Origin of the sequence: Mycobacterium sp. 852002-40037_SCH5390672 (assembly GCF_001665875.1) — a bacterium.
In the GTDB taxonomy this organism is placed as follows: Bacteria; Actinomycetota; Actinomycetes; order Mycobacteriales; family Mycobacteriaceae; genus Mycobacterium.
In genome coordinates this window covers 1-56,330 of the sequence record NZ_LZTA01000067.1, presented here as the reverse complement: position 1 = coordinate 56,330, position 56,330 = coordinate 1, and the positions used below count along the sequence as shown (strand labels likewise).

56 protein-coding genes, 3 tRNA genes and 2 pseudogenes (1 of these 61 running past the window's edge) are annotated in these 56,330 nt (G+C 65.3%); 31 read left to right on the top strand and 30 right to left on the bottom strand.

What is annotated here, in order from left to right:
* Positions 1–578 carry the 5' portion of a leucine--tRNA ligase gene (gene leuS / locus A5782_RS10585; protein WP_067099122.1) on the bottom strand. Its footprint begins 2,332 nt before the window's first position, so only the first 578 of its 2,910 coding nucleotides appear in the window; it begins with the start codon at positions 576–578; the stop codon falls past the left edge of the window.
* Positions 579–762: 184 nt separating this feature from the next.
* Between leuS and A5782_RS10580 the strand changes: the two genes are divergently transcribed.
* Entirely contained in the window at positions 763–1,956 is a 1,194-nt protein-coding gene (locus A5782_RS10580) for an LpqN/LpqT family lipoprotein (protein ID WP_067099192.1), read from the top strand.
* 63 nt (positions 1,957–2,019) lie between these two features.
* Complete coding sequence (locus A5782_RS10575; protein ID WP_067099119.1) at positions 2,020–2,361, top strand: hypothetical protein; 342 nt, start codon at positions 2,020–2,022, stop codon at positions 2,359–2,361.
* Between the two features lie 19 nt (positions 2,362–2,380).
* On the opposite strand, the gene A5782_RS10570 is transcribed toward A5782_RS10575, so the two are convergent.
* Complete coding sequence (locus tag A5782_RS10570) at positions 2,381–2,989, bottom strand: YqgE/AlgH family protein (RefSeq protein ID WP_156623878.1); 609 nt, start codon at positions 2,987–2,989, stop codon at positions 2,381–2,383.
* Positions 2,990–3,086: 97 nt separating this feature from the next.
* On the opposite strand from A5782_RS10570, the pseudogene A5782_RS10565 reads away from it, so the two are divergent.
* Positions 3,087–4,432: pseudogene (locus A5782_RS10565) on the top strand (MFS transporter).
* A 37-nt stretch (positions 4,433–4,469) separates the two neighbouring features.
* Complete coding sequence (locus A5782_RS10560) at positions 4,470–5,243, top strand: TIGR03084 family metal-binding protein (protein WP_067099188.1); 774 nt, start codon at positions 4,470–4,472, stop codon at positions 5,241–5,243.
* 94 nt (positions 5,244–5,337) lie between these two features.
* Here A5782_RS10560 and A5782_RS10555 read toward each other — a convergent pair whose 3' ends face one another.
* Positions 5,338–5,658 carry a DUF2710 family protein gene (locus A5782_RS10555; RefSeq protein ID WP_067099113.1) on the bottom strand — a complete coding sequence of 107 codons (321 nt, stop codon included), beginning with the start codon at positions 5,656–5,658 and terminating at the stop codon, positions 5,338–5,340.
* A gap of 69 nt (positions 5,659–5,727) precedes the next feature.
* Positions 5,728–7,434 carry a DUF5631 domain-containing protein gene (locus tag A5782_RS10550; RefSeq protein WP_067099110.1) on the bottom strand — a complete coding sequence of 569 codons (1,707 nt, stop codon included), beginning with the start codon at positions 7,432–7,434 and terminating at the stop codon, positions 5,728–5,730.
* Between the two features lie 82 nt (positions 7,435–7,516).
* Here A5782_RS10550 and A5782_RS26465 point away from each other — a divergent pair, with 82 nt between their 5' ends.
* Positions 7,517–7,660, top strand: a complete 144-nt coding sequence (locus A5782_RS26465) for a hypothetical protein (RefSeq protein ID WP_197694190.1) — start codon at positions 7,517–7,519, stop codon at positions 7,658–7,660.
* 24 nt (positions 7,661–7,684) lie between these two features.
* Here the strand turns inward: A5782_RS26465 and A5782_RS10545 are convergent, their stop codons facing one another.
* From A5782_RS10545 to A5782_RS10520, 6 genes are all read right to left on the bottom strand, one after another.
* Positions 7,685–7,996, bottom strand: coding sequence for a DUF2694 family protein (locus A5782_RS10545; protein ID WP_067099107.1), 312 nt, complete (start codon positions 7,994–7,996; stop codon positions 7,685–7,687).
* Positions 7,993–8,310 carry an ESX-1 secretion-associated protein gene (locus A5782_RS10540; RefSeq protein WP_067099104.1) on the bottom strand — a complete coding sequence of 106 codons (318 nt, stop codon included), beginning with the start codon at positions 8,308–8,310 and terminating at the stop codon, positions 7,993–7,995. Before A5782_RS10540 ends, A5782_RS10545 begins: the two co-directional genes overlap by 4 nt.
* Before the next feature lie 50 nt (positions 8,311–8,360).
* Positions 8,361–9,809, bottom strand: a complete 1,449-nt coding sequence (locus A5782_RS10535; protein ID WP_067099102.1) for a DUF4226 domain-containing protein — start codon at positions 9,807–9,809, stop codon at positions 8,361–8,363.
* Positions 9,810–9,944: 135 nt separating this feature from the next.
* Positions 9,945–10,307 (bottom strand): DUF4226 domain-containing protein, encoded by a 363-nt coding sequence (locus A5782_RS10530; protein WP_067099099.1) that lies wholly within the window; start codon positions 10,305–10,307, stop codon positions 9,945–9,947.
* 48 nt (positions 10,308–10,355) lie between these two features.
* Entirely contained in the window at positions 10,356–11,180 is an 825-nt protein-coding gene (locus tag A5782_RS10525) for a C40 family peptidase (protein ID WP_067099096.1), read from the bottom strand.
* Positions 11,177–11,962, bottom strand: a complete 786-nt coding sequence (locus A5782_RS10520) for a helix-turn-helix domain-containing protein (protein WP_067099092.1) — start codon at positions 11,960–11,962, stop codon at positions 11,177–11,179. The genes A5782_RS10525 and A5782_RS10520 overlap by 4 nt, the downstream gene beginning before the upstream one ends.
* Before the next feature lie 143 nt (positions 11,963–12,105).
* Here A5782_RS10520 and A5782_RS10515 point away from each other — a divergent pair, with 143 nt between their 5' ends.
* From A5782_RS10515 to A5782_RS10500, 4 genes are all read left to right on the top strand, one after another.
* Entirely contained in the window at positions 12,106–12,522 is a 417-nt protein-coding gene (locus tag A5782_RS10515; protein ID WP_067099089.1) for a WhiB family transcriptional regulator, read from the top strand.
* 93 nt (positions 12,523–12,615) lie between these two features.
* Entirely contained in the window at positions 12,616–13,998 is a 1,383-nt protein-coding gene (locus A5782_RS10510; RefSeq protein ID WP_067099085.1) for an acyl-CoA dehydrogenase family protein, read from the top strand.
* Positions 13,999–14,057: 59 nt separating this feature from the next.
* The gene (locus tag A5782_RS10505; RefSeq protein WP_067099082.1) at positions 14,058–15,038 is read left to right on the top strand and encodes a pirin family protein; all 981 of its coding nucleotides are present in this window, start codon (positions 14,058–14,060) and stop codon (positions 15,036–15,038) included.
* A complete protein-coding gene (locus tag A5782_RS10500) occupies positions 15,035–15,364 on the top strand; it encodes a GNAT family N-acetyltransferase (protein ID WP_067099080.1) in 330 nt (109 codons plus the stop codon). Before A5782_RS10505 ends, A5782_RS10500 begins: the two co-directional genes overlap by 4 nt.
* A gap of 456 nt (positions 15,365–15,820) precedes the next feature.
* Here A5782_RS10500 and A5782_RS10495 read toward each other — a convergent pair whose 3' ends face one another.
* Positions 15,821–16,252, bottom strand: coding sequence for a hypothetical protein (locus tag A5782_RS10495; protein WP_067099078.1), 432 nt, complete (start codon positions 16,250–16,252; stop codon positions 15,821–15,823).
* Position 16,253: 1 nt separating this feature from the next.
* Positions 16,254–18,095 (bottom strand): hypothetical protein, encoded by a 1,842-nt coding sequence (locus A5782_RS10490; protein WP_067099076.1) that lies wholly within the window; start codon positions 18,093–18,095, stop codon positions 16,254–16,256.
* Between the two features lie 460 nt (positions 18,096–18,555).
* On the opposite strand from A5782_RS10490, the gene A5782_RS10485 reads away from it, so the two are divergent.
* The gene (locus A5782_RS10485; RefSeq protein ID WP_082942872.1) at positions 18,556–19,053 is read left to right on the top strand and encodes a DinB family protein; all 498 of its coding nucleotides are present in this window, start codon (positions 18,556–18,558) and stop codon (positions 19,051–19,053) included.
* A 64-nt stretch (positions 19,054–19,117) separates the two neighbouring features.
* Positions 19,118–19,474 carry a nuclear transport factor 2 family protein gene (locus A5782_RS10480; RefSeq protein ID WP_067099074.1) on the top strand — a complete coding sequence of 119 codons (357 nt, stop codon included), beginning with the start codon at positions 19,118–19,120 and terminating at the stop codon, positions 19,472–19,474.
* Between the two features lie 41 nt (positions 19,475–19,515).
* On the opposite strand, the gene A5782_RS10475 is transcribed toward A5782_RS10480, so the two are convergent.
* Both A5782_RS10475 and A5782_RS10470 read right to left on the bottom strand, forming a co-directional pair.
* Complete coding sequence (locus tag A5782_RS10475; protein WP_067099071.1) at positions 19,516–19,953, bottom strand: Imm63 family immunity protein; 438 nt, start codon at positions 19,951–19,953, stop codon at positions 19,516–19,518.
* Positions 19,954–20,056: 103 nt separating this feature from the next.
* Positions 20,057–20,139, bottom strand: a tRNA-Leu gene (locus A5782_RS10470).
* 252 nt (positions 20,140–20,391) lie between these two features.
* On the opposite strand from A5782_RS10470, the gene A5782_RS10465 reads away from it, so the two are divergent.
* The 7 genes from A5782_RS10465 to pknB all read left to right on the top strand — a co-directional run bounded on the left by A5782_RS10465 (position 20,392) and on the right by pknB (position 30,191).
* A complete protein-coding gene (locus tag A5782_RS10465; protein WP_067099068.1) occupies positions 20,392–22,056 on the top strand; it encodes a DUF3662 and FHA domain-containing protein in 1,665 nt (554 codons plus the stop codon).
* A 124-nt stretch (positions 22,057–22,180) separates the two neighbouring features.
* Positions 22,181–22,648: an FHA domain-containing protein gene (locus A5782_RS10460; RefSeq protein WP_007771646.1), complete on the top strand. Its 468-nt coding sequence runs from the start codon at positions 22,181–22,183 to the stop codon at positions 22,646–22,648.
* Positions 22,645–24,153: a PP2C family serine/threonine-protein phosphatase gene (locus A5782_RS10455; RefSeq protein WP_067099065.1), complete on the top strand. Its 1,509-nt coding sequence runs from the start codon at positions 22,645–22,647 to the stop codon at positions 24,151–24,153. The genes A5782_RS10460 and A5782_RS10455 overlap by 4 nt, the downstream gene beginning before the upstream one ends.
* The gene (locus A5782_RS10450; protein ID WP_067099062.1) at positions 24,150–25,559 is read left to right on the top strand and encodes an FtsW/RodA/SpoVE family cell cycle protein; all 1,410 of its coding nucleotides are present in this window, start codon (positions 24,150–24,152) and stop codon (positions 25,557–25,559) included. The genes A5782_RS10455 and A5782_RS10450 overlap by 4 nt, the downstream gene beginning before the upstream one ends.
* Positions 25,556–27,034, top strand: coding sequence for a D,D-transpeptidase PbpA (gene pbpA / locus A5782_RS10445; protein WP_067099059.1), 1,479 nt, complete (start codon positions 25,556–25,558; stop codon positions 27,032–27,034). The genes A5782_RS10450 and pbpA overlap by 4 nt, the downstream gene beginning before the upstream one ends.
* Positions 27,031–28,314 carry a serine/threonine-protein kinase gene (locus A5782_RS10440; protein ID WP_067099056.1) on the top strand — a complete coding sequence of 428 codons (1,284 nt, stop codon included), beginning with the start codon at positions 27,031–27,033 and terminating at the stop codon, positions 28,312–28,314. Before pbpA ends, A5782_RS10440 begins: the two co-directional genes overlap by 4 nt.
* Entirely contained in the window at positions 28,311–30,191 is a 1,881-nt protein-coding gene (gene pknB, locus A5782_RS10435; RefSeq protein ID WP_067099053.1) for a Stk1 family PASTA domain-containing Ser/Thr kinase, read from the top strand. The genes A5782_RS10440 and pknB overlap by 4 nt, the downstream gene beginning before the upstream one ends.
* Here the strand turns inward: pknB and A5782_RS10430 are convergent.
* Positions 30,169–30,855, bottom strand: a complete 687-nt coding sequence (locus tag A5782_RS10430; protein WP_067099050.1) for an aminodeoxychorismate/anthranilate synthase component II — start codon at positions 30,853–30,855, stop codon at positions 30,169–30,171. The two genes, pknB and A5782_RS10430, sit on opposite strands and share 23 nt — an antisense overlap.
* 46 nt (positions 30,856–30,901) lie before the next feature.
* Positions 30,902–31,645: a DUF881 domain-containing protein gene (locus A5782_RS10425; RefSeq protein WP_067099047.1), complete on the bottom strand. Its 744-nt coding sequence runs from the start codon at positions 31,643–31,645 to the stop codon at positions 30,902–30,904.
* Positions 31,646–31,774: 129 nt separating this feature from the next.
* Between A5782_RS10425 and crgA the strand changes: the two genes are divergently transcribed.
* The gene (gene crgA, locus A5782_RS10420) at positions 31,775–32,056 is read left to right on the top strand and encodes a cell division protein CrgA (protein ID WP_067099044.1); all 282 of its coding nucleotides are present in this window, start codon (positions 31,775–31,777) and stop codon (positions 32,054–32,056) included.
* Between the two features lie 155 nt (positions 32,057–32,211).
* Positions 32,212–32,637: a PH domain-containing protein gene (locus tag A5782_RS10415; protein ID WP_067099184.1), complete on the top strand. Its 426-nt coding sequence runs from the start codon at positions 32,212–32,214 to the stop codon at positions 32,635–32,637.
* A gap of 24 nt (positions 32,638–32,661) precedes the next feature.
* Here A5782_RS10415 and A5782_RS10410 read toward each other — a convergent pair whose 3' ends face one another.
* A complete protein-coding gene (locus tag A5782_RS10410; protein ID WP_067099041.1) occupies positions 32,662–33,210 on the bottom strand; it encodes a peptidylprolyl isomerase in 549 nt (182 codons plus the stop codon).
* A gap of 172 nt (positions 33,211–33,382) precedes the next feature.
* Between A5782_RS10410 and cwsA the strand changes: the two genes are divergently transcribed.
* A complete protein-coding gene (cwsA, locus tag A5782_RS10405) occupies positions 33,383–33,817 on the top strand; it encodes a cell wall synthesis protein CwsA (RefSeq protein ID WP_067099038.1) in 435 nt (144 codons plus the stop codon).
* 2 nt (positions 33,818–33,819) lie between these two features.
* On the opposite strand, the gene A5782_RS10400 is transcribed toward cwsA, so the two are convergent.
* On the bottom strand, positions 33,820–35,034 hold the full coding sequence (locus A5782_RS10400) for a cytochrome P450 (protein WP_067099034.1): 1,215 nt from the start codon (positions 35,032–35,034) through the stop codon (positions 33,820–33,822).
* Between the two features lie 195 nt (positions 35,035–35,229).
* Between A5782_RS10400 and A5782_RS10395 the strand changes: the two genes are divergently transcribed.
* A complete protein-coding gene (locus A5782_RS10395) occupies positions 35,230–35,793 on the top strand; it encodes a TetR/AcrR family transcriptional regulator (protein ID WP_067099030.1) in 564 nt (187 codons plus the stop codon).
* 4 nt (positions 35,794–35,797) lie between these two features.
* On the opposite strand, the gene A5782_RS10390 is transcribed toward A5782_RS10395, so the two are convergent.
* The 9 genes from A5782_RS10390 to dnaA all read right to left on the bottom strand — a co-directional run bounded on the left by A5782_RS10390 (position 35,798) and on the right by dnaA (position 47,085).
* Positions 35,798–35,870, bottom strand: a tRNA-Ala gene (locus A5782_RS10390).
* Positions 35,871–36,018: 148 nt separating this feature from the next.
* A tRNA-Ile gene (locus A5782_RS10385) sits at positions 36,019–36,092 on the bottom strand.
* A 70-nt stretch (positions 36,093–36,162) separates the two neighbouring features.
* Complete coding sequence (locus tag A5782_RS10380; protein WP_067099027.1) at positions 36,163–37,056, bottom strand: DUF3566 domain-containing protein; 894 nt, start codon at positions 37,054–37,056, stop codon at positions 36,163–36,165.
* 147 nt (positions 37,057–37,203) lie between these two features.
* Positions 37,204–39,723 carry a DNA gyrase subunit A gene (gene gyrA, locus A5782_RS10375; RefSeq protein ID WP_067099024.1) on the bottom strand — a complete coding sequence of 840 codons (2,520 nt, stop codon included), beginning with the start codon at positions 39,721–39,723 and terminating at the stop codon, positions 37,204–37,206.
* A 58-nt stretch (positions 39,724–39,781) separates the two neighbouring features.
* Positions 39,782–41,815 (bottom strand): DNA topoisomerase (ATP-hydrolyzing) subunit B, encoded by a 2,034-nt coding sequence (gene gyrB, locus A5782_RS10370; protein ID WP_067099021.1) that lies wholly within the window; start codon positions 41,813–41,815, stop codon positions 39,782–39,784.
* A 256-nt stretch (positions 41,816–42,071) separates the two neighbouring features.
* The gene (locus A5782_RS10365) at positions 42,072–42,629 is read right to left on the bottom strand and encodes a DUF721 family protein (RefSeq protein ID WP_067099018.1); all 558 of its coding nucleotides are present in this window, start codon (positions 42,627–42,629) and stop codon (positions 42,072–42,074) included.
* Positions 42,626–43,783 (bottom strand): DNA replication/repair protein RecF, encoded by a 1,158-nt coding sequence (gene recF, locus A5782_RS10360; RefSeq protein ID WP_067099015.1) that lies wholly within the window; start codon positions 43,781–43,783, stop codon positions 42,626–42,628. The genes A5782_RS10365 and recF overlap by 4 nt, the downstream gene beginning before the upstream one ends.
* On the bottom strand, positions 43,784–44,983 hold the full coding sequence (gene dnaN / locus A5782_RS10355; protein ID WP_067099012.1) for a DNA polymerase III subunit beta: 1,200 nt from the start codon (positions 44,981–44,983) through the stop codon (positions 43,784–43,786).
* 566 nt (positions 44,984–45,549) lie between these two features.
* Positions 45,550–47,085, bottom strand: a complete 1,536-nt coding sequence (dnaA, locus tag A5782_RS10350) for a chromosomal replication initiator protein DnaA (protein WP_067099182.1) — start codon at positions 47,083–47,085, stop codon at positions 45,550–45,552.
* Positions 47,086–47,684: 599 nt separating this feature from the next.
* Here dnaA and rpmH point away from each other — a divergent pair.
* From rpmH to A5782_RS25370, 9 genes and pseudogenes are all read left to right on the top strand, one after another.
* Positions 47,685–47,828 (top strand): 50S ribosomal protein L34, encoded by a 144-nt coding sequence (gene rpmH / locus A5782_RS25385; RefSeq protein WP_003874369.1) that lies wholly within the window; start codon positions 47,685–47,687, stop codon positions 47,826–47,828.
* Positions 47,829–47,850: 22 nt separating this feature from the next.
* Complete coding sequence (rnpA, locus tag A5782_RS25380; RefSeq protein WP_082942871.1) at positions 47,851–48,210, top strand: ribonuclease P protein component; 360 nt, start codon at positions 47,851–47,853, stop codon at positions 48,208–48,210.
* 44 nt (positions 48,211–48,254) lie between these two features.
* Positions 48,255–48,554 carry a membrane protein insertion efficiency factor YidD gene (gene yidD, locus A5782_RS25375; RefSeq protein ID WP_082942870.1) on the top strand — a complete coding sequence of 100 codons (300 nt, stop codon included), beginning with the start codon at positions 48,255–48,257 and terminating at the stop codon, positions 48,552–48,554.
* Complete coding sequence (yidC, locus tag A5782_RS10340; RefSeq protein WP_067099006.1) at positions 48,538–49,632, top strand: membrane protein insertase YidC; 1,095 nt, start codon at positions 48,538–48,540, stop codon at positions 49,630–49,632. The genes yidD and yidC overlap by 17 nt, the downstream gene beginning before the upstream one ends.
* Before the next feature lie 81 nt (positions 49,633–49,713).
* Complete coding sequence (locus tag A5782_RS10335; protein ID WP_067099003.1) at positions 49,714–50,280, top strand: R3H domain-containing nucleic acid-binding protein; 567 nt, start codon at positions 49,714–49,716, stop codon at positions 50,278–50,280.
* Between the two features lie 78 nt (positions 50,281–50,358).
* Positions 50,359–51,099 (top strand): 16S rRNA (guanine(527)-N(7))-methyltransferase RsmG, encoded by a 741-nt coding sequence (rsmG, locus tag A5782_RS10330; RefSeq protein ID WP_067098998.1) that lies wholly within the window; start codon positions 50,359–50,361, stop codon positions 51,097–51,099.
* Positions 51,096–52,064, top strand: a complete 969-nt coding sequence (locus A5782_RS10325) for a ParA family protein (RefSeq protein WP_082942869.1) — start codon at positions 51,096–51,098, stop codon at positions 52,062–52,064. Before rsmG ends, A5782_RS10325 begins: the two co-directional genes overlap by 4 nt.
* A gap of 23 nt (positions 52,065–52,087) precedes the next feature.
* Positions 52,088–53,074, top strand: a complete 987-nt coding sequence (locus tag A5782_RS10320) for a ParB/RepB/Spo0J family partition protein (protein WP_067099177.1) — start codon at positions 52,088–52,090, stop codon at positions 53,072–53,074.
* Positions 53,075–53,339: 265 nt separating this feature from the next.
* A pseudogene (locus A5782_RS25370) lies at positions 53,340–54,065 on the top strand (acetyltransferase); the annotation flags it as partial.
* A 43-nt stretch (positions 54,066–54,108) separates the two neighbouring features.
* Here A5782_RS25370 and A5782_RS10310 read toward each other — a convergent pair.
* The 3 genes from A5782_RS10310 to A5782_RS10300 all read right to left on the bottom strand — a co-directional run.
* Complete coding sequence (locus A5782_RS10310; protein ID WP_067098991.1) at positions 54,109–55,329, bottom strand: N-acetylmuramoyl-L-alanine amidase; 1,221 nt, start codon at positions 55,327–55,329, stop codon at positions 54,109–54,111.
* 132 nt (positions 55,330–55,461) lie between these two features.
* Positions 55,462–55,815, bottom strand: coding sequence for a thioredoxin (gene trxA, locus A5782_RS10305; protein WP_067098986.1), 354 nt, complete (start codon positions 55,813–55,815; stop codon positions 55,462–55,464).
* The coding region (locus tag A5782_RS10300) for an NAD(P)/FAD-dependent oxidoreductase (protein WP_197694189.1) at positions 55,812–56,330 on the bottom strand (519 nt) is incomplete at its 5' end. The genes A5782_RS10300 and trxA, both read right to left, overlap by 4 nt.

Below are 56,330 nucleotides of genomic sequence, written 5' to 3'. Positions count from 1 at the left end.
CGGGCCTTGTTGGCGGCCGTGTCGAACCAAGCGTTATAGATCTGCAGGAAGATCCACTGGGTCCACTTGTAGAACTCGACGTCGGTGGTGGAGAAGCTGCGCCGCCTGTCGTGGCCGAGGCCCAGGCGACCCAGTTGGCGCCGGAAATTCACGACGTTGGCCTCGGTACGGGTGCGCGGATGGGTGCCGGTCTGCACCGCGTACTGTTCGGCGGGCAACCCGAACGCGTCAAAACCTAACGCATGCAACACGTTACGACCGGTCATCCGGTAATAGCGGGCGTACACGTCCGTTGCGATGTAGCCCAGCGGATGGCCGACATGCAGACCCTCTCCTGACGGGTAGGGAAACATGTCCTGCACGAACAACTTGTCGTCCGGGACCGGGGCTCCGTCTGCCGGGGCCAGCGATCCGACCGGATTGGGCACGTCGAATGTCCCGAGCTTCGCCCAGTTCTCCTGCCACGCGCCCTCGATACGGCCCGCCAGCGCCGCGGTGTAGCGATACGGCGGCGCGTCGGAGTCGGGCACAGCGCCGTCAGAGCTGCTTGGCGGCGAAGCGGTCGGGGAGTCGGTCACCTGAACAGGGTATAAGGGCCGACACGACGAGTCCGCCGGCCACAGGTTGGTCTCGGTTCCGTTGCGCGCGGATCAGGGGTTCATCCCAGGTGTGTTTCGAGCCTATTCACCGCCTTTGACCTCTAGTTACAGTCAGCCACTATCGACGGCTTCTGGTACTGAGCCATTGGAAGGACCGACGCAGATGATTGAGATCGTCCCCGTCCACCGGGCACTCCTCGGCGGTATGGTCGCTGGCCTGATGGGTCTGGCGGTTGTTGCGGGCGGCACGGCATCGGCAGACCCGTTGCCTCCGGCGCCAGCACCCGTTCCCGCGGTTCCCGCCCAGGCACCGCAGAACCTCGGACCCGAGCTGGTGCCGCCGAGCCGATACCTCGCGGCCCCGCCGGCCGGCAACCAGATCGTCCCGCCGGCTATCGCCGCGGCCCCGGGAACAACGGCGCCTGCCGCCGTGCCGCCAGTGGCTCCGGCTCCGGCTCCCGCGACGTCGGGAACGATCCATGAATTCCTGCAGTCGAAGGGGGTGAAGCTCGAGGCGCAGAAGCCCCAGGGCTTCAAGGCACTCGACATCACCTTGCCGGTGCCCGCGCGCTGGACCCAGGTGCCCGACCCCAATGTGCCGGACGCGTTCGCGGTGATCGCCGACCGGCGCGGCAGCAGCATCTATTCATCAAATGCGCAGGTCGTGGTGTACAAACTGGTCGGTGCCTTTGATCCGAAAGAGGCCATCAGCCACGGCTACGTCGACAGCCAGAAGCTTCTGGCGTGGCAGCCCACCAATGCGTCGATGACCGATTTCGGCGGCTTTCCGTCGTCGATTGTCGAGGGCACCTACCGCGACGGTGATTTGACGCTCAACACGTCGCGGCGCCACGTCATCGCGACGTCGGGTCACGACAAGTACCTCGTGTCGCTGTCGGTCACCACCGATCGTGCGGTGAGCGTCGCCGACGCACCGGCCACCGACGCCATCATCAACGGATTCCGCGTAAGCGCCCCCGGCGCGGCGGCTCCGGCGCCGGCCCAGGCACCCGCTGCCTCGCCGGTTGGGCTGCCCGCCCAGGCTGCCACCGCTGCTCCGCTCGCCCCGGTTGCTCCGGCTCCGGTCGCGCCGGCCGCTCCGGCACCGGCCGTGACTCCGGTTGCCCCGGCGCCGGTTGCGGCTCCAGTCGCGCCTGCCGGCCCGGCACCGGCCGTGACCCCGGTTGCCCCGGCACCCGGCGCGACTCCGCTGGTACCGCTCGCCCAAACCTCGCCGGCGGCCCCGGTCGGGCTCCCCGCGCAGGCACCGATGATGGGCCAGCAGCACGCACCCAGCCTGTTGGCCATGGTGCCGGGCCTGCCCCCGCTACCGAACTTCTCGTTCCTCCAGCACTAAGGACGCGCCGACGCCCGCAGAGCCGGACGCGCGGGCCGGTAACCCGGCTCGTATTGTGGCCCCATGCTGATTGCGGGCGTCCTGTGCATGTGTGCGGCGGTGGCCTCGGCGGGGTTCGGCACCTGGTCGCTGGCGCACAACCGGAATTCCGGTGCCACTGCATTGGCGCTGCGCGCGATGGCGCCGACCCAGTTGGCGGCCGCGGTGATGCTGGCAGCCGGTGGCGCGGTCGCCATGGCCGCCGTCCCAGATACCGCGCTGGTGGTGCTCATCGTCTGCGTCGTGGGCGCGCTGGGAACGCTGGCCGCGGGCTCGTGGCAAAGCGCGCGCTTCGCGCTGCGCCGGGAAGCGGCTGCGCCCGCCTGCGCCGGAAGCTGCGCCGGCTGCACGCAGTTGTGCCACTGAACTGAAGCCGGGAAAGGCCCTAGTTGCGGCTGATGTCGATGGGGTGGGTGGCGAGCAGCGACAGCGGCAGCGGCTGGCGACGCAAGACTTGGCCCCACAGGTCGGACCGCGGTCCGACCAGGACGTCGGATGGCAACGCGGACAATACAATCCAATCGTCGCGCTCGATCTCACCTTCAAGCTGACCGATGGTCCAGCCCGAGTAGCCCGCGAAGATCCGCACCCCTTCGACCAGCGGCGCGATCAGTTCCGGATCGGCGTCCAGATCGACCATGACCACCCGGCCGTCCACGTGCCGTAAGCCTGGCACGCCCTGGGGATCGGCGCCCACTCGCAGCGTCGCCAGACACAGCGCAGCGTCACGCTTCACCGGTCCTCCGATGAACATCGTCTTCGGCTTGGCCGACAGCTTGGTCCACTGGGGCAACACGTTGTACACCGCGGTTTCGCTGGCGCGGTTCAATACGACACCCAGCGTGCCTCCGTCGTTGTGCTCGACGATGTAGATCACGCTGCGCCGAAACGTCGGTTCGAGAAGATCGGTGTTGGCAAGCAGCAAAGTGCCCGCGCGCACCCGTTGCGCGGCGGGGGCGACGTAGTCCTCTGGATCCTCCGGCGGCGGCACCACACCATCATCGCATCCGGCGCATCGTGGCCCAGGGCAATCGATGGGGCGGGCCACGGAGATTTGTAGTGTTACTGGAACGGCTCTGATCGCGCGAGCTTTGCCAACCCCAATCGTGGAAGTCGGTTTTCGGTGATTCCAACCCGGATGCAGTCCAGTGCACCCGTCGAAATTTGGCGGTCGGTGCGCGGTTTGCCGGATTTCTGGCGGCTGCTGCAGGTGCGCATTGCGAGCCAGTTCGGTGACGGCTTGTTTCAGGCGGCGCTGGCCGGGGCGCTGCTGTTTAACCCGGATCGGGCAGCCGACCCGCTTTCCATCGCCCGGGCCTTCACGGTTTTGTTTTTGCCCTACTCGCTACTGGGACCGTTCGCCGGCGCGCTGATGGACCGTTGGGATCGACGGCTGGTGCTTGTCGGCGCCAATGTGGGCCGGCTGATCCTGTTCGCGGCGATCGGCACGATCCTGGCAGTGCGAGCCGGCGATGTGGCGCTGCTATTGGGTGCACTGTTCGCCAACGGTTTGTCCCGGTTCGTCGGGTCGGGGCTGTCGGCGTCGCTGCCCCATGTGGTGCCGCGTGAGCAGGTGGTGACGATGAACTCGGTTGCCACCGCATCGGGGGCCATCGCGGCGTTCTTCGGCGCAAACTTCATGCTGGTGCCCAGGTTCATCCTCGGGGCCAGCGACAAGGGCGCCTCGGCGATCGTGTTCATCACCGCGATTCCCGTGTCGATCGCGTTGCTGTTGTCGTGGCGGTTCGGTGCCCGAGTGCTGGGCCCCGACGACACATGGCGTGCTATCCATGGGCCGGTCATCTACGCGGTGATCACGGGCTGGCTGCACGGTGCGCGCACAGTGGCGCAGCGTCCCACGGTCGCCGCCACCCTGTCCGGCTTGGTCGCCCACCGGATGGTCATCGGCATCAACTCGCTGCTGGTGTTGTTGCTCGTCCATCACATACCCAACCTCAAGGGCGGGGGATTCGGCACCGCCTTGCTGTTCTTCGGCGCCGCGGGACTCGGGGCCTTCTTGGCCAACGTCCTGACACCGCCCGCGATCCGGCGCTGGGGGCGCTATGCGACCGCAAACGGCGCGTTGGCGACGTCGGCGATCATCGAGGTCGCCGGCGCCGAGCTGCTGCTTCCAATCATGGTCGCGTGCGGCTTTTTGCTCGGCGTCACCGGACAGATGGTCAAGCTTTGCGCCGACACAGCGATCCAGATGGACGTCGACGATGCTCTTCGCGGGCATGTCTTCGCCGTGCAGGACGCGCTGTTCTGGGTCGCGTTCATCGTCTCGATCACCGTGGCCGGCATCTTGATTCCCGACGACGGGCACGCACCCGCATTCGCGCTGTTCGGCTCGGTGCTCTACCTGATCGGCTTGGCCGTGCACAGCGTTATCGGGCGCCGCGGCGAGAAGCGAACAATCGCCAAGGTACAGACGTGATTTGTCCGACGGCGGCACCCGACAGTCGAGTGCTCCGATGACCGGTCCCGCGCCCATGGTCGACGACCTGCGTGCCGAAAGCGCCGCGCTCGACGAGCTGGTTGCGCCGTTGTCGCCAGAACGCTGGGCCGACCCGACGCCGGCGCCCGGCTGGACCATCGCGCACCAGATAGGCCACCTGCTGTGGACCGATCGGGTCGCCCTGATCTCGGTCACCGACGAGCCTGGGTTCGCCGAAGTGTTGGCGAGTGCGGCCGCCGACCCGACGGGCTTCGTCGACAAAGGCGCCGAAGAGCTGGCTGCCGTGGCGCCCGCCGAGCTGCTCGCCGATTGGCGGATCACCCGGGGACGGCTGCACGAAGCGCTGCTCGCGGTGCCGTCCGGTCACAAACTTCCCTGGTTTGGGCCGCCGATGAGTGCGGCGTCGATGGCCACCGCGCGGCTGATGGAGACCTGGGCGCACGGACTCGATGTTGCCGACGCCCTGGGCGTGACGCGGCCCGCGACCGAACGCCTTCGGTCGATCGCTCACTTGGGGGTCCGCACCCGCGATTTCGCCTTCGCCGTCAACAATCTCGCGCCACCGGCGGAACCATTTTTGGTCGAGCTGCGCGGACCCGGCGGCAACACCTGGTCCTGGGGGCCGCCCGAAGCCGGGCAGCGAGTCACTGGGTCCGCCGAGCATTTCTGTTACCTGGTCACCCAACGGCGTCCGCTGAGCGCCCTCGACATCACCGCCCAAGGCGCGGACGCCCAGCAGTGGTTACAGATCGCTCAGGCTTTCGCCGGGCCTCCCGGGCCCGGTCGATGAGCGCGTAAAACGCGCGAAGAGAGCCGGGGCCCGTCAAGCCAAGCCCGGTCGATGAGCGCGTAAAACGCGCGAAGACAGCCGGGTGCTCGCAGCGTCAGTGCAGGGGACCGCCGTAACTCGCCCGGTTCTCGGCCTCGGCCTCCTCACGCAGCGCGGTGATCGCGAGGTTCAGCCTTTCGGCCAACTCTCCGTGGCCATACCCGGTCATCACCCCGGGATGCAAAGTCAGTTTGAGCAACCGGCCATCGGAATTCGCTACCGCGGAAATGTCGCCCAAGTCGACGCTGTAGGTGACGGCTTCGGCCTGTGCCACAAGGGCTTCCCACTTGTCGGCCGCCTCGCTCAGTTCCCGAAGAACCGATTCGACGAGATCCTTCTCGCTGAGATTCGCGCGACTGCCCGAACCCGCCACCATGACAGTATCGTCGTCCCCTCCGACCAGCGTCAATTCATACGCGAGCAGGTTTAGGACAACCTGCCGGCCTCACCCGGCGAGCTTTTGGAACCAGGAAAGGTGGTAGTTCGCGGACACCGCGTCTCCGCTCGCGATGCCTTCGGTGGCGGCCATCAACAGGCACTTGAGCAGCAGCGCGGGATTGACGTTCGGATACTGAACGAGGAGCTGGTAGCGCGCCGTATCGAGATGTACGCGCAGCACGTCGACCTCCTGGTCCACCACAACCGTTCCCGCGGCGGCGGCTTCTGCCAACCTCGGCACGATCTTGGGCAGGTCGGCACGCCCCCGTGTGGCCGCGCTCAGCGCGCCCGCCAAGTCATCGATGGCTGGCAGCGTGCGCGCCTCCACCGACGACTTGGTCGCGGCGAAGTCGACCGAACGGTGCAGCGAACCACCGGGGGCGTAAGTGACGACGCGTGCCGTTTCGCCGATCAGTGTGGCGACCCTGCCGCTGCGGCGCTCGGGTTCCAACAACCGCACGCCCACCGGAAGGGCGATGCCTGAAGGTATCCATCCGTGAGCGAGATCGGTGACCACTACCGTGGTGCCGTCGGCGCGATCTCCGATCGCCCAATTCACGCGTGGCTCTTGCCGGACCACGAATTCGAGCAGCCGATTCAGCCGTTGATTGTCGAATCCTGTTGAGGTCGAGGGTGTTTCGGCGCGTGGAGGGGTCGCGACGAAAGCCGCCGTGGCGGCGTCGGCCGCGGCGGGGGTGGCGTCGGCCGCGGCTTCTTGCCGGGCCACCTGCGGTTCCGCTTCGCCGGTGGACGGCTCGTCGACGACCGCGTGGTGGCGACCGGAGTCGGCCTGGTCCGGCGCCCGCTCGGGAGCACGCTCCATCGGTGCCTCGAACACCGACTCCGCCTGCGGGACGACCGGAATGACTTGCGTCTCCTCGAGATGCGACACGTCGTCGGTGACGGGCTCTTCCTCGCTAGTGCCCGGCTCGCCGGCTGCCTCCTGTTCGTCCTCGCCGGCGATGGGCTCGACGACCGCGTGGTGGCGACCGAAGTCGGGCTGATCTGAAGCTGAGTCGGGCGCGGGCTCCACCGGCGGCGGCAAAACTGGCGCGGCCCTGACCACCGGGATGACTTGCGTCTCGTCGAGAGGTGACACATCGGGGGCGGTGAAGCGAGCCTCGTCCTCGGCAGGAGGTTCCCGCCGGCGAACCTGCGGCCAACGTATGTCGGCGACCGGCTCGACTGCGGCCTCTCGACGACGAAATCTGCCCGGTGGTGGAGACGGCTCGGGTGAAGTCGGCTCGGCAGCTTCGGCGACGGGCTTGCCCTCGCGGATTGCGGGCAGTACCTGCGTCTTGTCCACGTCCGTGTCGGACGGCTCGATCCTCGGTGGGGGAGGAGCGGGGGCTTGGGCTCCGCTCTGCACCGCATGCAGGTAGCGGATCGTCGATTCGACTCGGCGCACCGCGCGGACGCGAGCCTCGTCGATGACTCGGGCCTCGGCCGCCTGGCGGGAAAGGTCGGTCATCCCCGCACGCTTGAGCAACTTCAGTTCGTCGTTGGCCGCGTGAGCAATTCGTTGCAGGTCGGCCTTGAGATACTCAGCGAGAGTGGCAGTTTCGGCCGTCACCGTCGACAATTCGGCAGGCCACAACCCGCCTGTCACCCACGGGGTGCAGTCGATAGGAGAGCTGAAAGCCGGCATCGCCAGTGACTCCCGGGTAGCTCGCCGGAGGCGCTGGCGCGCCGACATCCGACCGAAGACCGCCACCGGCTAAGCGTACCGGGACCGGGCGGTCGACTTGTGCGGCCAGTGAATTGTGCGGTCGCAAGGCCCTGGGTAGCGTAGGGACATGGCTGATTCTGCACTGCAGCAGCAACTCGACGAGGTGCGCGCTTTGCTCGCTCGCGCGCGAGAGTTGTTCGGCCCCAATCCGGTCGAGCCGCCGTCTGGCATCGCTCCCGATCCCAACGTCGCTAAGCCGTGGCTACGCTAGGCCGGCAGCTCGCCTGACAGCCGTCTAGATCGCGCCGTTACGGCGGCGCAGTTTGTGCGCCAGCAACTTCTCGATGGCCGCATCGAGATCTCGCGGCGTCGGAACCTCCACGGACGGGGTGTGCCCGGCCGCGACGATCTCGTCGCGTATCTCCAGCAACGCTTTGAGGCATGACACGTCGGCGGTAAGCAGAATGCCCTGCGCCAGCGTCTCGGCGTCGGTTTCCATCGCCTCTTCGCTCAGCGCGACGCTGTGCATATAGCCACCGCGGCAAGAGCGGACAAGGATGTGTCCACTCGGGTGAACAGTGTCGAAAGCGGGATTCGCGTCGGTCATCGACCGCGGTCGACGATGTCGCCGAACTTCCCTGCCGCCTCCTGCTCGTGCTGTTCCCACATCGCCGCCGAATCGGTCAGTTTGTCGGCCAAATCGGCGTGGTCGGCAGCTTGCTGCTCATAACACTGGCGTCGAAGCTCCAACAACTCACGGCCCGCGTCGCGCAGTTCACTGAAGATCGGCCCGAGCGAATCCAGGCTCTCTTGGATCGCGGCGTGCGAGGACGGAACGGTGCGCAAATACTCCGAAGTGTCCTGGTGGTGCGCGGCAGCCTGACGTAGGTGCGCAGGCACTACATGGATCGAATCTGCCATCCGCTGTCTCCTGTTGACGACTGCCGGTTGTGCCGGCGAGTTCATTTTTGTCAGGTGGTCGACGAGGTCGCCGGCCGGGTAGGTGTCGGTGGGTCAGGCTTGGCCGGCGTCGCTACTGCCGCGGTCGCCGCCGGCGGATGCTCCCAGCCTAGGAAGCCCGGCCCGCTCACGGTGGCAATGTGTTGAATTTGGCCATCGAGTAGCGCCTTGCCTGGGCTCAGGGCGAGCGCGTGGCGATCGGTGAACATCCCGATATCGCCGGGAGTCACCTGCAGGGCGTCGATGGGATCGGGGACCGCGGTTCCCGGTGGGGGAAGAGTCATGCCCTGCTGTTGGAAGGCCTCCGCGATCGGGGTGCCGCCGACCGCCGCCTTGATCGCCGCTGCCAACTGTGGACTGGCAGCGGTCAACGTCTCCCCGTCGGGCAAGGTCACCGGTGTGGGACCGGCCGCCGGCTCCTCGGACGACGTGCCCTGCTGGTCGTTGGTCCCGTCGTCGGCCTCGTTCGAAACATCCTGCGCGCCCGGGTCCTGGCCTTGGTCGCCCGGCAGGTCCTCATCGGCGAGATCGTCCAGAGCCGGATCGGTCCCGTCGCCGCCCCGCAGTCCCGAGAGAAGGCCACCGGGCCCTTCCCAACCGGCCATCGATGCAGGCAGAGAGCCCAGCCCCGGGAGTGACCCGCCACCAAAGGTGGGCATGGCGGGCGCCACCGACTGCGGCGGGGCGGGTGGCGCGGCGACCGCGGCAGGATCCATCCCCGCGACATCCCCAGACAGCAGCCCGTCATCGTCGCCCAACAAGGAGTCCAGCAGCGGATCCCATTCGCTGTCGGGATCATCGGCCGCGGGTGCATCACCAACCGGCACCGCGGCTCGCGGCTGTTCGCCCGAAGATTTCGGTTCGCCTTTTGAGGCGTCATACAGCGACGTCCAGGCGGCCATCAGCGCTGACTTCGACGTGTCATCCAGGCTGGCATTCAGGACGACCTCGCGAATGTCTCGGAGCTTGCCGATGAGAAACCGCTGAAAGTCACGCGCTCCCGCCGGCGTGTCCAGGTCTGACCTGATCCGTACCGCGGCTTCGGTTTCGTGCTGCAACTTGGTGAGGGCTTCTCTGCCGTCAACCGCACGCAGGTGCGCGTTCAGGATGGCCGAGACCACCTGCATGTCCAGCTGCGAGCTCGCCGAGTTCTGTTGCGCGAGAGCCGCTTCAGCGTGGGCGATGGCGTCCGCCGCTTCGCCTGTCTCGCGATCCGGCGGCGGCGGGGTTTCGTCGGAGGGCCGACTCGCGGGTGGGTTGGCCGTTGTTCCGGCGCCGAATACGCCCGCGTGTTGTTGGCGGATCTTGCGCAAGATTGCTTCGACCTGTTCGGGGCGGGTAGTCGGGGTGATCACAGCGGTCACTTCGGCCGGCGCCAATCCCGTCTGCCACGCGTTCGGATCACCGGTGCGATCTCGGACGTATTTGACCGCGGCAAGCAAATCGTCATACGCCGACATCAGCCAGACAGGCCGCGCCGCAGCTTGCTCGAACGCTGCTGCGGGAAATAACGCGACCCCTCCATGTCCGGCGACGGTACTCACGCGCATAGCTGTCGACAATTCACTCTGCTGCACGGTGTGGACTAGTTCTGACTAGCCGCTATCGGCTGCGTACTGGGCCCGAAGGCTGTGCAACACAGCTTTTTTCGCGCGATCGAATTCGCGCACCTCGGCCACAACCGACGCGATCTCACGTTGCTTGGCCATCAGGAACTTCTGAAATTCACGCGCTCCCATGGGTGTATCCAGGGCAAGGTCCGCCTGGTTCACCGTCGCGCGGTCGATCTGCTCGGCGATGGAGTCCAGTCGCCTGACGCTCTCGCGCGCTGCCTCGTGAGCGCTCGTCAGCACATCGGTCAGCACGCGGTCGGCTTCGGATGCGGCGCCGTGCTGACTCGCCAGCGCGGACCGCCGCGCCTCGACGGCCTCTAACGAGGGTCCGGGTTGTTCCGGCATCGGCTCACCCTATTCGTCGTGCCCGCGTCGCCGGGCGGTCTTGGCTGGTCATATCGGTCGACGGATCGCAACGTTGTTGGCCAGTCGGCTTATTCGCACCGATGCACCCGAATAGGGCGCTTCCACAACCAGGTTGTTCCCGATGGCCAGCTGCACGTGACCGGCGTGCGGAAACACCAGATCACCGGGTCGCACCTGAGAACGCGGCACCGCAACGCCGTCGTTGATCTGCTGATACGTGGTGCGATCCAGGTGAATACCCGCCTGCGCGTAGCTCCACTGAACCAGTCCGGAACAGTCGAACTGGTCGGGTCCGGTCGCGCCCCACACATATGGTCGGCCCAGCCGAGACAACGCGGCACGCACCGCCAATGCGGCGCGGTCGCCGGGCAGCCCCCGCAGTCCTGATAATCCCAGCCGACGGATCCGATAACGCAAGGCCAGCAGTTCCGCGTGGCGCCGTCGCGCACGCAAGCGCGCCGACACGACGTGCGTCCGCTGCGCCCGCAGGCGAGTCGCGCGGCGCCGCATCGCCTCTCGCTGCGCCAATGGCGTCGTCGGGATAGTGGCGGCATCCGCGCGGGCCGCGTCCAGGACGCTTCGGGTCACGTCGCGGGCCTGCGCTCGATCGCGATGCGCACCGGCGATGATGTCGGTCGCCGCGGCGTCGGTGCCGGCCGCCGCCGTGAGGTGTTGGCGACTGTGGTCCACCGCGAGTTGGTAACCGCCGTGCGCCAGTGTGTTGCTCAACCGCGCGGACCGTTGCAACACGTTGCGGTAATGCCCGGTGCCGGCGTCCAGGGACGACGGCTCGGTGCTGCCGGCGAATAGTTGATGGGCACGGCTCAACGCCTCGACTTCGGTTTGACTCACGATGCCCCCTCGTCGTCGTGTTGGCTTGCCCCTTCTTGGCTGGACTCGACGGCAGCGGTGAAGGCACGCACACGGGGGAGCGCACCCGGGGCGATGGCGCCGCGATTGCGGATGTCCCACATCTCCTCGACATCGACGCCGATCAATGCGGAGATGATGGACTCTGGCAGCGACGACTGCGCACATGCCCGGTCGAAGCGTGCGCTCAGGCTGCTCGGCATCCGCTTCAACAATGCCGTGCGCGTCGCCTCCAAGGCCTGCAGATGCTCCATCAGCCGGTCGGTGGAGTCGGCGCCGGCGTTCACCGCCACCCGCCAGGAGCTGGCGGCGAGCATCTCGGCCTTCACGCACTGCGCGATCACAGACAGAATATACGTCTCATATTCGTTTGATGTTGTCGCGGGCAATCGATCGATGACGGATTTGAGGGCATCGAGCTGCGCTTCGGCATAGCCTTCCAGCACTTCTGTGTCGCTATGACGGTCAACCACCACCGGTCCGGTGCGCCGCGCGGGCAGGGGGGCCGGCGGCTGCGCAGCCATCAGACGCGCCAGCTCGGCGTCCGGATCGGCGGCCACCAACAGCCGCGAATAGGTGCCCGGCGGCAGACCAAGGCCGTTTTCAATCTTCTGAACTGTGCTTTTGTGAGGTTTGCGGGCACCACGTTCGAGAAAGCTCAGTCCCATGATGCTGACCCCGGTCGCGGCGGCGAGGTCGGCTAGTGACCAATCGCGTGATTCGCGCAGCGCGCGGATAGCCGCACCGGCCGATTCACGGGTCACCGCACGCTCCGGCCATGGGCCGGATATTACACAGCCGCGGTGGGCGATATCGATATATACGTTTCTGTCACGTTTCTCTTGCGCCGCCGGCCTCTGTCTGTATACGCTTCTATCTACGTTTCACGCTCGACAAGGAGACCGACATGGGACACCCCTGTGCAGCCAATCCGGAACTTTGGTTCGGCTACCCCGACGACGACGGTGGTGACGGCGCCGCGAAGGCGCGCGCATACGAGCGGTCGGCCACCGAGGCGCGGATCCAGTGCCTGCGCCGCTGCCCGCTGGCCCAACAGCGCCGCTGCGCCGCCCATGCGATCGCGCACCGCGAGGAGTACGGGGTGTGGGCCGGCGTGAAGCTGCCGGGCGGCCAATATCGCAAGCGTGACCAGCTCGCTCACGCCCACGACGTCCTGCGACGTATCGCCTCCGGCGAGATCAATGCCCGACAGCTGCCCGAGAACGCGGCGCTGCTGGCGCGCCACGAACACGAGGCGGTCGCGGTGGCCGCAGTCGTGCTGCACCTGCCGCTGGCGCAAGTCAAACCCCGTTCCGCTGCCTGACATTTCGCCGAAATCCGTGGCGGCAGTTTGCTGAGCGGGGCAACGGGGTAGTCGGGGTCGGCAAGAGCAGTCTGTCGACCCAGAGGCGCACCTATGACGTTCGACCTGACCCCGACAGCAGCACAGCACGATCTCGCACGGCGCACGCACGAGTTCGCCGAATCCGTAATACGCCCAGTAGCGCTCGACTACGACCAGCGACAGGAGTTTCCCTGGGCCGTGCTGGAGGAGGCGGCCAAGCACGGTTTTTACAGCCCGCTGTTTTACCGCGATTTGATCGGTGATCCGACCGGCATTTCCCTACCGATGTTCATGGAGGAGCTGTTCTGGGGCTGCGCCGGGATCGGCTTGGCCATCGTCATGCCGGCGCTGGCACTGTCAGCGATCGGCCAGGCCGCCTCACCGGAGCAGATGCTGGAGTGGGCGCCCGAATGTTTCGGCACGCCAGGAGATCTCAAGCTTGCCGCCCTGGCCATCTCCGAGCCCGAAGGCGGCAGCGATGTGCGCAATCTGCGTACCCACGCGCGACGCGACGGTGACGACTGGATCATCGACGGCCACAAGATGTGGATCGGCAATGGCGGCATCGCCAACGTGCATGTGGTCAACGCGGTGGTCGACGAGGAACTTGGCCATCGCGGTCAGGCACTGTTCGTGGTGCCGGGCGGCACACCCGGCCTGAAGCTGGTGCGGAAGCTCGACAAGCTGGGTTGCCGGGCTTCTCATACTGCCGAGTTGCTCTTCGAAGGTGTGCGCGTTCCGGCAGCCAATTTGCTTGGCGGACAAGAAAAACTCGAACACAAACTCGCCAAAGCCAGGGAAGTCGTGGCGGGTGGAAGGCGCTCCGGCTCAGCGACATTGGGCACCTTCGAGCAGACCCGGCCCATGGTCGCCGCGCAGGCCATCGGAATCGCACGCGCGGCGCTCGAATATGCCACCGCGTACGCGACCGAGCGCGAGGCCTTCGGCGGACCCATCATCGACAACCAGGGCATCGCATTTCCGCTGGCGGAACTGGCCACGCAGATCGACGCCGCCCGGCTACTCACCTGGCGTGCGTCGTGGATGGCGGCCAACAATGTTCCCTTCGAACGGGGGGAAGGTTCGATGTCGAAGATGGCTGCCAGCGAAGTCGCGGTGAAGGCCACCGAACGCGCGATCCAAACCATGGGCGGCTGGGGTTACATCACCGATCATCCGGTTGAGAAATGGTATCGGGATGCCAAGCTGTACACCATCTTTGAGGGAACCAGCGAGATCCAGCGGATGGTCATCTCGAACGCGCTGGGTGCCGCTGTCGGGACCCCGCCGCTGCATGTGGTGCTCGAGCCGTCCGGGGGACCGCTGAACCGGGTCTTCGGGCGAGGCACCCCGCTGCGATCGCGGGCCGCCGACACCGCCCTGTCGATGCAAGACCGCGTGCCCGAGCCCGTCATGCGGCTGGCCATGAAAGTGCTGCGGCCCCCGCGCAAGTAAGCAGGCGGGGGTACGGTCGCGGATGACCCGCTGTTATCGGGCGCGACGGAAGGTGAAAGATGAGCAACCTTGAAGCTGCGCCGGCCGAAGTCGCTTGCGCTGCTTCACAACACCTAGACACCGCGACGATGGTGGAGGTGCTGTATCCACGAGAAGTTCCGTTGGGCGGCCCCAGGGCGATCCGGGTTCAACGTACGCTGCCGCAACGACAACGCTCGCTCATCGGGGCGTGGTGTTTCATCGATCATTACGGCCCGGTTGCCGCGAGGATGGACGTCCCACCGCACCCCCATACGGGACTACAAACCGTCAGCTGGTTGTTCAGTGGGGAAGTGGAGCACCGCGACAGCGCCGGCGTGCACGCGGCCGTTCGGCCCGGCGAGCTGAATCTGATGACCGCGGGGGCTGGCATCTGCCATTCGGAAGTGTCGGTTGACTCCGCCCTGTTGCACGGTGTCCAGCTCTGGGTCGCGCTGCCCGCATCCCATCGCGACACCGGTAGAGACTTCGCCTATTACACGCCCACCCCCTTGGCATTGCGGGGCGCGGAAGTGCGGGTCTTTCTCGGCGAGCTGGCCGGAAGCAGGTCACCGGTGCCGACATTCACGCCGTTGCTGGGTGCCCAGATCGACCTCGACGCTGGGGCCGCGCTGGACATCGACGTCGACCCAACGTTCGAACACGGGGTGCTTTGTGACGCCGGGACAGTGCGCGTGGATGGGACCGCCCTCACGATCGCTGAGTTGGCATACCGAGGCCCCGGTCAGACCCGGTTGCACGTGGACAACGCGGGAGACGGACCTGCCCGGTTGCTGCTGCTCGGCGGCACGCCGTTCACCGAAGAGTTGGTGATGTGGTGGAACTTCGTCGGACGAAGCCACCAGGACATCGTCACCTATCGCCGACTGTGGGAAGACGCCGACGACCGATTCGGCGCCGTTCAGGGATACCGGGGGAAACTCACCCGGCTGCCCGCCCCGCCGCTGCCGACCGCTCGGCTGCGGCCCCGACCTACACCGCAAAGAAAGGGAAGCACATGACAACCGATAAGACCGGCGCCGAAGCCACGGTCAGCCTCCAGGACGGGAAGTACACGATTGCCGTCGAGGGCAAGACGGTGGGGCTCGCCGATTTCGCCGACCGCGGCGACCAGCGCGTCTTCTACCACACTGAAATCGATCCGGCGTATGGCGGACGTGGGCTGGCGACAATCCTGGTCGAGGAGGCGCTCAACGAGGCGCGCGACGAGGGCAAGCGCATAGTTCCGGTGTGCTCGATGATCGGCACGGTGCTCAAGAAGCATCCCGAATTCGACGACATCACCGACCCGGTCACTCCGGAGATTTCGCAGTGGGTGCGCTCGTAGAAGGAAGGCTAAGGAAGCGTACCTGGCCCGTTGAGTACCGAAAACCGCCGCTGCGTAGTACCGCGAACGCCTTCAGTTATCGGAATCCCCTCAACGCCTGTTATGACCCAGCGCCTACACCGGGCCTGGGGGCTGCGCCCGATGATGCCTCCAGCACTGTCGGCCCAAGTCCAAATCAGTAGTTTTCAGCTAGCTCGAAGCTAGAAAGGTCCGCGTCACAGGTGGCTCTGTGCCCGGTCATCGACGGTGTCGACCATCCACAAGTCACGATGATGGCAGGTCGGCAGGTTAATCGTTCGAACAAATACGGTTCGCAATCATGCATTGGTAGAGATGCGCGTTTTGCCGCCACCCATCCCGGATCCGCGCTCATACCAGCGTGCTGACATGCACTTCAACTGCGCCATTAGCTATTCTTGCCAACAGTTCCTGATAAAATTGGTAGCTGGGGTGCAGCTAGCTGACTTCGTCTGGTTTCGGCCATCCCCACCTTTTTGATGAATTCGAGCGGCGTAATGTCGCCAGCTCGTCGCAAACGCGCGCTACAGTCGGCTTGTCCGCGAATAGCCGCTCGACACGGTTCAGGTTCGTCGACAGCCAATTGGCCTGGTCTACGGCTAGGTCCCCGACCGCGTCGTCGCCGCCGTCCAAGTACTGACGGACGAGTGAAAGCGCAAACCAATCGGAGCCATCTTGGAATACTGGTACTGCTGTGAAGTAGATGATACCGCGGTCGTTAACGACATCCCATTTGAGCTGCTCGCTGGAAAATGAAATCGATGCGTCGATATCCGCGAGGCCCCGGGTAGACGAATCTGTGATTCTATACCTGGGGTCGAGGTAAAGAAAGCTGACGTACTGAACGATGAATTCTAATAATGCTTTCAAACTAGTCTCCGATCTTGGGGGGTATTAGGGTATAGCCGTCGATTACTTGGTACCCGTGCGCCTTCAGGTAGCTGAGCTCGGCCGCCGTATACGTATTGTCTAAGACCCTATCGAGAGAAGTCGACAGTCTAATAGTGTCCCGATTTGCGATTGCAATGTCGAGGACATGCTGGTTGGCAGCGAGTCGCTCAATAGGTGTGGACGAATTCCATGCGTCCCCGATGTCGAAGTAACTTGCGCCCCGCTGTTGAGCGACGTCGATGTACGAAGGGCCCCCCAACGGGTTTTGATACGGTCCCAGGACGGTTTCGCCACTGCCGGTCAGATGTTGTTCGGAAAGCACTCGCAGCTCGGGTGGCATGTAGTTGAGTGGGTTGTCCAGGTGGAATTCCGGATGGGCTGGATCAACGACTGGTACCGGGCTGTCGGGCACCGGCGCTACGTGAGGTCCTGCGGGCGCATGGTCGACGGGTACGTCGGCCGGTGGCGTGTGCTCGACCAGGGGTGGCTCAAGAGGGTGGGTACCCGGGACGGGTTCTCCGGGTAGTGGGGCATGAGAATTCAGGTTCTGCTCGGCGACTTGAAAGTGTTCCTCGGCCCCGGCCAGTGCGCGAGGGAACACGTTGTCGGCTGTCAGACCCTCCAACATTTCGCGGCTGAAGAGCATCTTCACGCCTTGTACAAGCGCCGCGCCGCCCGCCTTGAGTTCCGGCGCTCCGGCCGCCAGGGTAATGGCGGTAAACAGCGGTTCGGAGGTGGCTTCCACCTGCCCGGGATCCGGTGTGCGCAGGCCGGTCAACCTGCCGCCGTTGAAGGTGTAGTACGTGCCGGTGGCTTGGTCGAAGAATTCACCGGCGCCGTTCTTCAGCTGACCGAAAGCCTGTACGGACTGCCCGTTGACGTTGTAGGTGAACATGAAATGCCCGTCGGGGGTGACGCTCACGGACGCGGGGTCAATGCTGTTGTAATCGGGAATCTTGCCCAGGTCGTCGAGGGCATGCGCAAGATCGGCCTTGAGCTTGGGCAGCCGGGCGTTGGCGGCCTCGGCTTCCGGTGAGCCCGGGCCGTGGGTATAGACGTCGGCCATGGCTTTATTGATTGCGTCCTGCGCGGCACGCACTTTCGCCATTTGGTCCACGACGGCCTGATTGGTGACTTGGCGAATGTCAGCCAATGCGGCCTGTTGGGCTGGTGACGCCGGGGCGACACCGTCAGCGTCGGCGCCATGGAGGGGAGCACCGTCATATCCCTCGGCGTGGAGGTTATTCAGCGATTTCTGAAGGCCATCGGAGTAGCCGTTGCGAATCGACTGCAATGCGGCGAGCGCCGACTTGGTGTCACGAAGGGCGTCGTCCTCACAAGTGTTGATGAAGGCATGCACCGCGTCCTTATCCGCCGCGGTGAGACTTTTGTCGTTGTTCAACAGGTTGACGGCGTCGGCAACCGAGTCCGAGATGCTCTTCAACTGAGCATCCAAGGTGGCGATCCGCGCTGCTCCGGCTTTTTGCGCGTCGGCCAACGCCGCGGCGATGTTTTCCAGGTCCGCACCGATCTTCGGCAGCTGTAAAGACTGCGCCCCCAGCGATTTCACCACCCGCTGCACTTCGTCAGAGTCGTTGATCGGATGGCCGCCATCCTGGTGATTCCAGGCAGCTTCGAACCGGGTGCGGGCTTGCTCGAAAGCATTGTCGGACTCCGCAGTGCATCGGCCCGCGCGATGAAAAGCCCTCGCTAGATTGGAAATCTGCAGCGGGCTGCCAGCCTGCAGACTTGCATTGATCGCCCAGGGGTCGCCACCAGCTTCAGCAACCAGCGCCTTCTCATCTATGTAAGGAAGTCCCATGGCACCGTCGATGGCTACCTAGCCGCACGCGTCACCCCGCAGAACGTGCGGCATGCATCCGCACAGAACACAGGCGTCCCGTGGTGACACGCATTTCCAACCCCTTCCAAGCTGCCCATAAGGGTACTAATGCGTAGACAGCGGTCAATTCACTAGAAACTTCACATCTGTAGCTGCCGGCGGGCCTCGAGTCGTCTGAGCTTGCCCGACGAGGTACGGGTACGCCATCGACTTGTCCTGCTACCTGTTCGATTTCGGTCTGGGTTGTGTCATCGTCGTGGCGCGCCAAAAGGCCTCCCGCTCAGGACCGACTATTTGCCGCCTGTCGCGTCCACTGTGACCGCCGCCGTATCCGTCTATTCACCAACGGCCACAACAGCTTCCGAGGCTGCCGTATCGGCCTCGGACGGCTAGCCATCTTCGCGCGAATGCCGAGGAACTGGTCTGGAACAATGGTCCCGTGGCGGACCACTGCGCGGAATGCGGTTTTACCTACGACCTGCGGCGAGCAACAACCGCTGCCGACGACATCTGCGCCCAGGCAGCCGAAGTTGGTGCGCTTCTGTGTAATAACGACATCGACGTCCGGCGGCGTTCACGGCCCGACGTATGGTCTGCGCTGCAATACGCCTGCCATCTGCGAGATGTGCTACTCGTGCAGCGCGAGCGGGTGCTCGCGGCGCGGCGGGTAGATGGCGCCGACTGCGCCTCCATGGGTCGCGAGGAGCGCGCCGAGCACGACGGTTACAACGAGCAGGACCCGGTTGGGGTCGCTCGTCAACTCACCGACGCCGCAACGCTATTCAGTAATGTGCTGGCTCGGCTCTGCGCCGATGACTGGGATCGCACCGTTGTCTATCACTACCCCGAGACCAGTGAGCGGTCGTTGCGCTGGGTTGCGGTACACACCGCGCACGAACTGCAGCACCACCTCGCCGACATTCGCCGCCAACTATGACCCGAGCCGGCGTGCAGTGGGAAATCGCTGAGCCGCTGAATCCCCGGCGCTACAGTTTCCGACCATGAACGTCGATGCGGCCGCGTTCAGCGAACGGTGGGTGCGTAACTGGAACGCTCACGACGTCGAAGCCGTGCTCGCCGACTTCCATGACGACGTCGTGTTCACCTCGCCGGTAGCAGCCAAACTCTTCCCGGAAACGCGGGGCGTCGTCCGCGGTAAGGCAGCGTTGCGGCAGTACTGGACCGAGGCCGTCGCACGCATCCCAGATCTCCGGTTCTCTGTAGAAGGCGTCTACCAAGGCATCGACACGGTCGTCATCGCGTACCGCAACCAGAACGGCGACCTGGTCAACGAGGTCTTGGGCTTCCGGGACGGCGCGATCATCGAGGGCCACGGGACCTATCGGGTGTCCGACTGACCAAGGCGCGGGCCGCAACCGATCGCGTTCCAGCGGGCCGATCAGGCGTTTCGTTCGGTGATGTCCGGCAACAGCTCGATATCTTCGTGTCGGCCCCAACGCCGGAGGCTGTCCGCGGTTTCGCGTACGCAGCGCTTGGCCCAACGCGGGTTCAGCCCATTCAGCAGCTCATATTGCTTGGCCCACAACAATATGCGCGAGTCCTGGTGTTCTGGGCTATGGACGGCGGAGAACGATCCGCCGACGTCGAAAGCGATGTCTTTCGCGAACCAGTAGAGCGCCTCATCGATGTCGCCGACACGGTCGAACTTCTGTCTGCCGCGCTCCCAGTAGTCGTAGTGATATCTGCCGTCGTCATCGATGTAGATGTTGCGGTCGTCATCCTTCAACACGACGCCGACCTCGATTGGTGGGGCGTTCAACGTTGCGGCGAGGCGATTAACTTCGGACTGCAGCTGGGCCGTCTTGTGATCGACCATGGCGCCCGACTTTACGCACTCAGCGCGGCGCCACATTCATCCCTACCAACACGAGGGTCACGACCTCTTTCGAGGCCGTGACCTTTCGTAGAACCGCACAGTGTGGGCGAAGGGGGACTTGAACCCCCACGTCCCGAAGGACACTGGCACCTGAAGCCAGCGCGTCTGCCATTCCGCCACTCGCCCGGAAAAACAACCGGTGGACCATATCACTCTAATGGCCCCCTTCCCGAACCGCCGCAGTGGGGCCAAAGCCGTCCCGCATCATGCGCTCGGTGGTCGGCACGACTCTGAGCTGGGCTGATGCGGTTCTCACTATTTCGAAAGTGCCGCAGCGCGGCGATGTCCCGATACCATTCGGAAGTGATCCAGCACCGAGGTGATTCGTTTGCCGTCCACCGGCAATACCTCATGGCAAGTGCATGCGAACGGTAGGACATGGGTAGCCAACGGGGGCTCGTTGCGCGGATCGAGCGCAAATTGGAGGCGGCGGTGGACAACGCCTTCGCCCGGGTATTCGGTGGATCGGTCGTTCCGCAAGAGGTCGAAGCCCTGTTATGCCGCGAAGCGCGTGATGGCGTCCGGAAGCTTCACGGAAACCGCCTTTTGGCCCCCAACGAATACATCATTACCCTCGGTATGCACGACTTCGAGAAGGCGAGCGCCGATTCGGATCTCACGTCAGGCGCTTTCGCGAGGTACTTGGCTGACTACATCCACGAACAGGGGTGGCAAACGTATGGTGAGGTGGTCGTCCGGTTCGAGCAGTCGTCGAACCTGCGCACCGGACAGTACCGCGCCCGTGGTGCTGTCAACCCTGATGTCCAGCCCCGCCCGACGGTCGACGACTCCGTCCGGCCACAATCAAATAACGCGTTCGGCGAAGAACGAGGAGTAGCAGCGATGACTGACAATTCTGGCTACCGCGGGGCTCAGGGGCCGGGGCGGCCCGGCGACGAGTACTACGACGACCGCTACGGCCGTCCGCAGGACGACGCGCGCGGCGGCTCGGAGCCGCAGGGGGCGCCCGAGCAGCGGGGTGGATATCCACCAGAACAGGGCGGCTACCCGCCCCAACAGGGCTACCCACCGCCGCGCCATCCTGAGCAGGGCTACCCGGAGCAAGGCGCTTACCCCGAGCAAGCGCATGGCGGCTACCCCCCTTCGCAGGGCTACCCGGAACAAGGCGGATATCCGGACCAGCGCGGCTACCCCGACCAACAGGGTCAGGGCTATCCCCCTCAGCCCCCTCAGCAGGGCTATCAAGACCAGCGCGGCTACCCCGAGCAGGGACAGGGCGGCTATCCGCAGTCGTACGAGCAACGTCCACCCGCGCCCGGCGGCTATGGCGGCCAGGGCTACGACCAGGGGTACCGCCAAGGTGGGGGCTACGGCCCTCCCGGCGGCCAGCAGGGCGCTGGTCAGCAGGGCTACGGCGGATACGGCGATTACGGTCGCGGTCCGGCCCGCCAGGACGAGGCCGGCTACGCTCCGCCCGAACAGCGACCCGCGTACCCCGATCAGGGCAGTGGCGGTGGTTACGACCAGGGCTACCAGCAAGGCGGGGGATACGGGCGGCAGGACTACGGCTCTCCCGAGTACACCCAGTACTCCGAGCACGCGCAGGGCGGAACGTACGGCGGTCAGGGCACTGGCTACCCGGAGGCCGCCGGCCCCGAGTACGAGTACGGCCAGCAGGCGGAATACGGCCAGCCGGCCGACTACGGGCAGCCCGCCGACTATGGGCAGCCCGCCGACTACGGCCAGCCCGCGGGTGGCTACGGCGGCTACGGCCAGGGCGGCTACGGCGCCGGCGGAACCACAATCACCCTTCAGCTCGACGACGGCAGCGGCCGCACCTACCAGCTGCGTGAGGGCTCCAACATCGTGGGCCGCGGCCAAGATGCTCAGTTCCGGTTGCCCGACACCGGCGTGTCACGGCGTCACCTCGAGATCCGCTGGGACGGACAGGTCGCGCTGCTCTCGGATCTGAACTCGACCAACGGCACCACGGTGAACAATGCACCGATCCAGGAGTGGCAGCTGGCCGACGGTGACGTGATCCGCTTGGGCCATTCGGAGATCATCGTCCGAATCCACTAAGCCACTGGGCTTAACGCTGCCGTGCTTCGCCCCGTGTCGACCGCCGTCCAAGTATCGTGACGTAGCCGATGTGCTCGGAGTCACGGGCACCAGGGATGCGACGCTAGGACGGAAAGGACGCCAGATGCAGGGACTGGTACTGCAGCTGACGCGCGCCGGATTTTTAATGCTGCTGTGGGTATTCATCTGGTCCGTGCTGCGGATCCTTCGGACCGACATCTACGCGCCCACCGGTGCTGTCATGGTGCGACGGGGATTGGCTCTGCGCAGCACGCTGCTGCCGTCGCGTCAGCGCCGGCACGCGGCCCGCTACCTGGTGGTCACCGAAGGCGCGCTGGCGGGCGGACGCATCACCCTCAGTGGACAGCCGGTGTTGATCGGGAGGGCCGACGACTCCACGCTGGTGCTCACCGACGACTATGCCTCGACGCGGCACGCCCGGCTGTCTCAGCGCGGCTCGGAGTGGTACGTCGAGGATCTAGGATCGACCAACGGTACTTACCTTGACAGGGCGAAGGTGACGACTGCGGTACGAGTTCCAATCGGAACGCCGATTCGAATCGGCAAAACGGCGATCGAGTTGCGCCCGTGACGCTGGTCCTGCGATATGCCGCGCGGAGTGATCGCGGCCTGGTGCGCTCCAACAACGAAGACTCGGTCTATGCCGGCGCACGACTGCTCGCGCTCGCCGACGGCATGGGTGGTCACGCCGCCGGCGAGGTGGCATCCCAGCTGGTGATTGCCGCGCTGGCCCACCTCGATGACGACGAGCCCGGTGGCGATCTGCTGGCCAAGCTCGACAATGCGGTGCGGTCGGGCAACGCCGCGATCGCCGCACAGGTCGAAGCCGAACCCGAGCTTGAGGGGATGGGCACCACCCTCACCGCGATCCTGTTCGCGGGCGACCGCATCGGGATGGTGCACATCGGCGACTCGCGGGGCTACCTGCTGCGCGACGGCGAGCTGACCCAGATCACCAAGGACGACACGTTCGTCCAAACCTTGGTCGACGAGGGTCGGATCACACGGGAAGAGGCCCACAGCCACCCGCAGCGCTCGTTGATCATGCGCGCGCTGACCGGTCACGAGGTCGAGCCGACGCTGACCATGCGCGAGGCGCGCGCCGGTGACCGCTATCTGCTGTGCTCCGACGGGTTATCGGATCCGGTGAGCGACGAGACCATCCTCGAGGCGCTGCAGATCCCCGACGTCGCCGAGGCCGCCTACCGCCTCATCGAGTTGGCGCTGCGCGGCGGCGGTCCGGACAACGTGACCGTCGTGGTCGCCGACGTGGTGGATTACGACTACGGCCAGACCCAGCCGATTCTCGCCGGCGCGGTGTCGGGTGACGAGGATCAAATGACCCTGCCCAACACCTCGGCCGGACGCGCCTCAGCGATCCGGCCGCGCGACGAGTCCGCCAAACGCGTTGCACCGCAACCGGAAACACCGAGTCGGCCGCGCTGGTCGCGCCGGAAGATGTCGGTCGCCGTCGCGCTGGCGGTGCTGTTGGTATTCGCGGGCCTCACCGTCGGTTGGTGGGTCATTCAGCGCAACTACTACGTCGCGGAATACAGCGGCAGGATCTCCATCGTCCGCGGAATTCAGGGAACCCTGCTGGGCGTCCCGCTGCAGGAGCCCTATCTGGTGGGCTGCCTCAACACCCGCAATGAGCTATCCCTGGTCAGCTACGGGCAATCCGCGGGCCACTCCAATTGCCAGCTGATGACGCTGCAGGACCTGCGCCGTCCCGGACAAGTCCAAGTTCAAACCGGACTGCCCGGCGGGAGCCTGGACCAGGCCGAATCGCAGCTGCGGCAACTGTTGGCCGAATATCTGCTGCCGATCTGTCCGCCCCCGCGCGCCACCTCTCCGCCGGGGGCGCCGAGCACCCGCAGCGGAACACCCGAATCCGGCACCCCAGCATCGCCAGCACCACCGACCACCAGCTCTTCGAGCGCCAGCCCCTCACCGAGCACGAGCGCCAACGGCCCCGCGAATTCTGCGCCGGCAGGTCCGACGACCACGTCGCAGACAGTGACCGCGCTTCCCGGGCCGCCACTTCAACCGGGCATCGATTGCCGGACGGTGGCATGACGACACAACTTCAGCCGCCGGTCGCGGTCACGCCCCCGTTGCCTACCCGGCGCAATGCCGAGTTGTTGCTACTGGGCTTCGCCTCACTGATCACCGTCGCCGCGCTGCTGATAGTCGAAGCCAACCAAGAGCGCGATCTGCACTGGACCGCAATCAGTTACGGACTGGTCTTCCTTGTCGTCTTCGGGTCGGCGCACATGGCCATCAGACGCTTCGCGCCCTATACGGATCCGCTGCTGTTGCCGATCGTGGCATTACTCAACGGCCTTGGACTGGTGATGATTCACCGGCTCGATCTGGTCACCAATCAGCTCAGCGGCCGGCACCACCCCAGCGCGACCCAGCAGATGCTGTGGACCCTGATCGGCGTGGTGACCTTCTCCCTGGTGGTCACGTTCTTGAAAGACCATCGGCAACTGGCACGCTACGGCTACATCTGCGGACTGGTCGGTCTGATCTTCCTGGTGATTCCCGCCCTGTTGCCCGCATCGCTGTCCGAACAGAACGGCGCCAAGATCTGGATTCGCTTGCCCGGCTTCTCAATTCAGCCCGCCGAGTTCTCCAAGATTCTGCTGCTGATCTTCTTCTCGGCGGTGCTGATCGCCAAGCGGGGTCTGTTCACCAGCGTCGGCAAGCATTTCATGGGTTTGACCCTGCCCCGCCCACGTGACCTCGCGCCCCTGTTGGCGGCGTGGGTGATCTCGGTCGGCGTGATGGCCTTCGAAAAAGACCTTGGCACTTCGCTATTGCTGTATACGTCGTTTCTGGTGGTGGTCTACCTCGCCACTCAACGCTTCAGCTGGGTGGGGATCGGCCTGGTGCTGTTCGTCGCGGGAAGCGTTGTCGCGTATTACATCTTCGCTCACGTTCGGGTGCGGGTGCAGATGTGGTGGGACCCGTTCTCCGATCCCGACGGCAGCGGCTACCAGATTGTCCAGTCGCTGTTCAGCTTCGCCACCGGCGGAATCTTCGGCACCGGACTCGGTAACGGTCAGCCCGACACCGTGCCCGCCGCCTCGACCGACTTCATCATCGCCGCGTTCGGCGAAGAGCTTGGGCTGGTGGGCCTGGCCAGCATCCTGATGCTCTACACGATCGTCATCGTGCGAGGTATGCGCACGGCAATCGCCACCCGCGACAGCTTCGGCAAGCTGCTGGCCGCGGGTCTGGCGTCGACGTTGGCCCTTCAGCTGTTCATCGTCGTCGGCGGGGTAACCCAGCTCATACCGCTGACCGGGTTGACCACCCCGTGGATGTCCTACGGCGGCTCGTCCTTGCTGGCGAACTATGTGCTGCTGGCCATCCTGGCGCGCATTTCGCACAGCGCCCGTCGTCCCTTGCGCACCCGCACCCGCAACGAGCCGTCGATCGCGGCGGCCGGCACCGAGGTGATCGAGAAAGTATGAACGCCTCCCTGCGCCGGATCTCGGTGACCGTGATGGCGTTGATCGTGTTGCTGTTGATCAACGCCACGATGACGCAGGTCTTCGCCGCCGACTCGCTGCGTGCCGACCCGCGCAACCAGCGGGTCCTGCTCGACGAGTATTCGCGCCAGCGCGGCCAGATCGTGGCCGGCGGTCAACTGTTGGCCTATTCGGTCGCCACCGATAACCGGTACCGCTTCCTACGGGTCTATCCCAACCCCGCGGTGTACGCGCCGGTCACGGGTTTCTACTCGCTGCGCTATTCCAGCACGGGGCTGGAACGCGCCGAGGATCCGCTGTTGAACGGCTCCGACGAGCGGCTGTTCGGGCGCAGGCTTGCCGACTTCTTCACCGGTCGCGACCCGCGCGGCGCGACCGGTGACACCACGATCAAGCCGCGGGTCCAGCAGGCCGCCTGGGACGGTATGCAACAGGGCTGCGGCGGTCCGCCATGCAAGGGCGCGGTCGTTGCCCTCGAGCCGTCGACCGGCAAGATTTTGGCGATGGTGTCATCGCCGTCCTATGACCCCAACCTGCTGTCGTCGCACGATCCCGACGTGCAGGCGCAAGCGTGGCAGAAGTTGCGCGACGACCCCAACAATCCGCTGACCAACCGTGCCATCTCGGAGACCTACCCGCCCGGATCCACCTTCAAGGTGATCACCACCGCGGCCGCGCTGCAGGCCGGCGCTTCGGACACCGAGCAGCTGACCGCCGCCCCCTCCATTCCGCTACCCAACAGCACCGCAACTCTGGAGAACTACGGTGGGGAGTCGTGTGGAAACGAGCCGACGGTGTCTTTGCAGCGGGCCTTCGCCCTGTCCTGCAACACCGCGTTTGTCCAGCTCGGCATCCTCACCGGGTCGGACGCGCTGCGCAACATGGCGCACTCGTTCGGGCTGGACAGCACGCCCAGCGTCATCCCGCTACAGGTCGCGGAATCAACCGTCGGGATCATTCCGGACGCCGCGGCTCTGGGAATGTCGAGCATCGGCCAGAAGGATGTCGCTATGACGCCCCTGCAGAACGCCGAGGTCGCCGCGACCATCGCGAACGATGGGGTGACGATGCAGCCCTACCTGATCGACAGCCTCAAGGGGCCCGACCTGACCACCATTAGCACCACGGCACCGTATGAGCAGCGGCGCGCCGTGTCGCCGCAGGTCGCCGCTAAGCTAACAGAGCTGATGGTCGGCGCCGAGAAGGTCGCACAGCAGAAAGGGGCCATTCCCGGCGTGCAGATCGCATCGAAGACTGGTACCGCAGAGCATGGCGGCGATCCGCGGCACACACCGCCGCACGCGTGGTACATCGCTTTCGCGCCCGTACAGACCCCGAAGGTCGCCGTGGCGGTGTTGGTGGAGGATGGCGCCGACCGCCTGTCCGCGACGGGGGGTGCACTCGCCGCGCCGATCGGACGGGCTGTGATCCAGGCCGCGCTACAGGGAGGACCATGAGCCCGCGAGTTGGTGTGACGCTGTCTGGCAGATACCGCCTGCAGCGCCTGATCGCCACCGGCGGAATGGGCCAGGTGTGGGAGGCCGTAGACAGCCGGCTGGGCCGACGCGTCGCGGTCAAGGTGCTCAAACAGGAGTTCTCCCAGGACCCGGAGTTCATTGAGCGGTTCCGCGCCGAAGCGCGTATCTCGGCGATGCTGAATCACCCGGGGATCGCCGCCGTCCACGACTACGGCGAAAGCCAGCTGGACGGGGAAGGCCGGACCGCCTACCTGGTGATGGAGCTGGTCAACGGTGAGCCGCTGAACTCGGTGCTCAAGCGCACCGGCCGGCTGTCGCTGCGGCACGCATTGGACATGCTCGAGCAGACCGGCCGCGCTCTGCAGGTGGCGCACGCGGCCGGTTTGGTGCACCGCGACGTCAAACCGGGCAACATCTTGATCACCCCGACCGGTCAGGTGAAGATCACCGACTTCGGTATCGCCAAGGCGGTGGACGCAGCGCCGGTGACCCAGACGGGGATGGTGATGGGCACCGCGCAGTACATCGCACCCGAGCAGGCCCTCGGCCACGACGCCAGCCCGTCCAGCGATGTGTACTCGCTGGGGGTTGTTGGCTACGAGGTTGTTTCGGGTAAGCGGCCGTTCACCGGTGACGGCGCCCTGACGGTGGCGATGAAGCACATCAAGGAACCGCCGCCGCCGCTGCCCGCGGAGCTGCCGCCCAACGTGCGCGAACTCATCGAGATCACGCTGGTGAAGAACCCCGCGATGCGGTACCGCAGCGGGGGACCGTTCGCCGACGCCGTGGCCGCGGTGCGCGCGGGGCGTCGTCCGCCGCGGCCCAGCGCGACACCGCCTGCCGGCCGGGCGTCGCCGGCGGCCATTCCGTCCAGCCCGACCACCCGCGCAGCCGCGGTGTCTCCGGCCCGAACCGCTGCGCCCCGCCGGTCGCGGCCGACCACCGGCGGACACCGGCCGCCGCCGGCCCGGCGGACGTTCTCCTCGGGTCAGCGGGCGCTGTTGTGGGCCGCAGGGGTTCTCGGCGCGCTGGCGATCATCATCGCGGTGCTCATCGTCATCAATTCGCGGGCCGACCAGCAGCAGCAACCACCCACTGTGACCGACACCGGGACCCCACCCGCGTCGGCGCCGCCGCCGAGCAAGACGCCGAGCGGTTCCGGGGCCCAGCCCGGCATGCGGCTTAATTGGCCGGATGACGGGACAATAGGGACTTCCGGCTTTCACAACGTGCCGGCCCGACACGGAACACCGCAATGACCACGCCGCAACACCTGTCCGACCGCTATGAACTGGGCGAAATCCTCGGCTTCGGGGGTATGTCCGAGGTTCACCTGGCCCGCGACGTCCGCTTACATCGCGATGTCGCGGTCAAGGTGCTGCGGGCGGATCTGGCCCGCGACCCCAGCTTCTACCTTCGCTTCCGGCGCGAGGCGCAAAACGCCGCCGCGTTGAATCACCCGTCCATCGTCGCCGTCTACGACACCGGCGAGGCCGAGACCCCCACCGGGCCGCTGCCCTACATCGTCATGGAGTACGTCGACGGGGTCACCCTGCGCGACATCGTGCACACCGACGGTCCGCTGCCACCGCGCCGGGCCATCGAAATCATCGCCGACGCGTGCCAGGCGCTGAACTTCAGCCACCAGAACGGCATCATCCACCGCGACGTCAAACCGGCCAACATCATGATCAGCACCACCAACGCGGTCAAGGTGATGGACTTCGGTATCGCCCGGGCCATCGCCGACAGCGGCAACAGCGTCACCCAGACGGCTGCGGTGATCGGCACCGCGCAGTATCTCTCGCCCGAGCAGGCCCGCGGCGAGTCCGTCGACGCGCGCTCCGATGTGTACTCCTTGGGATGCGTCCTCTACGAAATCCTCACCGGGGAACCGCCTTTCACCGGTGACTCGCCGGTTGCTGTTGCCTACCAACATGTTCGAGAAGACCCGGTCCCTCCGTCGCAGCGGCACGAAGGCATCGCCCCCGAGCTCGACGCCGTCGTGCTCAAGGCGCTGGCGAAGAACCCCGACAACCGCTATCAGACGGCGGCGGAAATGCGGACCGATCTGATTCGGGTGCACAACGGCGAGAAACCCGAAGCGCCGAAGGTGCTCACCGCCGCCGACCGCAGTTCACTGTTGTCGTCCAATACCGGCAACGCCGGCCCGACGCGGACCGATCCGTTGCCGCGTCAGGTTCTCGCCGACGCGGGCGAGGACCGCAGCGTCGGTTCGGTCGGCCGCTGGGTTGTCGCGGTGGCAGCGCTGGCCATCCTGACGATCGTTGTTGTCATTGCTTTCAACACGTTCGGCGGCGGTGCCCGTGATGTGCAGGTGCCCGACGTGCGCGGGCAGGTGTCCGCCGACGCCATTGCGGCGCTGCAGAACCGCGGATTCAAGACCCGCACCCTGCAAAAGCCGGATTCGACGATCCCGCCCGATCACGTCATCGGTACCGACCCGGGTGCCAACGCGTCGGTCAATGCGGGCGACGAGATCACCATCAACGTCTCCACCGGACCCGAACAGCGCGAGGTGCCCGACGTGTCCTCGCTCAGTTACTCCGACGCGGTCAGCAAGCTCAAGGCCGCCGGATTCAGTAAGTTCAAGCAGGCCAACTCCCCGTCGACCCCGGAATTGCTGGGCAAGGTGATCGGGACCAACCCGCCGGCCAACCAGACGTCGGCGATCACGAATGTCGTCACCCTCATCGTCGGCTCCGGACCGGAAACCAAGCAGGTTCCCGATATCGCGGGCCAGACCGTCGACATCGCGCAGAAGAACCTGACCGTCTACGGCTTCAGCAAGGTCACCCAGGTGCAGGTCGACAGTACCCGCCCGGCCGGTGAGGTAATCGGCACCAATCCGCCTAAGGGACAGATGGTTCCGGTGGATTCGGTGATCGAGCTGCAGGTGTCCAAGGGCAATCAGTTCGTCATGCCCGATCTGTCCGGCATGTTCTGGACCGACGCCGAACCGCGGCTACGCGCGCTGGGCTGGACGGGAATCCTGGACAAGGGCGCCGACGTCGATGCCGGCGGCTCCCAGTCCCATCGGGTGGTGTATCAGAACCCGCCGGCCGGCGCCGGGGTCAACCGGGACGGCATCATCACGCTGAAGTTCGGTCAGTAGCCGTCGGGTCGGCGGGGAAATACGGTCGCACCGCGGCGTGCACGTCATTCTCGAGCCGGCGCACCAGCGTGTCATCACGCTCCCACCCGCAGTCCGCGAGCCAGTTCGCCAGCATGCGATGCCCGCCCTCGGTGAGGATCGACTCCGGGTGGAACTGGACACCGTGAATCGGTAACTCGGTATGCCGCACGCCCATGATCACCCCGCTTTGAGTGTGGGCCGTCACCTGCAGCACCGGCGGCAGCGACTCGGGCAGGATGGTCAGCGAGTGGTACCGGGTCGCCGTGAACGGATCCGGAAGTCCTTGCAGCACACCACTATTGGTGTGGTGGACGCTGCTGGTCTTGCCGTGCAGCAATTCGGGGGCGCGGTCGACGGTGGCACCGAATGCTACGCCGATGGCCTGGTGCCCCAGGCAAACCCCGAGCAGCGGAGTCCGCTCGGCGGCACACGCGCGGACCATCCCGATCGACGCGCCCGCGCGCTCCGGGGTGCCCGGTCCCGGACTGAGCAGCACGCCGTCGAACTGGCGGGCCACGGCGGCCTGGTCGGAGAGCCGGGCGTCGTCGTTGCGCCAGACTTCAGCGTCCACACCCAGCTGACCGAGGTACTGCACCAGGTTGAACACGAAGCTGTCGTAGTTGTCGACAACCAGGATCCGCATCGTGCCAGGCTACCGTCCGCCGGCCTGCGCTGCTGGTCAGCCGGCGTCAGTAGCCGATCGGGCCGTTGGGCTGCGCGAAGTGCAGCCGGTCGGGCTCGAAATGACCCACGACCTGCACGTCGGACTTGACCTCTTCGTTGTATCCGAGGCCGAAGCGGACTACGTACTGCTTGTACAGGATCACCAGGGGAGCGGCGGCGAGGGCCGCCTGCATGGCTGCCGCGTTGCCGATGGCGGTGATCGCGTAGGGCGGGCTGTAAGTCCGCCCGTTGAGCAGCAGGGTGTTGCCGACACAGCGCGGCACCGAGGTTGCGATGATCCGCTGGTCTTGCATCTGGATCGCCTCGGCACCGGCGGTCCACAGCGCGTTCAGCACGGCCTGGATGTCTTGCTGATGCACCACGAGGTCATCGGGGGAGGCATCGCGCGGGAAACGGCCGTTGGCGTCGCGCTGCGCGTCCGCGAGGGTGACCACCAGGCCCGGCCCGTGCACCGGCCTCATCCCCGCCTCGCCGGCGAGCTGCGTGGACCGTCGCAGCATCGCCGCCAGTGCCGCGTCCGACGACCTGCCGTGCGCGGCATCGATCTTGCCCGCCAGCCCCTCGCGTTGGGCGCTGAGGCGGTTCACCGACGACTGGGTCTCCCGGACCAGGTCCACCAGCCGCGGGGCGTCACTGCGGCGGATCTCGGCACCGCCCGAGACTCCGTGGGTGGCGGCGAGCAGCAACCCGGCCAGCAGACACACGACCGGGACGCCCCAGCGCCATGGCGACCGGCGCGACTGGATCATCGAGTCTCCATTTCCTGGTCACCGTCCCAGGTGAGTTAGTCTCGTAGCCAAGCTATGGGTGCAACTGCGGTGTTTATCGTTGCACCCCGTCCCGCTCACCGTGTCGTTGAGGTAATCCGCGAGGTAAGAATGCCCAAGTCCAAGGTCCGCAAGAAGAACGATTTCACCGTCGGCACGGTCAGCCGCACCCCGGTGAAAGTCAAGGTCGGGCCGTCGAGCGTGTGGTTCGTCGCGCTGTTCATCGGTCTCATGCTGATCGGCCTCGTCTGGCTGATGGTTTTTCAGTTGGCCGCCGTGGGAAGCCAGGCGCCGACCGCCCTCAACTGGATGGCGCAATTAGGCCCGTGGAACTACGCCATCGCGTTCGCTTTCATGATCACCGGTTTGTTGCTCACGATGCGCTGGCACTGAGCAGGACGGTCGGCGTAATGAATTCATTTTCGGGCTGATTTATCACTGCGTCAGCAACTTTCCGACGACCCAATCACACGCGTGTGATTTATCCCCACTGTTGATAGCTGATGTGGATAACTGCATAGGCCGTGGTGGGAGGGGCTAAGGAGCGCATGCAGCAAACACAATGGGAGCCGCACACGGCGGGAATCGCTGGTTGCGGAGCCGCGGGCGTTCTGATGGCTATCGCTGCTGTGACCGTGGTCACAGATCCGCCGGGGCGCATTTTGGCGGGCGTTGCCGCGGCGGGTCTCATCGTGTTTGCCGGCATGTCGTGGCACGCCCGTCCCAAGCTGGCAATCACGCCAGCTGGCCTGACGCTCCGCGGGTGGTTTCGGACGCAGGTATTGCAGCATTCCGACATCAAGATCATCCGCATCATCGAGTACCGCCGCTACGGACGCAAAGTGCGGTTACTCGAGGTCGAGACGGCCGACGGCGACCTGGTGCTGTTCTCCCGCTGGGACCTCGGGACGGACCCGCTAGAGGTGCTCGACGCGCTCACCGAAGCCGGCTACGCGGGCCGTGCGCAGCGTTGAGCCGCCCGCGGCTTGCTGCCGGCCTCAGGAGATGGTGATCGACTCGATGACCACGGCCTCGGTGGGACGGTCGTTGCCGTCGGTACCCGTCGTGGCGATCGCGTCCACGACCTTCTGCGACTCGGGGTCGGTCACTTCGCCGAAGATCGTGTGGCGCCGATTCAGGTGCGGGGTTTGGCCGACCGTGATGAAGAACTGCGAGCCGTTGGTACCCGGGCCCGCGTTCGCCATCGCCAGCAGGTAGGGCTTGTCGAATTGCAGTTCGGGGTGAAACTCGTCGGCGAACTTGTAGCCCGGGCCGCCGCGACCGGTTCCGGTCGGGTCGCCACCCTGGATCATGAAGCCCCGGATCACCCGGTGAAAGACCGCGCCGTCATAGAAGGGGCCAGAGGAGCCTCCCGATGCGTTCTGCGTCGAGTACTCCTTGGTGCCCTGCGCCAGACCGACGAAGTTGGCGACAGTCTTGGGCGCGTGATTTCCGAATAGGGCGACCTTGATGTCGCCGCGGTTGGTGTGGAGCGTGGCGGTAGCAGTCTGAAAGGGGCTGTTGGTCACGGCATCAGAGTCTGCCACTACCGGCGGGCGTTGCCGCACGCGGTGTCACCCACGGCGAACCACTGCCGAAAACGCGCCGAAGGGCGCAGGGCGGACGGCGACGTCCCTATGCTGGCAGTCTGTTCACATATCGGACTCTTCCTGGGCCGCCTTCACGGCAGGCTCTATCAGCGGGACAGAAAGGCGACAGATGCGCGCAAAGGCGGATTCCCGGCTGAGCCCACGGCAGCGATTGGCCCGCGGCCTGACCTATTCGGCCCAGGGCCCGGTGGACGTCGCCCGGGGAGTCGCCGGTCTGAGTGTGGATTCGGTGCAGGCGACCGCGTCGCAGCTGCGCCGCCGGTATCAGGAGGGGCGCCTGGCCCGAGACTTCGCCGCGGCCCAAGAAATCCTGGCCCAGGAGCTTGCCGCCGCCCAGGAAGTGGTGACGAGCCTTCCCCAAGCGCTGCAGGACGCGCGTCGCGCGCAGCGTCGCAGCAAGCGCCCGCTGGTTTTTGTCGGAGTCGCCGTCGCGGTCCTCGCCGGGGGCGCCGCCGCGTTCAGCATCGTCCGGCGCTCGGTGCGCGCCAAGCCGCAGGAGCCGCAGTCGCGGCCTCCCAGTGTCGACGTGCAACCGCGCCCATAGGCTCAGCGCGCAGCTAGCCGCAATCGTTCGCGTCGCCGAACCAGAATGCTCGGCAACCATTCTCCGACCTCGGCTGCGTCGATCCACCTCGTGCGCTCGAGCAGCATGCGCAACACGACGTGGGCTTCCAACCGGGCCAGTGCTGCCCCTACGCAGAAATGGACGCCCTTGCCAAAACTCACGTGACTTTTACCGGCGGCACGGCTGAGCCGGAATTCGTTCGGGGCGTCGAAGTGCGCCGGATCGCGGTTGGCGGCTCCCCACATCAGCAGCAGATGTGAGTTGGCCGGCACGTCGACCCCACCCAGCGTGGTGTCGTGCCAGACGTGGCGGTAATGACCGCGAAACGGCGCCTCGAAGCGAAGCGTCTCTTCGATGAAAGCGCCTAGCAATTCCGGCTTCTCGCGAAGCGCCAGCTGGATCGCGGGGCGATCGGCGAGAATCCACCCGGCGCTGCCCAGCAACGACGCTGTCGATTCTCCGGCGGCACTGAAGAGGGTCAGCATGATGCCCAGCGCCGGCAGCTGCTCAATTTCACCCGACGCGCAGCGTGCAGCCAGGTCGGATATCAGCGCCGATTCTGGCTTATCGCTTGCCTTTTCGAAATGCTCCAGCACATAGCCGCCCAGTTCCATCGCGGCCAGTCCGGCCAGTTCGAGCTGTTCGGCAGCGACAATCCCGTCGAGCAACGCGGTGGTGGCGTAGCCGAGCCGGATGAGTTTGTCGACATCATCATCGGGCAGACCCAGCAGCTTGCAGACCACCATCATCGGCAAGCGGTTGGCGATCGCGCTCATCCATTCGATCTGACCATCGCGCAGATTCTCCTCCCAGAGACGGTCCGCGGTCTGAGCGGCGAACTCTTCGATGACCCGAATTCGCTTGGCCGACAGGTGTGGCAGCAGGATCTTTCGATGCATCGCATGAATCGGATCGTCCGCCGTGGCCAATGCATGCATCGGTGTCCCCGGCGGGCCCATGTCGAACGGGGTAACGGTGCCGTCTTCGTGAAAAACCATGGTCGCCGTGAGGTTCGACGAAAAATCTCCGACCCGATCGACGGCCTCATGCACCGCATCCCAACCGCATACCGCGTAGAACACCGAATCGCCGATGCGGTGCACCGGCGCCTCGGCGCGCATGCGGTCGTACAGCGGGTAGGGGTCCCGGATCGCCTCGCCGCTGAAGAACCGGACCGCACTATCCAAGACCGTCATGCGTTCAGGCTCGATGCAGCTCGCCGCAGCGTCAACGGGATTCCGAGAAGTTGAGGAACCGTGGCGGGCGGAGTCGACGACGGACGGTCGCGCACACCCGTCACCAGCAGCCGATTCGCCTGATAATTTCTGCCCCTGATTTCTCACGCTGCGAGAAGTACTTCTGCATCGTGCAATGTGGTGGAACATGGGTGGATGCCGGGTGACGACTGGTTGGTGGGCCGCGATCGCGGCAGCGAAGCCGCCGAACGGATCTACACCGCGGCGGCGGACCTCATCGCGCGCCGTGGATACGACGGATTCACGATCGAGGCCTTGGCGGACCGGGTGCACTGCTCGCCCGCGACGATTTACCGGCATGCCGGCGGCAAAGCGGCCATCCGCGACGCCGTCGTCGGTATTCAAGCGGCTCGCGTCGTCGACGCCACCCGGGTAGCCATCAAGGACCTCCGGGGCCCCGAGCGGGTCGTGACCGCCACGATTATGGCTTTGGAAAGCCTGCGTTCCGATCCGCTCGCTCAGCTCATGCGGTCGATCCACGCGGCCCCGGTCAGCGATTGGGTCATCAGCTCACCCACGGTGACCGCCCTGGCCGCCGAGATGCTGGGGCCTGGCAACGACGACCCGCTGGCGGGGCAGTGGCTGATCCGCGTCTTCCTGGCGCTGTGGGGCTGGCCGCTCAAAGATCCTGCCGCTGAACGCGCCTTGGTGGAACGCTTCCTCGGCTCGTCGTATACCAGAGCGCACGAGTCGAATTGACTTGTGGAGCCTAGGGGAATCGAACCCCTGACACCCGCCTTGCAAAGGCGGTGCTCTACCAACTGAGCTAAGGCCCCTCGTCGTGACTGAGTGGTTGACCTTGGTCATCCACCGCCACGTGCCAGACCTCGACTCCACGTCGTGACCACGCCACCGCTGCCAATACGGCGATCAGTCCCAGTGGCAGTGCGAGTCTTACGCAACGTCTTGACGGACACATGGTTGTGGGCCTAGGAGGACTCGAACCTCCGACCTCTTCGTTATCAGCGAAGCGCTCTAACCGCCTGAGCTATAGGCCCGTACTCGCGTACGGCCGAGCGACGAGATTACCGCAATAGCCGCCCGACTCCCAAAAGCGCAGTATCCACGCTAGTCGCGATCCGCCAACGTGACCTCGACGCCGCCAATCAGATCGGTGGTCAGGTTGTAGACGAACGCCGCGATGGTGGCCATCGCGGTCAGCAGCACGATGTTGACCAAGCCGATCAGGACGGCGCCGCCGAAAATCGTGCCGCTGGACACCAGTTCGCCGCTGCTGCCGCTGGTGTTGTTCAGCAAGTCACCCACGTTGCTGTTCAACTTCGACCACACGCCCATGCCGCCGAGCACCAGGTAGAGGAACGCGACGGCGATCATCCAGACGAAGAACAACGCCACCGAGAGCAGCAGTGACACCTTCAGCGTGCTCCACGGATCAATCCGGCGGATCTGCATGCTGGCGCGCACCGGGCCCCGCGTCCGACGCGAGACCTGCACCCGGTTGTCGCGGTTATCTCGGCTTTCCCGGTTCTCGGTGCTTGCCGGCCGGCCCGCTCCCGACGAGCTCGGCGCCTCCGCGGGCCGCTCCTGGGCGGGTTTGCGGTGCGGGCCGCGCGGCACCGGACCGGACAGATCCGGTAATTCACTGGCGTAAGCCTCAGTCGGCGACGCCTCACCGCGCGCGGGCGCGGGCTCGGGCTCTTTAGCATGCGCCGGGCCGCCGGCTCCTGGCGCCGCGGTGCCGGAGATGAAGCGGTTCAGCCGTGCCTCAACGCCGCTGGGCTGGCCCGGTGGCCGCTTCTCGGTGGACGGCTCGTTCTGCCGAGGCCCGGGCTGCTGGGACCGGGCGCCGGCGCGCTCCCACGGTGGTCCATCCCCGCCCTCTTGGGTGCGGCCACCCTGTGCGGGCGGCACCGCGCGGCGCGCACCGGCACGCTCGACCGAACCATCCCCATTGGGGCCGTCCCCCTTTTTGGGGGCGCCCGGCTCGTTCGGTGAGGTCACCCCGACTCCTTAGGTCTTCTACCCTGGCCGCAAACGCGGTGGCAGTCGCATTATGTCTGGTCGCGCTGAGTCTATTTGTCCGATTCTTCCTCGGGCCGCGCCGCGGCCCGCAGCGTCATCGGGCTGAGTCTAGTGGCTCGGTGCCGACTAGCCGTCCGACTCCGCGGCACCCTCGATTTGCTCGACGACTTCGTCCGCGTTTTCCTCGGCGTTGCGGGCGATGGCCAACAGCGTGTTCTCTTCACCCAAGTTCATCAGGCGCACGCCCTTGGTCTGCCGTCCCGCTTTGCGGACCTGGCCCGCTGCGGTGCGGATGACGCCGCCTCCCGAGGTGATTGCGTACAGCTCGCTGTCGTCATCGACAATCAACGCTCCGACCAGCCTGCCACGCCGGCGGTCATACATCACCGTTAGGACTCCCTTGCCGCCGCGGCCCTGCACCGGATACTCCTCGATGGCGGTGCGCTTGGCGTATCCGCCCGACGTCGCCACCAGTAGGTAGGTGCCCTCGCGGACGACGTTGAGCGACAGCAGGTAGTCGTCGGCGTTGAACCGCATGCCCTGCACACCGGAGGTGGCGCGGCCCATGGGGCGCAGTGCTTCGTCGGTCGCCGAGAACCGGATGGACTGGCCGTTGGCCGACACCAGCAGCAGGTCCTCCTGGGCGGAGCAGAGCACCGCGCCGACCAGCTCGTCGTTGTCGCGCAGGTTGATCGCCACGATTCCGCCCGAACGGTTGGAGTCGAAATCGGTCAACTTGGTTTTCTTCACCAGACCGTTGCGGGTGGCCAACACCAGGTACGGGGCATCCTCGTAGCTGCGGATCTGGATCACCTGGGCGATGCGTTCCTCGGGTTGGAACGCCAACAGGTTGGCAACGTGCTGACCGCGAGCGGTCCGCGACGCCTCCGGCAGTTCGTAGGCCTTGGCGCGGTAGACGCGGCCCTGCGTGGTGAAGAACAGGATCCAGTCGTGCGTGGAGCACACGAAGAAGTGCCGCACGATGTCATCCTGCTTCAGCCCGGCACCTTGGACGCCCTTGCCGCCGCGTTTCTGACTGCGGTACAGGTCGGTCTTGGTGCGCTTGGCATAGCCCGTCTCGGTAATGGTGACGACGACGTCCTCGCGGGCGATCAGGTCCTCGTCGTTGACGTCACCGTCGGCCGCGATGATCCGGGTACGACGCTCGTCGCCATGCTTGTCGACGATTTCGGCGAGCTCGTCGTGCACGATCCGGCGTTGCCGCTCGGGCTTGGCCAAAATGTCTTCCAGGTCCGCGATCTCGGCTTCGATCTTGGCCAGGTCGTCGACGATGCGCTGGCGCTCCAGGGCTGCCAGCCGCCGCAGCTGCATGTCCAGGATTGCCTGGGCCTGGATTTCGTCGATGTCCAGCAGGTCGATCAGGCCGGCCCGCGCGATCTCCACGGTCTCCGACGCGCGGATCAAGGCGATGACCTCGTCGAGCGCGTCCAGCGCTTTGACCAGACCGCGCAAGATGTGCGCGCGTTCGTTGGCCTTACGCAACCGGTACGTGGTGCGCCGGACGATGACGTCGAGTTGATGCGCGACGTAGTAGCGGATCATCTGGTCGAGCCGCAGCGTGCGCGGCACCCCGTCGACGATCGACAACATGTTCGCGCCGAAGCTGGTCTGCAGCTGGGTGTGCTTGTAGAGGTTGTTCAGCACCACCTTCGCCACCGCGTCGCGCTTGATCTCCACCACGATGCGCAAACCGACGCGGTCGCTGGACTGGTCTTCGATATTGGAGATGCCGGCCAGCTTGCCGTCGCGCACCTGCTCGGCGATCGAGGTGATGAAATTGTCGTGGTTCACCTGGTATGGAAGCTCGGTGATCACCAGCGAGGTGCGGCCGCGTGAATCCTCTTCTACCTCAACGACTCCGCGCATCCGGATCGACCCGCGGCCCGTGGTGTACGCGTCGTGGATGCCTTGCGATCCGACGATCAGACCGTGGGTGGGGAAGTCGGGGCCTTTGACTCGCTCGCGGACCGCGGCCAACGTGGCCTCTTCGTCGGCCTCGTGATTGTCCAGGCACCAGTAGACGGCCTCGGCCAACTCGCGCAGGTTGTGCGGTGGGATGTTGGTCGCCATTCCGACCGCGATACCGCCGGAGCCGTTGGCCAGCAGGTTGGGGAACCGGCTGGGCAGCACGGTCGGCTCTTGCACCCGGCCGTCATAGTTGGGGATGAAATCGACTGTCTCCTCGTCGATTTCACGCAGCATCTCCATCGCGAGCGGCGTCAGCCGCGCCTCGGTGTATCTCATCGCCGCTGGCGGGTCGTTGCCGGGCGAGCCGAAGTTTCCTTGCCCGTCTACCAACGGGTAGCGCAGCGACCAGGGCTGGGCCATCCGAACCAGGGTGTCGTAGATCGACGAGTCGCCGTGCGGGTGGTAGTTACCCATCGTCTCGGCCACCGACCGCGCCGACTTCGCGTGGCCACGGTCCGGGCGGAAGCCCGAGTCGAACATCGCGTAGAGCACCCGGCGGTGCACCGGCTTGAGACCGTCGCGCACCTCCGGTAGCGCGCGGCCGACGATGACGCTCATCGCGTAGTCGATGTAGCTGCGCTGCATCTCCTGCTGGATGTCTACCGGTTCGATGCGATCTGCGGCATCGCCGCCGGGCGGCAGCGTGGTGTCAGTCATCTATTCCTCATCGGTGAGATTTCAGTGGGGAAGATACGTGTATGGGCGCCAGACATCGCTAAACATCCAGGAAGCGCACGTCTTTCGCGTTGCGGGTGATGAAGCTGCGGCGGGCGTCGACGTCCTCACCCATCAGGATGGAGAACAACTCGTCGGCCGCGGCGGCGTCGTCGAGAGTGATCTGGCGCAGCACGCGGACGGTGGGGTCCATAGTGGTTTCCCACAGCTCCTTGGCATCCATCTCGCCGAGACCCTTGTAGCGCTGGATGCCATCCTCGGCGTTGATCTTGCGGCCGGCCTTCCTGCCTTCCTCGAGCAGGCCGTCACGCTCGCGGTCGGAATAGGCGAATTCGGGCTCGCTGCGCTGCCACTTCAGCTTGTACAGCGGCGGCTGTGCCAAGAACACGTGCCCGTTTTCGATCAGCGGTCGCATGAACCGGAACAGCAGCGTCAACAACAGCGTCGAGATGTGCTGGCCGTCAACGTCCGCGTCGGCCATCAGCACGATCTTGTGATAGCGCAGCTTAGTGAGGTCGAACTCGTCGTGAATGCCGGTGCCCAGCGCTGTGATGATCGCCTGCACCTCGGTGTTCTTCAAAACCCGGTCGATGCGGGCCTTTTCGACGTTGATGATCTTGCCGCGCAGCGGCAGGATGGCCTGGAACATCGAGTCGCGGCCGCTCTTGGCCGAGCCGCCCGCCGAGTCGCCCTCCACCACATACAGTTCCGACTTGCGCGGATCGGTGGAGCGGCAGTCCGCCAGCTTGCCGGGCAGCCCGCCCAGGTCGGTAGCGCTCTTGCGGCGCACCAACTCTCGTGCTTTGCGCGCGGCGATGCGGGCCTGCGCCGACGAGACCGCCTTATTGACAACGGTCTTGGCTTCGGATGGGTTGGCCTCGAACCAGTGAGTCAGTTGTTCGTTGCAGACCTTCTGCACGAACGACTTGACTTCGGTGTTGCCCAGCTTTGTCTTGGTCTGGCCCTCGAACTGCGGTTCGCTGACCTTGACCGAGATCACCGCGGCCAGCCCTTCGCGGATGTCGTCGCCGGTGAGGTTGGCGTCCTTCTCTTTGAGCAGCTTCTTGTCTTTGGCGTACTTGTTGACCACCGTCGTCAACGCACTGCGGAAGCCCTCTTCGTGGGTACCACCCTCGTGCGTGTTGATCGTGTTGGCGAAGGTGTGCACCGATTCCGAGTAGCCGCCGTTCCATTGCATCGCGATTTCGACCTCGTGGCCGGGGCCCTTCCCGTCGAAGTCGATGATGCTCTGCTGAATCGGGCTCTTGGTGCGGTTGATGTGCTTGACGAAGTCGACGAGGCCGCCGGGGTAGTGGAAGGTACGGTGCTTGACCTTGTGTGGCGCAGTGGATTCCGCGGCCTTCTCTTGTGCGGACTTGGGGGCTTCGGCGGTGTCGCTGACAACCTCGTCGACGACCTCCTCTTTGGTCACCCGCTCGTCGGTGAGGTTGATGGTCAAACCCTTGTTGAGGAACGCCATTTCCTGCAGCCGGCGCGCCACGGTCTCGAAGTCGTAGTCGGTGGTCTCGAAGATGTCGGAGTCGGCCCAGAATCTGATCGTGGTTCCGGTCCGCTTGGTGGCCTCACCCTGTTTGAGGGTTCCGGGCACGGCACGGTCGTAGTACTGCGACCACTCGTGGCCGTCACGGGCGATGTCCACCTCGAGCCGCTTTGACAGCGCGTTGACGACCGACACACCGACGCCGTGCAGACCACCACTGACGTTGTAGCCACTGTTCTCACCGCCGAATTTGCCGCCGGCGTGCAGTTGCGTCATCACCACGTCGACGGTCGGGGCACCGGTGGAGTGCATGGCGACCGGGATGCCACGGCCGTTGTCGGAGACCTCGACGCTGCCGTCGTCGAGAATGCGGACGTCGACCTTGTCGGCGTAGCCGGCCATCGCCTCGTCGACCGAGTTGTCCACCACCTCCCAGATGAGGTGGTGCAGACCACGCTCACCGGTAGACCCGATGTACATACCGGGGCGTTTGCGGACGGCCTCCAGGCCTTCGAGCACGGTGATCGCTGAGGCGCCGTATTCGTTTTGCGCCTTCTTCTTCTGGGCAGCCACGGTCGGAATGCTCTCCTTGGGGTTTCATGCGGGCGGTTCCATTCACCGCAACAGTCGCATCCCGCCAGTCTAGCGTGATCAGCCATCCGCACCGATTTTCTGGCCGCGTTTCTGCCCAGCTAACCGCGCCGTGCGCACGATTTCTTTATTCTTGCCGCGTCCCGACGTACGTCGAGGGGGTCCGCGTCGTCCTGGCGGATTTCAGGGGCCTGTGGACAAAGCCCCGTCTGGGGGTCCGCAGATGCCATCCAACTCCCTAACCGTAGGTGTCGCGCGGTCCTCTTCCAGCGATATGACGCGGCCCCTTACGCCAGGAGGGCGCGGTGGGGCCGGTGATTTTCAACGACGTCACCACTCCGTTGCCGACGGCGGCGGCGATCTTGGCCAATAACTGCGACTGGATCATCCGCAGCTGGGTGGCCCACGCCGTCGATTCGGCGGCCACGCTCAGCACACCCTCGTTCAGGGCGGTCGGCACCGCGTGGTCGGCGATCTGGTGGCCGACCACCGCCACCCAGTTACCGAGCACGGTGCCCTCGGCGACTTGCGCGGACCACCCCCTTTTTTTCGCCAGATCCCGCGCCAGACTGCCCAGCGGTTGGGGGTCTCGAGCGTCGGGTCCAGGTCCCGACCATCGTCGCCGCTGGCCCGCCACCCGGCGCGGGGCGGGCGCTACCGCGCGGCCGCGGCCGGCGTCTTTCCCTTGGGCCCTGGCCGCGGCCCGGGCCTCTTCGAGGGTGCGCCTGACCAAATCGATCCCACTGAGGGCGTTCGTACGTGCGCCGGGCTGCGGGCCCTCATCCGTACCGGTCATGAGTTCATCTCCGATACCCTGCCCGAGTCGCTGTCGCGCAAGTCCACGTACACGTGTCGAGCTTCCCAACCCGCCGGAATGTCCTCGAGCACCGCCGCGGTGACCAACACCTGTTCGGCCGATTCGGCGACGGTGGCCAGCGCACGGCGCCGAGCGGCATCGAGTTCGGCGAAGACATCGTCGAGTAACAACACAGGTTCACTCTCTTCGGCGCGCAGTAATTCGTAAGCGGCCAGCCGCAGCGACAACGCCAACGACCACGACTCCCCGTGGCTGGCAAAGCCTTTCGCGGGTTGGTCCCCGAGCCACAATTCCAGGTCGTCGCGATGCGGGCCGACCAGGCACATGCCGCGTTCCAGTTCGGCATCGCGGCGCGCCGACAATGCGGCCAGCAAGGCGGCTTCCAGAAACTCCCGGTCGGCACCACCGATATCCGCCGCGGCCTCGGCGCCCAGGCTGGATCGATAGCTGATGGACGCGGCACGCGATCCGGGAGCCAACAGCTGATAGGCCTTCTCGACCTCCGGCGTCAATTGATTCACCAAATCGATACGGGCGGACATCAATTGGGCACCGTGTTCGGCGAGGCGGCTGTCCCACACGTCGAGCGTGTCCAGTGCGCTCGGGTCGCCGCGGTAGCGCGCCCCGGACAGCGATTTCAACAGCGCGGTGCGCTGCCGCAGGACCTTTTCGTAGTCGGCACGCACCGCGGCCACCGCCGGGCGGCGCACCGTCGCCAAATCATCGAGATACCGGCGCCGGTCGGACGGGTCGCCCCGCACCAACGACAAGTCTTCAGGAGCAAACAACACCGCACGCAGGATGCCGATCACCTCGCGTGTACTGCGCACCGGTGAACGATTCAGCCTCGCCTTGTTCGCCCGGCCCGCGGCGATCTCCAGATCGACCGCGCACTCCCTGCCTTCGTTGACCACGATTGTGGAAACCACCGCGCGGTCGGCACCCGCGCGGATCAACGGCAGATCCGTTCCCACTCGGTGTGAACCCAAGGTGCTCGAATACCACAGGGCCTCAAGGAGATTCGTCTTCCCAAACCCATTGGCTCCAATGAAGACCGTCCGACCAGGCTGCAATTCCAGGTCGGCGTGTGCCCAGGACCGGAAGTCGCGCAGTCCCAAATGCCGGACGTACACCTAGCCAGGCAACCGGACAGGCATCAACAAGTAGACGTAATCGGTCGGTAGGGCGCTGTAGGGTCCCGTGCCAGTCGGATGGCTGTCGTCATTGATCGCCGGACGCAGCAATGCCGGCTTGCCCGGAGTCGTGAAACCGAACGACACCCGCTCGGAGTGGACCGATCCCAATCCGTCGGTCAGATACGTCGGGTTGAAGGCGATCGTCAACGGCTCGCCGACAAAATCGACGGCCAGGTCTTCTTCGGCCCGGCCGACGTCATCGGCACCGGCGGACAGCCGCAGCGACCCTTCGCTGAATTCCATCCGCACCTGGGCGCCCCGGTCGGCCACCAACGCCACCAGCTTGATCGCCTCGGTCAACTCCGCCACGTTGATAGTGGCGACCGCCGTGTGCTCAGCCGGCAACAACTGACGAAACTTCGGGAATTCGGCATCCAGCAGACGGGTGGTGGAGCGCTTGCCGTTTCCACTGATGCCGAGCAATCCGTCTTTTCCGACGCCCGAACCCGCACCCAATGACAGCCGAACGTCGGAGCCGTCGGTACCGGTCCGGGCGGCTTCGGCCAGTGTCTTGGCCGGCACCAGGACGGCGGCGTCGATGTCCGGCGAGGCCGCCGACCAGGTCAGCTCGCGAACTGCCAAGCGGAATCTGTCGGTGGCCGCCAAAACCACCGTGTCACCCGAAATCTCAACCCTGATTCCGGTCAACATCGGCAACGTGTCGTCACGGCCGGCCGCGATGGCCACCTGGCTGATCGCCTCGGCGAACAGATCCGCGGGCAACGTCCCGGTCTCATCCGGGAGCGCCGGTAGCGTCGGGTAATCCTCAACCGCCATCGTCGGCAACGAGAACCTGGCGTTTCCGCAGTGCAGCGCCACGCGGTTACCGTCGACGTAGAAGTCGATGGGCTTGTTCGGCAGCGCCCGCACGATGTCGGACAACAACCGGCCGGACACCAAAACGCTTCCAGGAGAAGCTATCTCGGCTGCAACCTGTGCTTCGGCGGAAACCTCGTAATCGAATCCGGAGATCGTCAGGCCCTCATCGGTGCCGGACAGCAGCACACCGGAGAGCACCGGCACCGCAGGTCTGGACGGCAGATTCTTCGCCACCCACGACACCGCGTCGGCGAAAGACTCCCGCACCAAACGAAATTTCAAGTCGCTGAGGCCAGCCGTTGTCGTCGCCGCGTCCATAGCGTCCCTTCACCTACTCAGCGTTTTCGAAACCATTGGCTAGCCTGCACCCGCTAGCACGGGGCCCCGCCACGAACGCCGATGACATGTGATGCCAAGGACGGCCGTAACGGCGGTCGAAGATCAACCGTAGATCTTTCGACGTCATCTTGAAAGCTAATCGCAAAGCCCGACAACCCGACCTGACGCAGGCTCAGACGACGAGTGTGCACCGAGTGTCCCCAAGCCTGTATTTCAAAGAAGAACCGATGAAGAGATCTCAGTACCAGTATTAAGGCCTGTGCATTCTGGGGACAGCAACGTCCCGGCGCAGCTAGCGCCGCGATCGGGTTGTGCATCGTGGCGTGAACACCTGTGGGTGAGGTGTTGGGCGGGTGGGGACGAACGACGACTGTGCACGCAGGCCTTGTTACTACACCGGCGTTTAATTGCGTTGTGCACAGCCCTGCGCACATGCCCACGGTGTGGCGGGTGTGACAGACGCGCGTGAAGTTTCTCGAAAAAATCCCAAAACGCGGGCATCCCAGCCTGAAAATCAGCGCCCGGAGCCCAAGGGAACGAAGAACTCAGCGCTTGGAGCGCTGGCGGATACGAGTGGTGAGCTCTTTGACGTGATCAAAAACCTCACGTCGCTCGGCCATCTCGGACAAGATCTTGCGCTGCGCATACATCACGGTGGTGTGGTCGCGGCCGAATGCCTGCCCGATCTTGGGCAGTGAGAGATCGGTGAGCTCCCGGCACAGATACATGGCGATCTGGCGCGACTGGGCCAGCGCCCGAGTCTTTCCAGGCCCGCGGAGCTCTTCCACGGTGGTGTCGAAGTATTCAGCGGTGGCCGCCATGATGGTGGCCGCACTGATCTGCATGGTGCTGGCATCGGCGATCAGATCGCGAAGCACGATCTCGGCCAGCGCCTTGTCGATGGGCGTCTTGTTCAGCGACGCAAACGCGGTCACCCGGATCAGGGCGCCTTCGAGCTCCCGAATATTGCGTTCGATACTGCTGGCGATGAGTTCCAGCACGTCGTCAGGGACCGCCAGCCGCTCCATCTGAGCTTTCTTCCGCAAGATGGCGATGCGGGTTTCCAACTCCGGGGGCTGCACATCGGTGATCAAGCCCCACTCGAACCGCGTTCTCAGGCGATCTTCCAGGGTTGCCAGCTGCTTGGGCGGCCGATCCGATGAGATGACGATCTGCTTGTTGGCGTTATGCAGCGTGTTGAAGGTGTGGAAGAACTCTTCCTGGATACCTTCCTTGCCCTCGATGAACTGAATGTCATCGACCAGCAGCACGTCAACGTCTCGATAGCTGCGCTTGAAGGCGACCTTGCGGTCGTCGCGGAGCGAGTTGATGAAGTCGTTGGTGAATTCCTCGGTGGACACGTACTTGACCCGCATCCCCGGAAAAAGCCGCTGCGCGTAATTGCCGGCGGCATGCAACAGGTGAGTCTTGCCGAGACCGGACTCGCCCCAGATGAACAACGGGTTGTAGGCACGGGCCGGCGCTTCGGCGATGGCCAGGGCGGCGGCGTGTGCGAACCGGTTGGAGGCGCCGATGACAAAAGTGTCGAAGGTGTAGCGGCGGTTGAGGCTCGTTCCGGCGGCGACGGCCGGATCGATCGTGTGCGGCCGCTCGGTGAAGTAGTTGGGCCAGCCCGGCTGGTTGTCGGTGACGGTCTCGCTGTTTTCGAAAGCTTCCTCGGTGTCGACGGCCGCATCCCCGGCGGGGAAGGACGGGTCGGATCCGGGGAACGGTTCCGCCGGCGGAATGAGGGCGTCCTCGACATCGTCGGGCGGGGGAGCGATGCGGACGCCCAGTTGGATCTGCTGTCCAAGCCGGCGGCTGAGCGCATCGGTGATGGGGGCTCGAAGGTGTCGTTCGATCTCGTTCTGCACGAAACTGCTCGGCACCGACAGCAGAGCAAATCCCTCGACGATGGTCAGCGGGCGAACCAGATTCAGCCACGCCCTTTGCTGAGGGGTCAGCGGCGTGACCAGAGTTACGCGGTTGGCGGGTATGCCGTCTGCGGTGGGCTCCCCGTTGAGCTCGGAGACGACCGCATTCCACACTGCCGTGAAACTGGAACCGGGGTCATCGGTCAACGACGCATCTCCCTGGTTCTCGAACGTCCCGACCCGAGTTACACAACGCTTGGCGTCGAAACAACTGTCCACATAGTTATACACAGGTGTGGACAGGATGATCGTAGGCGAGCCACAACCTACCGGCGACGGCTCGCGATCTCCGCGCTGGAAGAAAACCCCGGAAGGTTGTCTAGGCAGCTAGTCGATCCACCATCCTCGCTTCGTTGTCGAGCGCTGCTTCAGTCTAAATCGACTTCGCAGAAGCTAACAGTTTTCCGTTCGGCTGCCAACCGTTCCGCTGCATTCCAATCGGGTCGTTTAGGGTACGTGGGGCTTGCTTCGGGTCGTTATGGTAGCGACGTCCACGGCGAGTGTGAGCGAAACAGAAGATCTTTTCGACGCGACCGCGCGGCTTCGTTGCGGCAGGCCAGGTTTGACCAGGCGAAGCCTCGTCAGTACCCTCAAACAGTCGCCCGAAAGTCGGCGATACGGCTGCGACCCGAACCACCTGGGGACCGCGCCGGCCAGCAGCACCAAGACCACCTCCGGTCGAACCGCGGACGAGCCCGATGCGAAACGTCTGAGCGGCCGGATGGCAACACAACGAGGAGAACGTCGTGGCCAAGGGCAAGCGGACCTTCCAGCCGAATAACCGGCGCCGAGCCCGCGTGCATGGCTTCCGCTTGCGGATGCGCACCCGTGCCGGACGTGCGATCGTGTCCGGTCGGCGCCGCAAGGGTCGCCGCGCACTCTCTGCCTGATCGCTAGTCAGGTCCTTCGGCGGTGCTTCCCGCACGCAACCGCATGACGCGCTCAATTGACTTTGACGCGACGGTGAAGCACGGGATTCGCATGGCACAGCCCGATGTCGTCGTGCACTTTCGTCCGGGACCCGACCGCGACGAAGCCCGCCCGCCGCGCGTCGGATTGGTTGTGGGCAAGCCCGTGGGATCCGCCGTCGAACGTCACAGGGTCGCTCGCCGCCTGCGGCACGTAGCCCGCACCCTGCTGGGCGAGCTCGGCCAATCCGATCGATTGGTGATCCGCGCGCTACCCGGTAGCCGCACGGCGTCCTCGGCCCGACTCGAGCAGGAACTGCGCCGGTGCTTACGACGCGTGCCGGCGCCGGGAAGCAAGCCGTGAACGCGACGACGCGGCCTCGCGCATTCATCGGCACGGCCGCAAGGATGGCCGTGCGGGGACTGATTTCCCTGATCCAGCTATACCGGCATATGGTGTCGCCGCTCCGTCCGGCGACGTGTCGCTTCGTTCCGACCTGCAGCCAGTACGCGGTCGATGCGCTCAACGAGTACGGCCTGATTCGGGGGAGCTGGTTGGCTGCGACCAGACTCGCCAAGTGCGGACCATGGCATGAAGGTGGATGGGATCCGATCCCGGCCCGCACCGGATGCCACGTGAATTGCCAAGATGCCAGCGACGCCCGGGCTGACCGAGCGGCGCGAGGGGAGAGTGAATCTTTTGTTTGATTTCTTCAGTCTCGACTTCGTCTACTACCCGGTGTCGTGGATCATGTGGGTTTGGTACAAGTTGTTCGCCTCCATGCTGGGGCCCTCGAACTTCTTCGCCTGGGCGCTGTCGGTGATGTTCTTGGTCTTCAGCCTGCGGGCACTGCTCTACAAACCCTTCGTGCGGCAGATCCGCACCACGCGCCAGATGCAGGAGCTGCAGCCGCAGATCAAGGCGCTGCAGAAGAAGTACGGCAAGGATCGCCAGCGCATGGCGCTCGAGATGCAGAAGCTGCAACGCGAGCACGGCTTCAACCCGATCCTGGGCTGCCTGCCGATGCTGGCGCAGATCCCGGTGTTCATCGGTCTGTATCACGTGTTGCGTTCGTTCAACCGGACCACCGGCGGCTTCGGTCAGCCCCACCTGTCGGTGGCCCAGAACCGGCTCACCGGAAACTATGTCTTCACCCCCACGGACGTCGGGCACTTCCTGGACGCCAACTTGTTCGGCGCACCGATCGGTGCCTTCATGACGCAGCGCACCGGGCTGGACGCATTCACCTTCTTCAGCCGGCCGGCCGTGATCGCGGTGGGTCTGCCGGTGATGATCCTGGCCGGCGTCGCGACCTACTTCAACAGCCGGGCGTCGGTGGCACGGCAGAGCCCTGAGGCGGCGGCCAACCCGCAGACCGCGATGATGAACAAACTCGCGCTGTACGTGTTCCCGCTCGGTGTCGTCGTCGGTGGGCCGTTCCTTCCGCTCGCGATCATCCTGTACTGGTTCGCCAACAACATCTGGACCTTCGGGCAGCAGCACTACGTCTTCGGGATGATCGAAAAAGAGGACGAAGCCAAGAAGCAGGAAGCGATCGAACGCCGGGCTGCGCATGCGCCGGCGCCGGGAGCCAAGCCGAAGCGGAATCCCAAGGCGGCATCCCCGGGCGGGAACGGTTCGTCGACGGTCGAGGATGACACCGATGCGTCCGGGTCCGTAAACACGGATTCCGATGTGGCCGATGGCCCAGCGACGGAGGCGGGCGACGGTCCGAGCAACCGCACGCCGCGTCCCGGGGCGCGACCGAAAAAACGCAAACGCTGATACGGGCGGAATAGCTATCGGGGCCGCCCCCACAGGGCGACCCCAATTGGGCTGGGGCCCATGGAATGAGGGAGAGAAGACATGACAGACGCCGACACCACCGAGCGCGACGTTGACACAGATCTCGACACGCAATCGGCGGTCGAGGATGCCGCGGAATCCGGCTCCGAGGAAATCGATGACTTGGAGGATCGGTTGGTTGCCGAGGGCGAGATAGCCGGCGATTACCTCGAAGAGTTGTTGGACCTGTTGGACTTCGACGGCGATATCGACTTGGACGTCGAGGGCAGCCGCGCCATCGTCAGCATCGATGGCAGCGACGACCTGAACAAGTTGGTGGGCCGTGGCGGCGAGGTTCTCGACGCGCTCCAGGAACTCACCCGGCTGGCGGTGCACCAGAAGACGGGAGTGCGAAGCCGGTTGATGCTCGACATCGCGAGCTGGCGTCTGCGGCGCCGGGAGGAACTGGCGGCACTGGGCGACAAGGTCGCGCACCGGGTGCTGGAGTCCGGCGAACGGGAGGAGCTTGCCCCGATGACGCCGTTCGAACGCAAGATCGTTCACGACGCCGTCGCCGCGGTCTCCGGAGTGCACAGCGAAAGCGAGGGCGTTGAGCCGTCGCGCCGCGTGGTCGTCCTGCACGACTGACCCCGCAGAGTTACAGCCGTGTAGTTCCTGTCGTCCGCCCGGCCTCCGAAGGTTGAAAGTGCACGCTACAACTAGAGGATGTTTCACGTGAAACATGTCGGCCCCGCCGACCCCGCGGCGGGCCCGGCGGGGGAGGGCGCCGGGACCGGTGCCGCCCCGGACTCCGCGGGCGCGGTCTTTGCCGAGCGGCTGGGAAGCGCACGCCGATATGCGGAGATTCTCGCCACCGCTGGGGTGAAGCGAGGGCTGCTAGGCCCGCGGGAGGTGGACCGCATTTGGGACCGCCATGTACTCAATAGCGCGGCGCTCGCTGAACTCCTCGACGCGGGCGAGCGCATCATCGACATCGGCAGTGGGGCGGGCTTGCCGGGCATACCGCTGGCGATCGCGCGGCCCGATCTCGACATCGTCTTACTGGAACCGCTGCTGCGGCGCAGCGAATTTCTCAACGAGGTCATCAACGAACTAGGGTTAGCCGTCGAGGTGGTCCGTGGCCGTGCGGAAGAGCCGGGGGTGCGCAACCGGTTCGGGGAGAGGGATGCTGCGGTGTCGCGAGCGGTTGCGTCGTTGGACAAGCTGACGAAGTGGAGTTTGCCACTACTGCGGCCCGACGGACGGATGCTCGCCATCAAGGGGGAGCGGGCTTTCGATGAAGTTGAACAGTACCGGCGTGTGATGGCAGCATCGGGCGCCGCTGATGTCAGGGTGGTGACATGTGGCGCGACCTATTTGCGTCCACCCGCAACCGTAGTGTCAGCGCGACGCAGAAACCCGCCACACCACAAGCCGGCACGGACCGGGAAGGCCGGAACCCGATGACTTCTTCAGGAGATTGGCCGGTGGCTCACGCGCCGGAAGACGTTCGCGAAGCGGTAGCGCCCGCGCCGGCGCCGGCGCCGGCGGCGAATGTTTCACGTGAAACAACGGACGAATTTGACACCCCGATCGGGGCGGCAGCCGAACGCGCGATGCGGGTGCTGCACACCACCTACCCGCCCCTACGCCGCCCGTCTCATCGGCGCGTCTTCACGGTCGCGAACCAGAAGGGCGGCGTCGGCAAGACAACCACGGCGGTCAACCTCGCGGCCGCCCTCGCGCTGCAGGGGCTCAAGGTCCTCGTCATCGACTTGGACCCCCAGGGCAACGCGAGCACGGCGCTGGGTATCACCGACCGCCAATCGGGGACACCCTCCTCGTATGAGGTCCTGCTCGGCGAGGTCGCCGTGCACGACGCGCTACGGCAGAGCCCGCACAACGAGCGCCTCTTCTGCATCCCGGCGACGATCGACCTGGCGGGTGCCGAAATCGAATTGGTCAGCATGGTGGCGCGCGAGAACCGGTTACGCACCGCCCTGGCCGATCTCGACAGCCTGGACTTCGATTGCGTCTTCATCGACTGTCCGCCATCGCTCGGGCTGTTGACCATCAACGCGCTCGTCGCCGCGCCGGAAGTCTTGATCCCGATCCAGTGCGAGTACTACGCGCTCGAGGGCGTCTCGCAATTGATGCGCAACATCGAGATGGTGAAGGCCCACCTCAACCCGAAGCTCGAGGTGACCACCGTGGTGCTGACCATGTACGACGGCCGCACCAAGCTCGCGGACCAGGTCGCAGAAGAAGTACGCCGCTACTTCGGAAGCAAGGTGTTGCGCACGGTGATTCCGCGCAGCGTCAAGGTTTCCGAAGCGCCGGGCTACAGCATGACGATCATCGATTACGACCCCGGTTCTCGTGGGGCGATGAGTTATCTCGATGCGAGCCGCGAACTCGCCGAACGCGATTGACCACCATCCGCGAAGGGACGACCATGACGCAGCCATTACGCAAGAAGGGTGGCTTAGGCCGGGGCCTGGCTTCGCTTATTCCGACCGGCCCCGCGGAGGGTGACTCCGGACCGGCGACGCTAGGTCCACGGATGGGCGACGCCGCCGCCGACGTCTTGATCGGGGGACCCCCGCCGCAGGACGCGTCGCCGATGGGCGCGGTCTATCGCGAGATCCCGCCGGCCGACATCGAGCGCAATCCGCGTCAGCCTCGACAGGTCTTCGACGAAGAAGCACTCTCCGAGCTGGTGCACTCCATTCGCGAGTTCGGCCTCCTGCAGCCGATCGTGGTGCGGGCGGTCAAGGATTCGGCGAGCAGTGCGCGTTACCAGATCGTGATGGGGGAGCGGCGCTGGCGCGCGGCCCAAGAGGCCGGCCTGGCCACCATCCCGGCCATCGTGCGCGAGACCGGTGATGACGATCTGCTGCGCGACGCCCTGTTGGAGAACATTCACCGGGTGCAGTTGAACCCGTTGGAAGAGGCGGCCGCCTACCAACAGCTGCTCGACGAATTCGGCGTCACCCACGATGAACTTGCGGCGCGCATCGGCCGGTCGCGGCCGTTGATCACCAACATGATCCGGTTGCTCAAGCTGCCGATCGCGGTGCAGCGGCGTGTGGCCGCCGGAGTGCTGTCCGCCGGCCACGCGCGGGCGCTGCTGTCGCTGGAGGCCGGCGCGGAAGCACAGGAGGAGCTGGCCACCCGGATCGTCGCCGAGGGGCTATCGGTGCGGGCCACCGAGGAGGCGGTCACGTTGGCCAACCGGAGCGGTCCGGTCACGCCGACGGCCCCGCGACGCAAGCCGATCCAGATGCCGGGCCTGCAAGATGTTGCTGATCAGCTCTCGACCGCGTTCGACACCCGGGTGACGGTCAGCCTGGGCAAACGCAAGGGCAAGATCGTGGTCGAGTTCGGTTCGGTGGACGATCTACAGCGGATCGTCGACGTAATGTCCCCGCCAAAGTCATGAACTAGGACACCCTGTAATTACGTCACTGTGACACTCCGGCGGTTTTCGCGGGACATCCGTGTACCCCTGGCGTTCCAGTTCGATGAAACGGCATGCGCATCAACAACTTTCGACAATGGGCGCGCCACGGCCGGATAGTGCCGTCCGTTAGGCCGTGCCGACCCCGGTGGCCAAGCCAAAGCTGGCCCGATCACGACCACCTCTCCTATTCTGGAGGGGTTGCCGGTGCAGATGGCTGCAGTACCGCACAGGAGCCAGGAGGCTAGTGTCCGCTCGAATCACGCCGTTACGGCTCGAGGCATTCGAGCAGCTTCCCAAGCACGCACGCCGGTGCGTCTTCTGGGAAGTCGATCCGGCGACCCTCGGTAACCAAGACCACCTCGCCGACCCCGAATTCGAAAAAGAAGCGTGGCTGTCGATGGTGATGCTGGAGTGGGGCTCATGCGGTCAGGTCGCGACCGCGGTCCCGGATGAGCGAAGCCAATCCGAGCCACCGTGCCTGGGCTACGTGTTCTACGCCCCGCCGCGGGCGGTGCCGCGCGCACAGCGATTCCCGACCGGCCCCGTGTCCGCGGACGCGGTGTTGTTGACCTCGATGGGCATAGAGCCCGGGCCGGCGGCCGACGAGCTACCGCACGGCTTGATCGCCCGGGTGATCGACGAGCTGGTGCGGCGCGGTGTGCGGGCGCTCGAGGCGTTCGGCCGCACACCGGTGGCGTCGGAATTGCAGGATCCGCGCCTGGTCGGTCCCGACGTGCGGCCGGTGTTGGAAGCCGTCGGTGATTGCTCGGTGGATCACTGCGTCATGGATGCAGAATTCCTCAAAGACGCGGGTTTCGTTGTGGTGGCACCACATACGTACTTCCCGCGTCTGCGGCTCGAGCTCGACAAGGGTCTGGGGTGGAAGGCCGAAGTGGAGGCGGCCCTGGACCGTCTGTTGGAGAGCGCACACTTGGAGCAGCCGGTCGGCGCCGGGTCTACGGCCGGGAATGGGTTGAATACGTTGAAAACCACCGTGGGTGGTGAGAAAGCGGTTAGGAACCGCCCAGTTGGCTGGTGCGCTCCACCGACAATTCGTGGGCGAGTAACTCGGCGAACGTGAAAGTGCCAGTGGGCCGGTCATTCTTGCCCAACAGGTAAAGCCGCTTGACCGCGGCGAGGATCCCCTCGGCGATGGCGTCACGGGTCTGGGTGGAGACCAGCATCGAGCGATCACGCGGGTTGGTGATGTAGCCGACGTCGACCTGCACCGTCGGCATCCGGGTCAGGCGCAGCAGATCCCACGTCCGGCCGTGCGTGCGGCAGTCCCGTAAACCGGTGCGGGCCACCACTTCTCGCTGGATGAAGTCGGCGAGATTGCGCCCGATGGTGGAGACCGAACCGTGCGAGTTTCCGAAGTGAAAGGAAGCCACGCCGTTGGCAGCGGCGTTGATCTGACTTTCGCAGCGCAGGCTGATCATCAGGTCGGCGCCGACGTTGTTGGCGGTGGCGGCTCGTTCGGCATCGAGGGGGCTGCGGTTGACCGGTCGCGACAGGAAGGTCTCCATGCCGATCGCGGCCATCCGTCCTTCGAGCCGGCTGGCCAAGTCCCACAACACATCCGCTTCACTGACCGGTCCCGACGGGCCCTGCATGATCGTGCCGTGGTCCGCGCCGCCGCGGCCCGGGTCGATGATGATCCGCTTGCCCGACAATTTGGGACCGGATGAGCGAACCAGCTCTTCTTCGCGGAGTGCGTGCGGAGATCCGCCGGTGACCCGTGAACTCAGGAAATGAAAGGAGCGCAACGTTTCCGGACCGCAGATCCCGTCGGCGGAAAGCCCGTACTCGCGTTGATACGACATCAACGCGTTGTGGGTCTGCAGCCCGAAGTATCCGTCGACCAGGCCGGTGTAGAAACCCAGATCCTGCAGCCGCGCCTGCAGCGTGGCCACGTCGTCGCCGAACAGCGGGGCGCCGAATTGGTGATACAGCGTGCGTGCGCCCAGCCGGTACGACGCCTCCTTGAGCGCACGGTAGGTGGCCTCACCGACGATGCCGTCCACCAGCAGACCGCGATGCTGTTGGAAGGCGCGAACCGCTTGGTCAAGCTCGGCATCGAAGAGTTCGAGGGCCACGGGCCGGCCGGTGTTGAGATCTTCCTCGGAGCCGTCCAGCAGGCCTAGGGAGGCCAGCGTCGCCCGGATCTCGGTCACAGCGGCGCTGCGGTCACCACAGCGCGGCGCGTCGCCGTATTCGCGGCGCGGACTCGACATGCAGGGGGCCCTCCGGGACTAACTGACAAGCTCAGAAATGGGCAACAGCTAACCGTATTGTCGCAGACGCTTCGTAAATTCGGGAAAACCCCAGGCTATGCGCGGGGCGTGGTGCGACGAATCAAATGAAGATCAGCCGAGGTTGGGAACCGCGTCCGAGAGCTCACGCAGCAATGCCGCCTTGCCCTTCGCGCCGACGATCCGCTTCACCGGCTGCCCGTCTTTGAACAGAATCAGGGTGGGAATGGAGACCACCTGGAAGTTCTGCGCTGTTTCGGGGTTGGCGTCCACGTCGAGCTTGGCGACGGTGAGCTGTTCGCCCCGCTCGCTGGCGATCTCCTCGAGGACCGGCGCCACCATCTTGCAGGGGCCGCACCACGTTGCCCAAAAGTCCACCAGCACAGGCTTATTGCTGGACAACACGTCGGTAGAGAACGACGCGTCAGAGACTTCTATTGTGGCCCCGGCCTTTTCGGCATCGGTCATTGTGGTGCTCCAATCAATGTGTCGGTACTGCCAGGAAATTCGGTGGCATCGCCTTGCGCGGCGGCGCTGGTTTCTTCGTGGTCGGCGAGCCAGCGTTCGGCGTCGATGGCCGCCGCGCAGCCGCTGCCCGCGGCGGTGACGGCTTGGCGGTAGGTACGATCCACCAGGTCCCCGGCGGCGAACACCCCCTCAATCGAGGTGGCCGTGGTGCGGCCCTGCACCAGCACATAACCCTCGGGATCGGTGTCCAGCACATCGCGCACCAAATCCGAGCGCGGATCATGCCCAATGGCCACAAACACCCCGCTGACCGCCAACGTCGACACCTCACCGCTGCGGGTGTCACGCAACCGCAAACCCGTCACCGTCGCCTCACCCTCGACCGCCTCAACCGCCTTATCGGTCACAAAAGTGATCTTCTCGTTGGCCTGGGCGCGGTCCAGCATGATCCGCGACGCCCGAAACTCCGCACGCCGATGCACCAGGGTCACACTGCGAGCAAACCGCGTCAAAAA

Bases quoted from the DNA above. Each gene is read 5' to 3' on its own strand.
- A5782_RS10580 (WP_067099192.1), top strand. From the start codon at position 763: ATGATTGAGATCGTCCCCGTCCACCGGGCACTCCTCGGCGGTATGGTC.
- A5782_RS10575 (WP_067099119.1), top strand. From the start codon at position 2,020: ATGCTGATTGCGGGCGTCCTGTGCATGTGTGCGGCGGTGGCCTCGGCG.
- A5782_RS10560 (WP_067099188.1), top strand. From the start codon at position 4,470: ATGACCGGTCCCGCGCCCATGGTCGACGACCTGCGTGCCGAAAGCGCC.
- A5782_RS10555 (WP_067099113.1), bottom strand. From the start codon at position 5,658: ATGGTGGCGGGTTCGGGCAGTCGCGCGAATCTCAGCGAGAAGGATCTC.
- A5782_RS26465 (WP_197694190.1), top strand. From the start codon at position 7,517: ATGGCTGATTCTGCACTGCAGCAGCAACTCGACGAGGTGCGCGCTTTG.
- A5782_RS10545 (WP_067099107.1), bottom strand. From the start codon at position 7,996: ATGACCGACGCGAATCCCGCTTTCGACACTGTTCACCCGAGTGGACAC.
- A5782_RS10540 (WP_067099104.1), bottom strand. From the start codon at position 8,310: ATGGCAGATTCGATCCATGTAGTGCCTGCGCACCTACGTCAGGCTGCC.
- A5782_RS10535 (WP_067099102.1), bottom strand. From the start codon at position 9,809: ATGTCGGCGTATGACGATTTGCTTGCCGCGGTCAAATACGTCCGAGAT.
- A5782_RS10530 (WP_067099099.1), bottom strand. From the start codon at position 10,307: ATGCCGGAACAACCCGGACCCTCGTTAGAGGCCGTCGAGGCGCGGCGG.
- A5782_RS10515 (WP_067099089.1), top strand. From the start codon at position 12,106: ATGGGACACCCCTGTGCAGCCAATCCGGAACTTTGGTTCGGCTACCCC.
- A5782_RS10510 (WP_067099085.1), top strand. From the start codon at position 12,616: ATGACGTTCGACCTGACCCCGACAGCAGCACAGCACGATCTCGCACGG.
- A5782_RS10505 (WP_067099082.1), top strand. From the start codon at position 14,058: ATGAGCAACCTTGAAGCTGCGCCGGCCGAAGTCGCTTGCGCTGCTTCA.
- A5782_RS10500 (WP_067099080.1), top strand. From the start codon at position 15,035: ATGACAACCGATAAGACCGGCGCCGAAGCCACGGTCAGCCTCCAGGAC.
- A5782_RS10490 (WP_067099076.1), bottom strand. From the start codon at position 18,095: ATGGGACTTCCTTACATAGATGAGAAGGCGCTGGTTGCTGAAGCTGGT.
- A5782_RS10480 (WP_067099074.1), top strand. From the start codon at position 19,118: ATGAACGTCGATGCGGCCGCGTTCAGCGAACGGTGGGTGCGTAACTGG.
- A5782_RS10475 (WP_067099071.1), bottom strand. From the start codon at position 19,953: ATGGTCGATCACAAGACGGCCCAGCTGCAGTCCGAAGTTAATCGCCTC.
- A5782_RS10465 (WP_067099068.1), top strand. From the start codon at position 20,392: ATGGGTAGCCAACGGGGGCTCGTTGCGCGGATCGAGCGCAAATTGGAG.
- A5782_RS10460 (WP_007771646.1), top strand. From the start codon at position 22,181: ATGCAGGGACTGGTACTGCAGCTGACGCGCGCCGGATTTTTAATGCTG.
- A5782_RS10450 (WP_067099062.1), top strand. From the start codon at position 24,150: ATGACGACACAACTTCAGCCGCCGGTCGCGGTCACGCCCCCGTTGCCT.
- pbpA (WP_067099059.1), top strand. From the start codon at position 25,556: ATGAACGCCTCCCTGCGCCGGATCTCGGTGACCGTGATGGCGTTGATC.
- A5782_RS10440 (WP_067099056.1), top strand. From the start codon at position 27,031: ATGAGCCCGCGAGTTGGTGTGACGCTGTCTGGCAGATACCGCCTGCAG.
- pknB (WP_067099053.1), top strand. From the start codon at position 28,311: ATGACCACGCCGCAACACCTGTCCGACCGCTATGAACTGGGCGAAATC.
- A5782_RS10430 (WP_067099050.1), bottom strand. From the start codon at position 30,855: ATGCGGATCCTGGTTGTCGACAACTACGACAGCTTCGTGTTCAACCTG.
- A5782_RS10425 (WP_067099047.1), bottom strand. From the start codon at position 31,645: ATGATCCAGTCGCGCCGGTCGCCATGGCGCTGGGGCGTCCCGGTCGTG.
- crgA (WP_067099044.1), top strand. From the start codon at position 31,775: ATGCCCAAGTCCAAGGTCCGCAAGAAGAACGATTTCACCGTCGGCACG.
- A5782_RS10415 (WP_067099184.1), top strand. From the start codon at position 32,212: ATGCAGCAAACACAATGGGAGCCGCACACGGCGGGAATCGCTGGTTGC.
- cwsA (WP_067099038.1), top strand. From the start codon at position 33,383: ATGCGCGCAAAGGCGGATTCCCGGCTGAGCCCACGGCAGCGATTGGCC.
- A5782_RS10400 (WP_067099034.1), bottom strand. From the start codon at position 35,034: ATGACGGTCTTGGATAGTGCGGTCCGGTTCTTCAGCGGCGAGGCGATC.
- A5782_RS10395 (WP_067099030.1), top strand. From the start codon at position 35,230: ATGCCGGGTGACGACTGGTTGGTGGGCCGCGATCGCGGCAGCGAAGCC.
- gyrA (WP_067099024.1), bottom strand. From the start codon at position 39,723: ATGACTGACACCACGCTGCCGCCCGGCGGCGATGCCGCAGATCGCATC.
- A5782_RS10365 (WP_067099018.1), bottom strand. From the start codon at position 42,629: ATGACCGGTACGGATGAGGGCCCGCAGCCCGGCGCACGTACGAACGCC.
- dnaN (WP_067099012.1), bottom strand. From the start codon at position 44,983: ATGGACGCGGCGACGACAACGGCTGGCCTCAGCGACTTGAAATTTCGT.
- yidD (WP_082942870.1), top strand. From the start codon at position 48,255: ATGGCCGTGCGGGGACTGATTTCCCTGATCCAGCTATACCGGCATATG.
- A5782_RS10335 (WP_067099003.1), top strand. From the start codon at position 49,714: ATGACAGACGCCGACACCACCGAGCGCGACGTTGACACAGATCTCGAC.
- rsmG (WP_067098998.1), top strand. From the start codon at position 50,359: ATGTTTCACGTGAAACATGTCGGCCCCGCCGACCCCGCGGCGGGCCCG.
- A5782_RS10325 (WP_082942869.1), top strand. From the start codon at position 51,096: ATGACTTCTTCAGGAGATTGGCCGGTGGCTCACGCGCCGGAAGACGTT.
- A5782_RS10320 (WP_067099177.1), top strand. From the start codon at position 52,088: ATGACGCAGCCATTACGCAAGAAGGGTGGCTTAGGCCGGGGCCTGGCT.
- A5782_RS10310 (WP_067098991.1), bottom strand. From the start codon at position 55,329: ATGTCGAGTCCGCGCCGCGAATACGGCGACGCGCCGCGCTGTGGTGAC.
- trxA (WP_067098986.1), bottom strand. From the start codon at position 55,815: ATGACCGATGCCGAAAAGGCCGGGGCCACAATAGAAGTCTCTGACGCG.